This is a genomic window from Gilliamella sp. CG35 (genome assembly GCF_046635745.1).
Taxonomy (GTDB): Bacteria; Pseudomonadota; Gammaproteobacteria; order Enterobacterales; family Orbaceae; genus Gilliamella; species Gilliamella apicola_I.
Genome location: NZ_JBIDFH010000008.1, coordinates 1 through 57,671 on the forward strand (window position 1 = coordinate 1; position 57,671 = coordinate 57,671).

The 57,671-nt window shown below is 34.5% G+C and carries 52 protein-coding genes, 1 other RNA gene and 1 pseudogene (1 of these 54 running past the window's edge); 22 read left to right on the forward strand and 32 right to left on the reverse strand.

From position 1 onward, the window contains the following. Positions 1 to 351 (forward strand): hypothetical protein (locus ACGH4F_RS04980; RefSeq protein ID WP_411590253.1); only part of this gene is annotated, 351 nt, incomplete at its 5' end. Next, positions 348 to 1,040: a hypothetical protein gene (locus ACGH4F_RS04985; protein ID WP_411590255.1), complete on the forward strand. Its 693-nt coding sequence runs from the start codon at positions 348 to 350 to the stop codon at positions 1,038 to 1,040. The genes ACGH4F_RS04980 and ACGH4F_RS04985, both read left to right, overlap by 4 nt. A 228-nt stretch (positions 1,041 to 1,268) precedes the next feature. Here the strand turns inward: ACGH4F_RS04985 and ACGH4F_RS04990 are convergent, their stop codons facing one another. Next, positions 1,269 to 1,571 (reverse strand): hypothetical protein, encoded by a 303-nt coding sequence (locus ACGH4F_RS04990; protein ID WP_411590256.1) that lies wholly within the window; start codon positions 1,569 to 1,571, stop codon positions 1,269 to 1,271. Between the two features lie 838 nt (positions 1,572 to 2,409). Between ACGH4F_RS04990 and ACGH4F_RS04995 the strand changes: the two genes are divergently transcribed. Further along, positions 2,410 to 3,318 (forward strand): DUF5655 domain-containing protein, encoded by a 909-nt coding sequence (locus tag ACGH4F_RS04995; protein WP_411590258.1) that lies wholly within the window; start codon positions 2,410 to 2,412, stop codon positions 3,316 to 3,318. Positions 3,319 to 3,500: 182 nt separating this feature from the next. Here the strand turns inward: ACGH4F_RS04995 and ACGH4F_RS05000 are convergent, their stop codons facing one another. The 3 genes from ACGH4F_RS05000 to ACGH4F_RS05010 all read right to left on the reverse strand — a co-directional run bounded on the left by ACGH4F_RS05000 (position 3,501) and on the right by ACGH4F_RS05010 (position 7,760). Beyond that, positions 3,501 to 4,946 (reverse strand): restriction endonuclease subunit S, encoded by a 1,446-nt coding sequence (locus ACGH4F_RS05000; protein WP_411590260.1) that lies wholly within the window; start codon positions 4,944 to 4,946, stop codon positions 3,501 to 3,503. A gap of 32 nt (positions 4,947 to 4,978) precedes the next feature. After that, positions 4,979 to 7,087: an N-6 DNA methylase gene (locus ACGH4F_RS05005; protein ID WP_411590261.1), complete on the reverse strand. Its 2,109-nt coding sequence runs from the start codon at positions 7,085 to 7,087 to the stop codon at positions 4,979 to 4,981. Between the two features lie 427 nt (positions 7,088 to 7,514). Further along, complete coding sequence (locus ACGH4F_RS05010; RefSeq protein ID WP_411590263.1) at positions 7,515 to 7,760, reverse strand: helix-turn-helix domain-containing protein; 246 nt, start codon at positions 7,758 to 7,760, stop codon at positions 7,515 to 7,517. A gap of 114 nt (positions 7,761 to 7,874) precedes the next feature. On the opposite strand from ACGH4F_RS05010, the pseudogene ACGH4F_RS05015 reads away from it, so the two are divergent. Then, positions 7,875 to 8,093: pseudogene (locus tag ACGH4F_RS05015) on the forward strand (helix-turn-helix domain-containing protein); the annotation flags it as partial. A gap of 266 nt (positions 8,094 to 8,359) precedes the next feature. Here ACGH4F_RS05015 and ACGH4F_RS05020 read toward each other — a convergent pair. Then, positions 8,360 to 9,778 carry a HEPN domain-containing protein gene (locus ACGH4F_RS05020; protein ID WP_411590264.1) on the reverse strand — a complete coding sequence of 473 codons (1,419 nt, stop codon included), beginning with the start codon at positions 9,776 to 9,778 and terminating at the stop codon, positions 8,360 to 8,362. 986 nt (positions 9,779 to 10,764) lie between these two features. On the opposite strand from ACGH4F_RS05020, the gene dgt reads away from it, so the two are divergent. From dgt to ACGH4F_RS05035, 3 genes are all read left to right on the forward strand, one after another. After that, positions 10,765 to 11,505 (forward strand): dGTP triphosphohydrolase, encoded by a 741-nt coding sequence (gene dgt / locus ACGH4F_RS05025; protein ID WP_411590266.1) that lies wholly within the window; start codon positions 10,765 to 10,767, stop codon positions 11,503 to 11,505. Positions 11,506 to 11,520: 15 nt separating this feature from the next. After that, the gene (locus tag ACGH4F_RS05030; protein WP_411590267.1) at positions 11,521 to 12,120 is read left to right on the forward strand and encodes a hypothetical protein; all 600 of its coding nucleotides are present in this window, start codon (positions 11,521 to 11,523) and stop codon (positions 12,118 to 12,120) included. Positions 12,121 to 12,412: 292 nt separating this feature from the next. Continuing rightward, positions 12,413 to 12,613 (forward strand): hypothetical protein, encoded by a 201-nt coding sequence (locus ACGH4F_RS05035; RefSeq protein WP_411590269.1) that lies wholly within the window; start codon positions 12,413 to 12,415, stop codon positions 12,611 to 12,613. Positions 12,614 to 12,780: 167 nt separating this feature from the next. Here ACGH4F_RS05035 and ACGH4F_RS05040 read toward each other — a convergent pair whose 3' ends face one another. Both ACGH4F_RS05040 and ssrA read right to left on the reverse strand, forming a co-directional pair. Continuing rightward, positions 12,781 to 13,251, reverse strand: a complete 471-nt coding sequence (locus tag ACGH4F_RS05040) for a hypothetical protein (protein WP_411590271.1) — start codon at positions 13,249 to 13,251, stop codon at positions 12,781 to 12,783. 394 nt (positions 13,252 to 13,645) lie between these two features. Next, positions 13,646 to 14,010, reverse strand: a transfer-messenger RNA (tmRNA) gene (gene ssrA / locus ACGH4F_RS05045). Positions 14,011 to 14,663: 653 nt separating this feature from the next. On the opposite strand from ssrA, the gene ACGH4F_RS05050 reads away from it, so the two are divergent. From ACGH4F_RS05050 to ACGH4F_RS05060, 3 genes are all read left to right on the forward strand, one after another. Then, positions 14,664 to 15,557: a DMT family transporter gene (locus ACGH4F_RS05050; protein ID WP_411590273.1), complete on the forward strand. Its 894-nt coding sequence runs from the start codon at positions 14,664 to 14,666 to the stop codon at positions 15,555 to 15,557. Between the two features lie 176 nt (positions 15,558 to 15,733). Further along, on the forward strand, positions 15,734 to 16,423 hold the full coding sequence (locus tag ACGH4F_RS05055; protein ID WP_267359342.1) for an HD domain-containing protein: 690 nt from the start codon (positions 15,734 to 15,736) through the stop codon (positions 16,421 to 16,423). Positions 16,424 to 16,491: 68 nt separating this feature from the next. Beyond that, positions 16,492 to 17,334: an aldo/keto reductase gene (locus tag ACGH4F_RS05060; RefSeq protein WP_267359344.1), complete on the forward strand. Its 843-nt coding sequence runs from the start codon at positions 16,492 to 16,494 to the stop codon at positions 17,332 to 17,334. A 39-nt stretch (positions 17,335 to 17,373) separates the two neighbouring features. Here ACGH4F_RS05060 and ACGH4F_RS05065 read toward each other — a convergent pair whose 3' ends face one another. The 7 genes from ACGH4F_RS05065 to ACGH4F_RS05095 all read right to left on the reverse strand — a co-directional run bounded on the left by ACGH4F_RS05065 (position 17,374) and on the right by ACGH4F_RS05095 (position 27,764). After that, positions 17,374 to 18,297, reverse strand: coding sequence for an AEC family transporter (locus ACGH4F_RS05065; protein WP_267349837.1), 924 nt, complete (start codon positions 18,295 to 18,297; stop codon positions 17,374 to 17,376). Positions 18,298 to 18,321: 24 nt separating this feature from the next. Beyond that, on the reverse strand, positions 18,322 to 21,000 hold the full coding sequence (gene glnD / locus ACGH4F_RS05070) for a bifunctional uridylyltransferase/uridylyl-removing protein GlnD (protein WP_411590274.1): 2,679 nt from the start codon (positions 20,998 to 21,000) through the stop codon (positions 18,322 to 18,324). Positions 21,001 to 21,069: 69 nt separating this feature from the next. Further along, positions 21,070 to 21,510: a hypothetical protein gene (locus ACGH4F_RS05075; protein ID WP_411590275.1), complete on the reverse strand. Its 441-nt coding sequence runs from the start codon at positions 21,508 to 21,510 to the stop codon at positions 21,070 to 21,072. A gap of 290 nt (positions 21,511 to 21,800) precedes the next feature. Continuing rightward, entirely contained in the window at positions 21,801 to 22,445 is a 645-nt protein-coding gene (locus tag ACGH4F_RS05080) for a hypothetical protein (RefSeq protein ID WP_267359350.1), read from the reverse strand. A 217-nt stretch (positions 22,446 to 22,662) separates the two neighbouring features. Next, positions 22,663 to 23,793: a class Ia ribonucleoside-diphosphate reductase subunit beta gene (gene nrdB, locus ACGH4F_RS05085; RefSeq protein WP_065559020.1), complete on the reverse strand. Its 1,131-nt coding sequence runs from the start codon at positions 23,791 to 23,793 to the stop codon at positions 22,663 to 22,665. A 138-nt stretch (positions 23,794 to 23,931) separates the two neighbouring features. Next, positions 23,932 to 26,217 carry a class 1a ribonucleoside-diphosphate reductase subunit alpha gene (nrdA, locus tag ACGH4F_RS05090; protein WP_267359352.1) on the reverse strand — a complete coding sequence of 762 codons (2,286 nt, stop codon included), beginning with the start codon at positions 26,215 to 26,217 and terminating at the stop codon, positions 23,932 to 23,934. 209 nt (positions 26,218 to 26,426) lie between these two features. Beyond that, a complete protein-coding gene (locus ACGH4F_RS05095) occupies positions 26,427 to 27,764 on the reverse strand; it encodes a replication-associated recombination protein A (RefSeq protein ID WP_267359354.1) in 1,338 nt (445 codons plus the stop codon). 176 nt (positions 27,765 to 27,940) lie between these two features. Between ACGH4F_RS05095 and lolA the strand changes: the two genes are divergently transcribed. Continuing rightward, positions 27,941 to 28,534, forward strand: coding sequence for an outer membrane lipoprotein chaperone LolA (lolA, locus tag ACGH4F_RS05100; protein WP_065558834.1), 594 nt, complete (start codon positions 27,941 to 27,943; stop codon positions 28,532 to 28,534). A gap of 145 nt (positions 28,535 to 28,679) precedes the next feature. On the opposite strand, the gene ACGH4F_RS05105 is transcribed toward lolA, so the two are convergent. Continuing rightward, positions 28,680 to 29,459 (reverse strand): GntR family transcriptional regulator, encoded by a 780-nt coding sequence (locus tag ACGH4F_RS05105; protein WP_267349820.1) that lies wholly within the window; start codon positions 29,457 to 29,459, stop codon positions 28,680 to 28,682. Between the two features lie 687 nt (positions 29,460 to 30,146). Between ACGH4F_RS05105 and ACGH4F_RS05110 the strand changes: the two genes are divergently transcribed. The 3 genes from ACGH4F_RS05110 (at position 30,147) to ACGH4F_RS05120 (ending at position 33,581) form a co-directional block, all read left to right on the forward strand. After that, the gene (locus tag ACGH4F_RS05110) at positions 30,147 to 31,373 is read left to right on the forward strand and encodes an oligosaccharide MFS transporter (protein ID WP_267380834.1); all 1,227 of its coding nucleotides are present in this window, start codon (positions 30,147 to 30,149) and stop codon (positions 31,371 to 31,373) included. Between the two features lie 75 nt (positions 31,374 to 31,448). Then, positions 31,449 to 32,567, forward strand: a complete 1,119-nt coding sequence (locus tag ACGH4F_RS05115; protein WP_267359358.1) for a glycoside hydrolase family 172 protein — start codon at positions 31,449 to 31,451, stop codon at positions 32,565 to 32,567. Positions 32,568 to 32,582: 15 nt separating this feature from the next. Then, complete coding sequence (locus ACGH4F_RS05120) at positions 32,583 to 33,581, forward strand: substrate-binding domain-containing protein (protein WP_411590278.1); 999 nt, start codon at positions 32,583 to 32,585, stop codon at positions 33,579 to 33,581. 36 nt (positions 33,582 to 33,617) lie between these two features. Here the strand turns inward: ACGH4F_RS05120 and smpB are convergent, their stop codons facing one another. Further along, the gene (gene smpB / locus ACGH4F_RS05125; RefSeq protein WP_065558829.1) at positions 33,618 to 34,100 is read right to left on the reverse strand and encodes an SsrA-binding protein SmpB; all 483 of its coding nucleotides are present in this window, start codon (positions 34,098 to 34,100) and stop codon (positions 33,618 to 33,620) included. A gap of 67 nt (positions 34,101 to 34,167) precedes the next feature. On the opposite strand from smpB, the gene ACGH4F_RS05130 reads away from it, so the two are divergent. Genes ACGH4F_RS05130 through ACGH4F_RS05150 form a run of 5 tightly spaced genes read left to right on the forward strand, consistent with a single transcriptional unit; the run spans position 34,168 to position 36,058 of the window. Then, a complete protein-coding gene (locus ACGH4F_RS05130; protein WP_267349810.1) occupies positions 34,168 to 34,596 on the forward strand; it encodes a type II toxin-antitoxin system RatA family toxin in 429 nt (142 codons plus the stop codon). Between the two features lies 1 nt (position 34,597). Beyond that, positions 34,598 to 34,870: an RnfH family protein gene (locus tag ACGH4F_RS05135; RefSeq protein WP_267349808.1), complete on the forward strand. Its 273-nt coding sequence runs from the start codon at positions 34,598 to 34,600 to the stop codon at positions 34,868 to 34,870. 23 nt (positions 34,871 to 34,893) lie between these two features. Continuing rightward, positions 34,894 to 35,328: a zinc uptake transcriptional repressor Zur gene (zur, locus tag ACGH4F_RS05140; RefSeq protein ID WP_065558826.1), complete on the forward strand. Its 435-nt coding sequence runs from the start codon at positions 34,894 to 34,896 to the stop codon at positions 35,326 to 35,328. Then, on the forward strand, positions 35,316 to 35,675 hold the full coding sequence (locus ACGH4F_RS05145; RefSeq protein ID WP_267349804.1) for an EamA family transporter: 360 nt from the start codon (positions 35,316 to 35,318) through the stop codon (positions 35,673 to 35,675). The genes zur and ACGH4F_RS05145 overlap by 13 nt, the downstream gene beginning before the upstream one ends. After that, positions 35,672 to 36,058: an EamA family transporter gene (locus ACGH4F_RS05150; protein ID WP_267359364.1), complete on the forward strand. Its 387-nt coding sequence runs from the start codon at positions 35,672 to 35,674 to the stop codon at positions 36,056 to 36,058. The genes ACGH4F_RS05145 and ACGH4F_RS05150 overlap by 4 nt, the downstream gene beginning before the upstream one ends. Before the next feature lie 53 nt (positions 36,059 to 36,111). Here the strand turns inward: ACGH4F_RS05150 and mutT are convergent, their stop codons facing one another. From mutT to ACGH4F_RS05175, 5 genes are all read right to left on the reverse strand, one after another. After that, a complete protein-coding gene (mutT, locus tag ACGH4F_RS05155) occupies positions 36,112 to 36,516 on the reverse strand; it encodes an 8-oxo-dGTP diphosphatase MutT (RefSeq protein WP_267349800.1) in 405 nt (134 codons plus the stop codon). 117 nt (positions 36,517 to 36,633) lie between these two features. Further along, on the reverse strand, positions 36,634 to 39,360 hold the full coding sequence (secA, locus tag ACGH4F_RS05160) for a preprotein translocase subunit SecA (RefSeq protein WP_267359366.1): 2,727 nt from the start codon (positions 39,358 to 39,360) through the stop codon (positions 36,634 to 36,636). Positions 39,361 to 39,443: 83 nt separating this feature from the next. Next, positions 39,444 to 39,782, reverse strand: coding sequence for a hypothetical protein (locus tag ACGH4F_RS05165; RefSeq protein WP_411590281.1), 339 nt, complete (start codon positions 39,780 to 39,782; stop codon positions 39,444 to 39,446). A gap of 147 nt (positions 39,783 to 39,929) precedes the next feature. After that, a complete protein-coding gene (locus tag ACGH4F_RS05170) occupies positions 39,930 to 41,480 on the reverse strand; it encodes a multicopper oxidase family protein (protein WP_411590283.1) in 1,551 nt (516 codons plus the stop codon). Positions 41,481 to 41,610: 130 nt separating this feature from the next. Further along, positions 41,611 to 41,973: a hypothetical protein gene (locus tag ACGH4F_RS05175; protein WP_267359370.1), complete on the reverse strand. Its 363-nt coding sequence runs from the start codon at positions 41,971 to 41,973 to the stop codon at positions 41,611 to 41,613. Between the two features lie 319 nt (positions 41,974 to 42,292). Here ACGH4F_RS05175 and ACGH4F_RS05180 point away from each other — a divergent pair, with 319 nt between their 5' ends. Both ACGH4F_RS05180 and folA read left to right on the forward strand, forming a co-directional pair. After that, positions 42,293 to 43,357 (forward strand): MJ1255/VC2487 family glycosyltransferase, encoded by a 1,065-nt coding sequence (locus tag ACGH4F_RS05180; RefSeq protein ID WP_267359372.1) that lies wholly within the window; start codon positions 42,293 to 42,295, stop codon positions 43,355 to 43,357. Positions 43,358 to 43,367: 10 nt separating this feature from the next. Continuing rightward, positions 43,368 to 43,874, forward strand: coding sequence for a type 3 dihydrofolate reductase (gene folA / locus ACGH4F_RS05185; protein ID WP_411590333.1), 507 nt, complete (start codon positions 43,368 to 43,370; stop codon positions 43,872 to 43,874). 62 nt (positions 43,875 to 43,936) lie between these two features. On the opposite strand, the gene relA is transcribed toward folA, so the two are convergent. The 11 genes from relA to trmB all read right to left on the reverse strand — a co-directional run bounded on the left by relA (position 43,937) and on the right by trmB (position 57,011). Further along, entirely contained in the window at positions 43,937 to 46,195 is a 2,259-nt protein-coding gene (relA, locus tag ACGH4F_RS05190) for a GTP diphosphokinase (protein ID WP_411590285.1), read from the reverse strand. 2 nt (positions 46,196 to 46,197) lie between these two features. Further along, the gene (gene rlmD, locus ACGH4F_RS05195) at positions 46,198 to 47,535 is read right to left on the reverse strand and encodes a 23S rRNA (uracil(1939)-C(5))-methyltransferase RlmD (protein ID WP_411590287.1); all 1,338 of its coding nucleotides are present in this window, start codon (positions 47,533 to 47,535) and stop codon (positions 46,198 to 46,200) included. Between the two features lie 12 nt (positions 47,536 to 47,547). Further along, on the reverse strand, positions 47,548 to 48,036 hold the full coding sequence (coaD, locus tag ACGH4F_RS05200; protein WP_267359378.1) for a pantetheine-phosphate adenylyltransferase: 489 nt from the start codon (positions 48,034 to 48,036) through the stop codon (positions 47,548 to 47,550). 253 nt (positions 48,037 to 48,289) lie between these two features. Continuing rightward, entirely contained in the window at positions 48,290 to 49,288 is a 999-nt protein-coding gene (galM, locus tag ACGH4F_RS05205; RefSeq protein ID WP_411590289.1) for a galactose-1-epimerase, read from the reverse strand. Beyond that, positions 49,279 to 50,436, reverse strand: coding sequence for a galactokinase (gene galK, locus ACGH4F_RS05210; RefSeq protein ID WP_411590290.1), 1,158 nt, complete (start codon positions 50,434 to 50,436; stop codon positions 49,279 to 49,281). Before galK ends, galM begins: the two co-directional genes overlap by 10 nt. Beyond that, positions 50,437 to 51,486, reverse strand: a complete 1,050-nt coding sequence (gene galT, locus ACGH4F_RS05215; RefSeq protein WP_411590334.1) for a galactose-1-phosphate uridylyltransferase — start codon at positions 51,484 to 51,486, stop codon at positions 50,437 to 50,439. A gap of 41 nt (positions 51,487 to 51,527) precedes the next feature. Continuing rightward, positions 51,528 to 52,547, reverse strand: coding sequence for a UDP-glucose 4-epimerase GalE (gene galE / locus ACGH4F_RS05220; protein ID WP_411590292.1), 1,020 nt, complete (start codon positions 52,545 to 52,547; stop codon positions 51,528 to 51,530). Positions 52,548 to 52,586: 39 nt separating this feature from the next. Next, entirely contained in the window at positions 52,587 to 53,867 is a 1,281-nt protein-coding gene (locus tag ACGH4F_RS05225; protein WP_267349776.1) for an MFS transporter, read from the reverse strand. A 538-nt stretch (positions 53,868 to 54,405) separates the two neighbouring features. After that, positions 54,406 to 55,566, reverse strand: coding sequence for a histidine-type phosphatase (locus ACGH4F_RS05230; protein ID WP_411590294.1), 1,161 nt, complete (start codon positions 55,564 to 55,566; stop codon positions 54,406 to 54,408). Further along, positions 55,566 to 56,291, reverse strand: coding sequence for an oxygen-insensitive NADPH nitroreductase (gene nfsA / locus ACGH4F_RS05235; protein WP_220215615.1), 726 nt, complete (start codon positions 56,289 to 56,291; stop codon positions 55,566 to 55,568). Before nfsA ends, ACGH4F_RS05230 begins: the two co-directional genes overlap by 1 nt. An 18-nt stretch (positions 56,292 to 56,309) precedes the next feature. Next, positions 56,310 to 57,011: a tRNA (guanosine(46)-N7)-methyltransferase TrmB gene (gene trmB, locus ACGH4F_RS05240; protein ID WP_267359393.1), complete on the reverse strand. Its 702-nt coding sequence runs from the start codon at positions 57,009 to 57,011 to the stop codon at positions 56,310 to 56,312. Between the two features lie 271 nt (positions 57,012 to 57,282). Between trmB and ACGH4F_RS05245 the strand changes: the two genes are divergently transcribed. Then, positions 57,283 to 57,671: the beginning of a ribose-phosphate pyrophosphokinase gene (locus ACGH4F_RS05245; protein ID WP_065558808.1), read on the forward strand. 559 nt of this gene lie beyond the right edge of the window; the window shows 389 of its 948 coding nt (coding positions 1-389); the start codon lies at positions 57,283 to 57,285; its stop codon lies beyond the right edge, outside the window.

The following is a 57,671-nucleotide window of genomic DNA, read 5'->3' on the forward strand; positions in this document are numbered from 1 at the left end:
TTTATTGATAATAGAGGGAATAGCGGAAGGAAACCTTTTTACAATAGTTCATTTTGCTATGGCCCTAAAAAAATAGTGAAAGTAAAAGATATAACAGAAAAAACGTATGAAAGTGGGTTATATCGAAAAAATCAGACAAATGTGTATGTAAAAATTGATTATCAGGTATTAGATACGCCTGATTGGGCATTAAATGGTCAAGAAAAGATTGATAATGTATATGGTGAAGATTCCGTTTATCTACCCAATAAAACATACCCTGATACGATAACTTTTATCAAAGGCGATGATGGTGAATTATATCATGAACCCTTAGCTTATTATTTGATGAAACCAAGAAGCACGGAATGAAAACATTAACTAAATTCACCTTACTGACATTAATCACCTGTTCACTGTTAGGTTGCTACAACAAAGAAAAACTAAGGGAGCATATTCAAAAAGAATATGATGAATCACGAGCCACAAATAAAGCTAAAGGCGACTTTTGCTATTTTCTTGGTTCAGTAAAACTACCGTATACGGATGAACCAGTATTAGAAAGTGACAGTCAATGGGCGAGTTGGAATAAAGGTAAATTAGCGAAAACCTTACCACTGTTTGCAGAATTAGGCTTATTAAGCCAAACGCCAGTAGAAGGGCAATCAGGCATTTATCGCTATGATTTAACCGATTTGGGGCGTGAATATTGGCATCAATTTATTGATAATAGATGGAAGAAACCTTTTTACAATAGTTCATTTTGCTATGGCCCTAAAAAAATAGTAAAAGTAAAAGATATAACAGAAAAAACGTATGAAAAAGGTCGTTTTACAGGAAGAAAGGAAACACAAGTTAATGTAAAAATCGATTATCAGGTATTGGATACCCCTGATTGGGTGTTGAATAATCAAGATAAGCTTAATGCCTTATATACAGTAAAAGTCAAATTGCCAGGAAAAAATTATCCAGAAACTGTTACCTTTATAAAAGGCGATGACGGTGAGTTATATCATGAACCCTTAGCCTATTTATTGATGAAACCAAGAAGCACGGAATGAAAACATTAACTAAATTCACCTTTTAACCAGTATTAGAAAATGTAATTCAATGGACTATTTGTTTTGGTTATCGGGATATCAATACTGGTCAAAACACACCCCAGACAAAATGATCCGATTTAATAGTTGCAAATTTTGGTTAATAGAGTGTGATACAAATTGCTCTAACAATCTACTAATTAAAAATTAAACCTTATAAGTATGAGATGTAAGAAATAGTTAGTAAATTTATTCCTTTCTTTTAGCTCGAATTTTTGAACTAGAAATTAAAATGGAACAAAATTGAATAACATCACTAACTGAGCGTAGCGAATACACAGCCCTTCCATATCGACCATCACCATTTTCATCAACAGATTCCCATGGATGTGCCTGTAAGTATCCTGTGCTATTTTCTCTAATTTCAAATGCAACAGTATGCCAACCATCTAAGTATAATTGGGTTTTTGTATTAACCTCCTTAACGTTATAATTTTGCTCTTCAGCAACCATGTTTATAATTTTTTTTAAGTCTGAATTTTTAACCATCATTATCTCCTTAATTGTATAATCTTGACATTATAATTGGTTATCGTTTATAAATAAATACTAAATTTTACAAAAAGTTAGATTTGTTTATAATTTTGTTTTAGATAAGTTGATCGATGATATTTGCGTCTTATTTTATTAACTACAATATCAGCTAATGCTGCTTCAATAGCATTAGGATCAAATTCTTCTTCCATCTTTTAATGCAGATATGGCGACCTTCTCAAAAGTATTCTATTGTTCATTCTAATGAATGACGTTGTTCAAATTTTTATAGGTTTGAGGATTATTACCTTTAGATAATAACTTCTTTTGTAATGCGTTTTATACGATCTTGAGCTAAATTTAATTCGGGAAAACTAACAAAAGCTCGTTTTTTCTGAAACGAGCCATTAACAGTTAATCTTTCAGATCTTTGTACCAGTAGGTTTAATGAGCAGAAGATAATCTTATGCCAACTTGTTAGGCATGTGCTTTCTCTTGTGGTTTGACTGTTTTGATTTTAGTATCCGAGAGAAGAGGAGAGTACAATATTTAATTATACATTTGTGTAATATCAATTATATAACTAAAACGCTTGATTAATATAAAATCATAAAGATATTACCACTTTTCTTTTGTTGATTGAATATCAATAAATGATGCATTGATGAGCTGGTGAACGTTGAACTATTTCATAGTTATCTGGTTAATGAAATTAGATATAGTTTCATTTTATCGTAGTCCAATTTAGGGGGATCATTGGATTGATATTCATAATATCTTTATTTTTATAAATAATGCAAAAAAATACGGAATCGTTTATTCTATGAAAAGTGATGTAATTGATTAGGAAGTAATAATGCAAATTTTCGCAAATAAAAGCCATAAATTGACTATCTTAAAAGAAAAGCCGTTCAAACTAGAAAAAGAGATCCAGTCATTATTTGAACATAATTTAGATATTATTGGTAATTTAACCTTTGTAAAATCTGAATTCAAAATCAAAGATTACCGCATTGATACCTTGGCTTATGATACCGAAGCAAATGCATTTGTCATTATTGAATATAAACGTGAACGTAATTTTAGTGTTATCGATCAGGGTGTAACCTACTTAAATCTTATGCTGGATTATCAAGCTGATTTTATTGTCGAGTATAATGAATCTTGCCAAGCAAATTTAAAACGTCATCAAATTGATTGGTCGCAAAGTAAAATTATTTTTGTTTCTCCTGCGTTTACTGACTATCAAAAACAGTCGACTAACTTTAAAGATTTAGCCATAGAACTATGGGAAATTAAACGGTTTGATAATGACTTAATTTCGATTAACCCTATTAAACGTTCTAAATCAGCACCAAGTATTAAACAAGTGCAACATACGAAAGATTCGGCATTAGATAAAGTAACCAAAGAGTTAGTTGTATATGATGAAGACTACCATTTGAATGATAAATCAGATGACGTTCTAGAGCTTTATGAAAGCTTTAAGAATGCTATTTTAGCGTTATCGACAGATCTAGAAATCTCACCTAAAAAACTTTATATTGCATTTAAACAAGGTAAAAATAATATTGTCTCTATACATTTACAAAATAAATCATTAAAAATTTGGATTAATGCTAAAAAAGGCAATCTTGACGATCCTAAAAAATTAACAAAAGACGTTTCTAATGTTGGTCATTGGGCGACGGGTGATTATGAATTAACTGTGTCTGATACTAAAAATTTAGAATATATTATGAGTTTGGTGAAGCAGGTGTTGTAAGTATTTTGCTTGAAGTACAAAATACCTAATAATACGTTTAAACCAGCCAAAACTATCTTGAATAATTTTTTATTGATGACCAGAATTAATCACTGGCTGCACGCTTCAATTCTTATTAATGCTAATATTAAACTCAGCAGATAAATTCAAGTCTGCTGAGCTTTTTACATTGCAAAAATAGTTTAGCACCAATTTCCATCTTCTTGCATTAACTCACTGTATGAGTTGATATAATCAATCGCTGTTGCTTCATTTTGTTCAATCGCTATTTCTACCGCTTTTTTAGCAACCTCTAAAAGTTGTTCGGATTGTTTTTTGAGTTTAAACGATTGTAGAACTAGATCAGATATCTTTTTCTGACTATCTAATGGTAATTTAGGAATAATAACCTCTTCAATTTCGGATGGTTTCCAATGCTGAATAATAGATCCACCCGCATCTCGTTCAGCTTGCAATTGAACAATTGGTGAATTCAAAACTAAAGTTAAATAATCAGGTAAGAACTCATCATCTATTATATTTAAATGCAATAATGCCCCTGAAGTAATAATTTTCATATCTTCTTCAACTTTATAAGCAATGCCGACACTACCATCTTTTGAAAGTAGTATAGTATCTTTATTAGGATAAAGAGTTATATTGCCATATTTATTAGCATCCAAATGGATTTCAGGTTTTGTTAATCCAAATTTTGAGAGATTAGAAACTCTAACAAATGGAATACCTGTATCCTGATAAGCATCACTTCCGGGTTCAATTGATTTTTTTATGTTAACAATTTCCCCTAGTTTTTTGCTTTCCAATTTTGATAGATGAAAAAAGAGTTGATCATACTTAGGTTGATAATATTCTGCGTCAAGGCGACCTGTGATTTGAAAACTTTCCTTAAATGATTTCAAATTGATATTAATTAATAAACTGCTCTCTAAAGCATTTGATTTTTTTAATAATAAATTTTCAGCGCTCAAGTATAATTCTTGAGTTTTTTTAAAAAAATACAACGCTTTCTCTATAATATTTTTTATTTTAACTTGAAAATATTCTGATGGTATAAAAATTTTAACTTTACGTAATAGGGATAAATTTAGCCACGGTTGAACGTTTCCAGTAGATGCTCTTTTAAATTGCATAATTCCATATTTTGTATTTAAAAAAGTCACTAAGTAAAAAGAATCTACTTTTTTCTTATCTTTGATTTTTATATTTACAACATTTTGATTTGAATTACAATTTATCCAATCATCGGTAATAATGGATGCACCTCCGACTTTACCTGTTCTAGCTGTTAAAATATCACCATATTCTGTAATAGTTTTCTGTAAATTGTTATGTGCATAATCTGAAATATATTCAATTTTACCATTAATAAAAAAATTACCTACATTTTCTGAACGTATATATTTAATATTTTTATAACAATCCTTATGCAAATATCCATGAATATCTTTAAATGCTCCATTGGAATGTAATTCATAGGTATCTGATATAATTGATAACTCAGGCCATTTTTTTGAAAGGCTTAAAATATTTGTGAATTCCTTCAAGAAAAAATCAGCATCTATTCGGAAGTCCACCATACTCAAAATTGTATTTAAGCTTACTTCACTGATTTCCTGCCCTTCCAACAAAGCTTCATACTTCGCTTTATCAAAAGGGCTATTTAAAAAAAACTTAACTTCTCTTTTTTTGCAAATTCAATAAAGGCTTCCGCAATACCATCTTGAGTTAAACCTTCATGGTTAAATAAATCATGTTTAACAATCAGATGACCATGACTATCTAATAGGTACTGTTCCATATCGATACTATCATCATTATAACTATCGACTGGTTCGGCAGATTGTTGTTCATGCCGCATTTTTTGTGCTGATTCTGGATAATCCTGTTTTTTGACATATATTTTTTCACCGCTATTATCTTTGCTTGGCTCTTGCATAGTAGCAAAGAAGATAGGGTAGTCATCGACACGAGGGCAAAGTGGACCAAGATTTGGATCATCATTCCATTTTTGTAGTAATAATACGCTGGTTTTAGTGCCTGTATGTGGTTTAAAAACATTTCCATGCAAACCTACAACACCTAAGATTCGGCAACGGTCAGCAATATATTCTCGAATATATTTATCTGAACTGTTGTTAAAACGGCCTTGTGGTAAGACAACCGCCATACGCCCACCTGGTTTTAAGAAGTCTAAGTTACGCTCAATAAATAAAATATCGCGTCCAACCTTTGCCTGCTGTTTACCTTTAGAATTTTTACTAAGTTCATACTTAGCTAGTAAACGACTCTCTTTGATTTCACCAGCAAAAGGCGGGTTTGCCATAATAATGTCAAAGTTAAAATCTCGGCAATCAAATTTTGTTTCACCATTTACATTATAAGATTTGGGATTGACTAATAATTTACGAATATTTTTCCAACCTGTGCCGTAAATATCTGTCCATTCAATATTATTGTAATAATCATTCCAACGGTCATAATCTAAGGTATTTAGATGCATAACATTGGTTTGACCATCACCAGCAATAAGGTTTAAAGTTCTGGCTACACGTACAGCGCGCTCGTCAAAGTCAATGGCAAATACTTTAGAACTCACATAATCTTCCTGTTCAGTAAGTTTTTTCTCAGCTGTAAATAGATGACTAATTGGCAGTCCTCTCTCTTTTAACTGCTGTTTCCATACATGAAAGATAGTATGTACAGGGAAACCACAACTACCCGCAGCAGTATCAATCATGTATTCGTGTGCTTGTGGATTAAGCATTTTAACACACATATCAATCACATAACGAGGTGTAAAATATTGTCCTTTATCCCCTTTGCTGCTTTTATTGATTAAGTATTCAAAAGCCTCATCTACCACATCTAAATTAGAGTTAAATAATTTGATTCCTTGTAAGGAAGATACACATACTTCTAAATGTGATGATGTTAACGTGATTTTAGTTCTATTATCAAAAACTCCCTCCCAATGCTGTTTAGCTTCGTCAAATAAGCGTTGTATCTTTTCTTTAAGCTCAGCACCTGTTTCACCGTAATTACGAAATTCAAGGTTTCTTGATGGATTTCGGGTACTGGATAATTCATCAAATAGTTTGGTAAAAATCAGTTGAAAAAGCTCTTCAAAAACATCAACACCAGCATTAGCCAGCACTTCATCTTCCATCTCTAAAATAAGGTCTTTTAAAGATTTACGCTCTTTAATTAATTTATCATTATCAACTAAAGTTTGAATGGTCCAACGTTCGGTTAAAATATCGGTTAGTTTTTGCGTTGATTTTGGTATTGATGGAATATCAATAAAATAGTTAGGATCTCTTCTGTTGTAATATGAGATGGATTCGCCATTTGTCCATACTCCAATAGGCGCTCCTGTAGCATTACAGTAAGATTTTAGTTGTTCTTTACCATCTTTTAATTTAGGTTTTTTGAGCTCAATAATGATATAAGGAACCGTAAGTTGTTGTGCATCAAACACGACAATATCGGCACGTTTTTTCTCTCGCCCAAAAGAAACAGATTCCTCTACTGCTATACGGCTATTTGAATACTGGTAATCATCGATTAATACCATTAAATATAATTGGCGAACAACCTCTTCTGGTGTCAATTTAATTTGTTTTTTACGAATTAGACATTCAATATAGGCAATATCACTGCCTTTTTTATCTTGTTTGAAAACAATGCTTTGTTCTAATTTGGTAATTTTTTCATCTTTAAATTGGTTTAGTTTATAGTCTGAATCACGAAGAATGTTAGCTAATATCATATAATACTCTGTATGAATAATGGTACATTAATGCATAATAGTCCATATTTTACTATATTTTGTTATCCTGATGAATGTAATTAGTAGTTATATACTGTAAAAATAGTATTGCTATACATTAATTAATTTACAATTTAAATGCATCATTATTAGAGAATATTGCTCATAACTTATTAAATAAATTAGCTGAGTTATCTTAAATAAACCCTAACCCCGTAATCTACTCATGCCCAAGTTCTCTGCTAGCGTAGCCAATTGTTTTCTAATCTGCTACTCAGGCATTAGCTTTTTACTAGTTAATTCTTGGTTCTCGGTGATTCCCAACCAGTAAGCGTTTTTTATCGTGTAAAGTGAAAAGAGTGCCGTGAACCGTGCATTTTATTGAACCAGACTTTTTAGTATTGTCCATAATAGATATTAGATGGTTCTATTCACATTCTTTACTTCGCAATACCCGAATTTTCTTTCTATAACGAGAGGGCCAAATCCGTTTAGCCTCTACACCTAATGTATTGGTAATAATCAGCTCGCCTTTTGTCCATGGACGTACAAGTGCGTTGGCCAGTGTTGAAGGTGCATAGCCTGATTGTCTAGATAATGCAGATAGCGTTGTTCCTTTCTTTTTCAATACAGCAATAATATCGGCAGGATGCCAGTCTTTTTTGCTATTCATAACACCTCCTAAAGTCATCAATTACATGATTTATTAAAGTATTCCATTACGAAATTCAAATCGAAGAAGAGGATAATTATTAATCAAAACTATATAAGATGAGTAGCAATAATCATGATTGGTAAGCGATTAAAAATAGCTAGAATTAATGCAGATCTAACACAAACTGAACTTGGAGTGAAAGCAGGATTAGAGGAAGAATCAGCAAGTTCCCGCATTAGTTCTTATGAAAATGAAGTTCATTCACCTGATTTTACTCTTGTAAAACATCTCGCAAAAGTTCTTGATGTGCCTAGCGCTTATTTTTATGCTAAAGATGATGAATTAGCTGAAAATGATATTTGAAATATAAAAAAATAATAGGATACTTCCTATGAAAACGTTATAGTTTCTATTTGAAGGTTTAATTAACTGATAGGAACAATCACTTTAATAGAATAATTATTTTTTTAATTGTTTAATTTTCTTAATTAACTATCAGGCAACAGCGTTGCTGTTCTTCTTGAATATTTCTTTATGGCATACCAAACAATTCTTATACAAAAATATAATTTATATCAGATATGATGATTTGGTTTGAAAATAAAAAATCGAATATTTTATTCAGTCATATCCTTTTTTTTGATTTCTTCAATTTTATTTTTTAATTTAGTGCAATTTTTAACCATCTTTTTAATATCTTCAGTAGTGAAGCCAATAACATGTAAAAAGTGAAACTGGAATATAACTTCCATTTTTAAACATAGAATCCAAAGATCTCGTCCCGTAACTAATTTATCTTTTAAATTTTCATCATAATGAGTTAAATAATTTCTAGTATTTACAATTTGTCTCAAAAGTTTATTTCTTTCACTATTTGTTCCCAGAAAACATTTAAATGGTTCAATAAGCATTTTCAACCTTTTACTCAGGGTAATTTCATTTCCATGCATTAGTCTGCCTTTAAGCCATTCTAAATGTTCTTCGGGACATGCACCAAGAATTTTAGATACTAATGATTCATAAACTTCTTTCTTCATTAATTTCTCATCACTAGTTCTTTGGTGATATGTTTCTAAACCCTGTACTAAAGCTAGAAACCTTCCATCAAGATATTTTTGATCTCCTCTTTGAGTTGAAAAGTATAAACTAAATGCGGGAGATAAATACTCATAAGCATTTAACCAATTGTTGAATATTTGCTGAGCATTATTTCTTATAATTTTGAAATTGAATAACATTTCAAAAGAATGACGTTTAGGTACAGTTTCTACAAATGGTATGGCTTGATAGAATAATTTAATTTCAGTTGGGTATTCGTCTTCACCTAATTTATCTAGTTTTTTAGATGATGTTGCTGAAACATTTTTTATACTCACAACTGTGTCCATAGCAAAGCACATAAGGTTGGTTATCTTATTGGCAATAGCTATAAAATCATTTAATTTACGTAACTCTTCAGATTTTAATTTAAAATAAGCCTTTTGAGTAATCTTTGCCTCTTTTATATGAGGGAAACTAGGAGATGTGTAATGAAAATTAATTTCAATTTCCATCCCATTATCAAGTACAAAATTTATTTTTTCAGGTCTGTTATAAGAAATACTTACTGATCTATTTTTCCAATCACGCTCTACATGAATACCACTTATTTCAACCCATTCATCTAAGCAATCAACAGAAAAAGAAAATGTATTAAAAGTAACGATTTCATCGGCTCCCCATTCAGCCCCACTCAAAACTGTATTAGCCAAAATTTTTGATTTAGTTATGTTTCCAAATCCAAAATTTTTCTTAAGATAAATGCAATTTTCCAGTGTTACTAATCCATCGCCTTCGACAAATCCAATTATTCTTTTTAGACGATTATTTTCATGTTCACAAATAAATTCAATTTCTTTATCTTCATCAAAGTTACCCATGATTTCTAATTCTGCCCGTCCACCATCATAAATGGAGAGAACCCCAGCTATTGAATTCTGTTGATTTTCAGGTAACCAAAAATAACCAAATTTTATATATTTCTCTTCAAGTCTCATAAACTGTTCTTTTCAAATTTAATGGTTATAGAGTCTAAATATATCGTTACTTTTGATCACCAATACTGATCAATAGACGTCCATTGGACTTTGCAACCAATTAGATTTATTCTATTATTTATTTAATTATATCAGATAATTATTTATCTCTCATTTCCAAAAAATTTTTCATGACTTAAAAGAGCTTTTTTAAATTATCAATAATTTTAATTAAAACACAGAGGTATTTTATGAGATTTTTTGAACATCTATTTACGTCATTCGATGGGACAATTGATAAAATTGTGATTCCAACAGATTACTATATGTTGTTCCAACGAATCTTTTCTACTTGATTAACTATTAGCTGCGGATAACGTTAAATTGTTATATCTGTTTCCTTATTTATATAACATTGTTTATAACCTAATTGCCAAACTTTGTTATCACTTCGACTTACAAATAAAAAGATTTCCTTACCATTCATCTTATTATTTTATGGCGGTGGTATTTATATTAGTTAAGTTGAATGTACAAAAAACTTATCTTTCAAAGTTTATCATTAATTTTTAAAGTCATTTTTACTTCGATTGAAGTCTAGTAAGCTGGCGGGAGTTGAATTATTTTATAATTTATTGATTAATTAAAATAAAAATATTTTAATTTTTTTACGTGGTCCAATTTAGGAACCAATGGGGAAAGTAAACTGATTTTGTGAGGTTGACAAAATGTGATTTACACAAATTATGGTCTTGATCGTTCATAAAAAATCAAAAGAATCATTTCTTTTTTAAACCGTAAATTCTATATATTTTTCTCTTTTAGTCTGAATAAGACAATAACTTAATACGTGATACAGATGATAGATATTAATAAACCAGTCCAAATTTCTGATAAGTGGCGAAATTTTTTTAAAGCAACATCAAATAATTGCTGTATATTATTTACATTGTTTATAGTAAAACGTATAAATAGAATGTATTTTAATAATAAAGAGGAAAATTTACATGGATAATGAATGGTTATGTAGAAAAAGAAGTGATGATGAGCCATATCCCGCGAAATCATTTAATTCGGCAAAAATAAATGAGCCTGATGATCAATTCCACCGTGATAGAGCCAGAATAACACATTCTGCCTCTTTTCGCCGTCTGCAGTCCAAAACACAGATTATAAATCTTGGAGAAAGTGATTTTTATCGAACACGACTTACTCACTCTCTTGAAGTAGCCCAATTAGGTTCGAGTATATGCAATGCTTTAAGAGCTAAATATAAAAATGACTCCGAAATTTTAACATGGATCCCTGAAAATAGCTTAATTGAAGCAATTGGTTTAGGACACGATTTAGGTCACCCACCATTCGGACATGCTGGAGAAATTGCGTTAAATAGTTTTATGAAAGATCATGGCGGATTTGAAGGAAATGGTCAAACATTAAGAATAGCTGCCAAACTTGGTGAATATTCTCCTCATCATGGTTTAGATTTAACACGCAGAACACTTTTAGGTTTAGTAAAATATCCAGCTATCCATGATACTGTAGCTAATTATGATCTTGATGCAAAATGGTCAAAAAACAATATTGAAAGTTCAAAGCCACCTAAATGTATTCTTAACGATGAGAAGGAAGTTCTTGATTGGATTTTACAACCTTTCTCAGATGAAGATAAAAAATGCTTTATGAGTATAGTGGTGGAAAATAACAATATAAAAATTAAAAAACACCATAAAACCCAATATAAATAGCTAGATTGCTCAATCATGGAACTCGCTGATGACATTGCATATGGAGTACATGATCTAGAAGATGCCTTAGCATTAGGCTTAATTACCTCTACAGACTGGGAAAAAGATTTATTATCTTTTAAAGATAAATTTCCTACTTCTCCATTAATTGAAGAAAAAGATACCTATATTCAACGACTATTTTCAAGTTCAGGTAAAGATAGAAAACATGCTATAAGTAAGCTAATTGGCTATTTTGTGCGTTCTATTTCTATTGAAAAAAGAGCCTTTTTTCAACATCAATTACTTTCTTTTAATGCTGTGATGGAAACTGAAGCAGCTAAATGCCTTAAAGCATTAAAAGACTTAATTATAAAGTACGTTATAAAACGCAACCAAGTTCAACTCTTAGAATTTAAAGGACAAAATATTGTTTTAAATTTATTCGAAGTTTTTAGTGAAAATCCAAATAAGCTACTACCCAAAAATAAGCTTGAAGAATATACACTCGCTAATGATGAACATAAAAAAAGGGTGATTTGTGACTATATTGCAGGCATGACTGATATATATGCGACAAAACAGTACTGTCGTTTATTTATGCCTAATATGGGATCTATTTTTGATCATATTTAAAACTTATCTAAGTGAATGTTTAATTATAGTAAGTATATTTATCAAGTAAAATAATTCTATGACAAAGGAAAGTTAATCAAAAATAATAAAACATATTTACAGCTCAATGCTTTTTTAGTAAAAGCAGAGTATAAGAAATTATATTTTATTGACTTTTTAAAGACAGTGTCTCTTCCACCTTAGGAGTCTATATATGTCGAGATATGTTTGCTCTGTTGCCGTATAACAATAGAGCGATAGTAAATATTCACATATTATTCATTTTGCTACTGAGTATAATGAGATGTACGTTATGCCAGATGATTGGCTAGAAGAGTTAGAAAACTTATTATCTCAGTTATGCTGGAGTCATGTTAATGTGATTGAAACTTATTCAGGTGATCGTTTTGTATGGCTAGCTGATAAATTTTATTTAGAACAAATAGTTGCCACCACAAAATGGCATCGAATTGCCTATGATTTTTATCACGAATTAAAGGAAATTGAGTTGTAATCAACTACTATCTATAATCGGCAGTTTTGCCAAATAAGACAAAATGCTAATATGTTAATTAAAATAGAAAGTTTTTATGGTGATTCATTACTCTTTGGCAAAGTCTCATTTGTTCATAAGAAATCTATAGCAACGAAATATTGCTTTTGATTGTTCCAGCATCATTTTTATTTACAGGGATATTTTAACTTTAAAGCTTGAATATAAATAGCTGCTACATTCAAATCTTCATATATTTCTTTTTGTGTATTAGTTAATCTTGAATAAAAATTTTTGAGTAATTCTAATTCGTCATCGGCTTTAATTAACTCAGTTGGTGGTCGACAATAAAGCTCATTCTGAAATTCTATTCTATATGCAGTTTTTATCATTGCAATGGAACGAATCATACCAGATAAATAACCAAAACCAAAAAAATATGCTTCCGTATTGCTTTCTTTTTGGTTTATTAAACCAATTAATTCATTATAAGAAAGATAGCCATTTTCTTTTATGGGAGAAAACCAGTCATATTGGTTAGCTGAAATATTTAAAGATGGCAATACTAACAATAGAATGGATAAGTATCTTTTTATCATGCTGTAAATTCCCTTAATAAAATAATTATTTTGTATATATAAAATTATAACATTTACCATTATACGATACCTTAATTTTTGTAAACATTTCGCTCTTACAAATCATTAATTCCTTGCGCTGTTTAAGATAATTAGAATGATTATAGATACGTCATTTTTCGTTTTTATCGTAATTAGCAAGGCGGGATTTGTTGGGGTTCAATACTTGTATTAAGGTAAGAGTTTTCATCTCAAAATTGTTTAGGGACTTCATTAATTTTCCTATCAATACTCCTTATATAGATCACAAAGAAATTGTTACACGAAATTTTGTAATATAGAATTGTGTCCTAAAAATGTACCAATTTGGGTTGGATTCACTTGCGTTAATCTGGATGGGTTACAAACAGCAAACCTTTAATTATTAATTTTTCAATTAATTAATTGTTTTAATAGACTGCTATGGAACAATAAGTGGTGGAGCTGGCGGGAGTTGAACCCGCGTCCGAAATTTCTACATCCTTGGTACTACATGCGTAGTTTGTCTTTAAATTTCGCCTACCTGCTGCGGACAAACACGCTACCGATAGACTAGCTTGATTAAGTTTAATGCTTCCGCCCCAAGCAAGGCTTCCACACGATCTCGTTTGGGTTTGACTCCTCTTGATCCCCGTCCTACGAGCGGAGGCTAGGGAGAGAAGGCTCTATGCAGGTTATTAAGCTGCTAGTGCGTAGTTTTCGTCGTTTGCGACTATTTTTTTGCGGTTTATTTACGAGGCCTACCGCACCTCGGCATGCACCTTGGGTTTCGCAAATCCCGTCGAATCCAGAATCAGCCCCAATTGTGATAAGTAACGTAATACAATATCGGGGCATTATAGGTGAAATCAAGCATGAATACAAGTTAGCTTAGTTTGGGTTAGGCAATCAAATGTTTGTTTTATGATAGTTTTGCTCTTATTAAAAGCGTTAAATAGTTTCATTTGTAAATGTGACTTTATAACTAGCGTTAGAGGGGATGGGTTACAAAGCTGACATGATTAATTAGTGGATGTTGAAAAAGTAAAAAATTTTACTTTTTTTGAAAAAAATTTAATTAAACAAATAAAAATAAATCAAATAATTAAAAATTATTTTAATAAAATTTCAAAAATATCTGAAATTAAATTGAACTTTTTGGGTTTTTGCTTGTCTATATTAACAGATTACGTTTTTTCATTTTTTGCCCTCCACTCGAATTTCGGGTGGATTTTTTTTATCTGTCATCTTTCTACTTCATATTTACCTATCATTATAATGACTTGAAATTGTTTGCACACAAAAGAGCATAGCGTTAGTATAAGTGCATATTCTTAAATAGCATTATTTTTAACAAAATCAAGTAAGCACTAGACATAATTTTTGTATTATTCCTAATATATTTATCAATGCCTTTGAAAAGTGAGTAAAAATTTACTCAGAAAGGGCTACATTGCTGTAAGATTGAGGTCTTTATGTTATTAACAAAAAGAACACAGGGGCATTTAATTGCATTAATGACTGTGTTTTTTTGGGGAACGACGTTTATTTCCACCAAAACATTATTAATTGAGTTTAAACCGATAGAGATTTTATTTTTTCGTTTTTTACTGGGTTATGTAACGCTCTGGATTTTATGCCCTCGTTTGTTAGTTTGGCAAGGAGTAAAACAAGAGTTCATGTTTTTATGTGCTGGATTATGTGGGATTACCTGTTATTTTTTATGTGAAAATATTGCATTAACCTATACTACTGCTTCAAATGTAGGAATTATCACAACATTAGCCCCCATATTTACTGCGCTATTAGCTATGTTTTTTCTCAAGGCTGAAACACCACCTAAGCGTTTTTACGTTGGTTGTTTATTTGCCTCGATTGGCGTTGGATTAATCTGCTTTAATGGCAAATATGTGCTTGCCATGAATCCGCTTGGTGATCTGCTCGCCATGCTAGCTTGTTTATTTTGGGCATGTTATTCGATTTTAACTAAAAAAAGTAGTCATCGAGGGTATAACACGATTTTATTAACCCGACGATTCTTTTTTTATGGTTTGTTGCTCATGCTTCCAGCACTTTATTTATTCGATTTTAAACTAAATTTAGCCCGATTTAGCAATACAACCAATCTGTTTAATATTCTGTTTTTAGGATTAGGGGCATCTGCAATTTGTTTTGTATCTTGGAATTATGCGGTGAAATTAGTGGGGGCTGTAAAGATTAGCATTTATCTCTATCTGGTCCCTGTGTTAACGATTATTGGTGCGGTAATTATATTGAATGAGCCGTTTACTTGGCTTGCTGCGTTTGGCACATTATTTACGCTCTGTGGTGTGTTATTATCCGAGCGAAAAGTTAAATTAAAAAGATAGTTTGATTTATATCATTCTATCAAATCAAAAAAGTAGAAAAAAATCGCCTCTTTTTTGTTAACTAAAATTTTAGGTCATCTTAGTTTATTCGCTTATCAATGGCATCAAGCATAATTTGACCTAAATGTTAATCATATCTCAAAATAGTGTCCCACATTAAGGAAGTGATAAATCGAATGAGTCAGGAATCAAAGAAAATGGTCGATCAACAAAAAATTATCAATAATGTTCAAACTTTTGTTAAACAAAAACTTGCTGACGATTTTTCTGGTCATGATATGGCGCATATTGAAAGAGTAGTTAAATTGGCAAAACAAATTTTAAAACATGAGCCAACAGCCAATTACTTTATCGTGATTTTAAGTGCCTATCTTCATGATGTTATCGATGAAAAAGTGGTATCAGATGTGAATCACGCCATGAGTGAGTTACACGATTTTTTAATTCAACAAACGATCAGTCAAAGCGAAATTAAACATATTTTTGACATTATTGAAAATATGTCATATCGAAAAAATCTTACTCAAAAAAAAGAATTGTCGTTAGAAGGGCAAATTGTACAAGATGCAGATCGATTAGATGCCATTGGTGCTATTGGTATCGCTCGGACGTTTTACTATGGGGGTAACAAGCACAATATTATGTATGATCCCACTATATTACCCAGAACATCATTAAATGAAGAAAACTATAAACAACCTAATACAGTAATAAACCATTTTTATGAAAAACTCTTTTTACTCAAAGATAGGATGAATACACAAATTGCTAAAAAAATCGCATTAAAACGTCACGCTATATTGGTTGAGTTTGTGAATCAATTCGAAAAAGATTGGGATGGTGATGAAGAAGAGATAATACTCTAAATTAATTGATAATATCGATATGATCGATATAATTGATCAATAATCTGAATAAAATAGAAGGGGTTATCATGACGATTTCGATCAACAGTAAAGTAATGCTTAGTCATCATGTAGCAATGCAGCAACTCGGTTTTGGCACTTATCAATTAACTGATTTTGATGAATTATCATGTGCAGTAAATGCGGCTATTAATGCGGGATATCGAGCGTTTGATACCGCTCAGCTTTACCAGAACGAAAAGCAACTCGGGCAAATTCTTAAAGATTGCCATGTCGCACGTGATAAATTGTTTATTACCACTAAAATCAATAATAGCAATCAAGGTTATGATAAAACATTAGCGGGTTTTAATCAGTCGCTAAAAGATTTACAGCTTGATTACCTCGATCTTTTTTTAGTTCACTGGCCATTAAGTGACACTTTTTTTGATACATGGAAGGCGTTCGAAAAACTGTATGAAGAAAAGCGTGTGCGGGCAATCGGCGTTTGTAATTTTCAAATCTCGCATTTAGAATTACTCTCAACCAAAGCAAATATTAAACCCATGCTTAATCAAATCGAGATTCATCCTTATTTAACTCAAATCGAATTAGTGGAATATTTACGACAACAAAAGATTGCTATTGAAGCTTGGTCACCGTTGGCTCGTAACAAAGTCATTAATGATCCGCTTCTTATTAAAATTGGTAATAAATATCAGAAATCAGCATCACAAGTGACATTACGCTGGCATATTCAAAATGGTTACATTGTGATCCCTAAATCAGCACATCCGGATCGAATTATGCAGAATGCTAATATTTTTGATTTCGAACTCACTTCAGATGAAATACAAGCGATTAATGGACTTAACCAAAATCAACGCGTAGGGCCGAATCCAGATAACGTTTATCAAAAAAATGGTTTTTGATGGTAAAAGATAAGATCTCTCTTATCGAGAGATCATGAATCAGTAAGGAATGGGCGCCCCAACTAAGGATAGAACAATCGGTAGGGTAATTAAACTGATTAAAGTACTGAAAAAAGTGGCACTTGATACAAGTTCAGGGTGCGTGTCAAATTGTACCGACATTAATGTCGTGTTTGCCGCACTTGGCATTGCCGCTAGTACTATTAGCACTTGCTTATATACCGGTGCAATAGGCATGAAGTAGACCATGGCACAAGCAACAATTGGCGATAGAATCATCCGAGTAAGGAGTGCAAAAGATAATTTAGGATAATCCAGTTGGGTGATTTTTATTTTTGCTAATTGCATACCTAATATAATCATAATCACCACGATGGATGCGTCACCAATCATCCCAATGGACGTCATAATCGATTTAGATAAGGGAATGTTACAAAGTTGAAAAAGGATACCTAAAAACGCTCCATACGCCACAGGCATTCGAATAACTTTGTTAATGACATCTTTTTGCGTAACGATATCATCTCGTGCGCTACCTTTTGCCGCATAATAGATACCAACAGTACTCATGACAAATTGTTGTAGCACCATCATAATTACGCCCAGATCAAATCCTATTGTGCCAAAAAAGACAAGCAATACGGGTGTGCCATAATTACCATTGTTCATAAAGCAAGCGCTTAAAATCATTGCACAGCGTTCTTTGCTGGAGTATTTCATCAAAATAGACCAAATCGAAATAATGATGACTAAAGCAAAACAGAGACCAAAAATATAGCAAATATAGAATAAGTATTCTGTTGTTAAGGTATGTGTATAAAATGTTTTAAATGCCAAAAAGGGTGAAAGCACATACAGTGACATTTTGGACAGGTTTGCCACATCAAAATGTAATTTTTTCTGCGCAATAAATCCCACCACGAAAATACAAAAAATAGGAAACAAAATAGTAAAAAATTGCATAGTTATTATCTTTAATTTATGTGATTAATTCATTGCATCGAGCGCAACAATGATGGATTGTTTTAGTTTATGGCAAGTATCATCATCAAGGGCATGGTTATGTTTGTCGGTCAAAATAAACAGATCCTCGATATGTTCGCCGATAGTGGCAATTTTGGCACTCCTTAAAGATATCTCTAAGTTAGCAAAAACTTCTCCAACACAAGCTAAAAGTCCTGGTCTGTCTAAAGCAATCAATTCCATATAGGTTTGACTTTCGTTAAAGGATGATAAAAAGTTAATTTGTGTCGGCACTGAAAAATAGCGTAATCGTTGTTTAGGCGGTTTTACCGTAACACCTTTATAAGTCGGTTGTTGTAATGTTTTTTCAAGTGCATTTATTATACCTTCATGGCGATCAGATTGAACGGTATTGCCGTTAGGTTCCAGTACAATAAAGGTATCAAGCGCAAATCCTTGTTTATTGGTGATGATAAGCGCTTCAAGTATATTTAAATTGTGCATACTTAAGTTGTTGCAGACGGTAGCGAACAAATAAGGTCGGTCTGGTGAGTAAATAACGATTTCTGTACCACCATGATACGGCGTCGAATTGATCATAACTAGTGTTTGCGTTAAGTCGTGGTTTAACAAATTTTGAGCATGCCACACAATCTGTTCGGTAGTGTAGCGCAAAAAGTAATCCACCCGATAGTTTAGCCAAAAGTTTTTGATGTGTTGCTCATCATAACTTTGAGCAATTAAGATGGATAGTGCTTCTTGCTTGTGTTGACGAGCAATACTCCGCTGTTCCGGTATTTGGTGTATTCCAATATCAAATAAGTGTTCGGCATTAAAATACAGTTGACGTATTAAGCTTTGTTTCCAACTGTTCCAAAGTGTTTCGTTCGTCGCACACACATCAGCAACGGTTAAGCAGAGTAAATATTGAAGGCGACGCCGACTTTTAACTTGTTGAACAAATTCTTGAATCACAGCAGGATCTTGTAAGTCTCGATTTTGTGCCGTGACTGACATCAATAAATGATAGCGTACTAACCAAATAATCAGATCAGTATCTTTTGTTTCAAGCTCATGTAATTGACAAAATTTTTCAACTAATTTAGCACCAATTTCAGAATGATCACCATGTCGACCTTTACCGATATCATGAAATAAACCCGTAATAATTAACAGTTCAGGTTTGGATAATTTAGCAAAAACGTTTGAGCTATTAGGATGCTTTTGTTTCCCTTGTTCTGATTTTAAACTATCAAGCTCTATTAATAATCGTACCGTATGTTCATCAACTGTATAGGTATGAAATAGATCAAATTGCATCATACCAGCGATATGTTTCCAACCAGGTATATAGACCGCTAAAATACCATAACGATGCATGGGTAAAATTGCTTTTGCAATGGCATCCGGATGCTTAATGATTAACATAAATAGTGTTCTGGCTTTAGGGTGTTCACATAATAATGAGGTAAGTTTTCGCCTTGCAGAGCGTAACTGACGAATAGTATTAGAATAGAGACCGATGATTTGAGGATTGAGCAAAATGGTGTAAAACAGTTGCAGTATCATTGTCGGATCTTTTTTAAAGATACTATCATCTTTTACATCAATTAATTTTTCTCGGATTTGAAAGTGCTCATCGATAGCATAGGGTTTATTGCTTGGATTAACTTCAAGAATAGACTCATCAAATAATTGCAGTAACATTTGATTGAGTTCAGTAACGTTGTGTGCAATTCGGTAGTAATCATGCATCATTTGTTCAACAGGTGCATTTCCTTGACCTTGATAGCCTAAAAGCTTGGCGATACTTAATTGACGATCAAAAAGCAATCGGTTGTCATAGCGAGTAATGACACTGTGAAGGGCAAAACGAATACGCCATAAAAATTTACGACAAGTTCTAAATTCGTCTACCTCTTCGGGAGTGAGGTAATGAAAATCAGCAATTTTTTGCAAAAATTCATCGCCAAAGTGACGAATCGCAATCCATTGAATAATTTGCATATCCCGTAGACCACCCGGACTATTTTTTAAATCAGGTTCAAGATTATAAGTTGTACTGTGATATTGCTGATGCCGGGCTTGTTGTTCGGCAATTTTAGCACGATAAAAAGCAGGAGAAGGCCAAATTTTATCACTAAAAATGTGTTGTCGAAGGGTTTGTAATAATGGATTATTACCCGCAACCCATCTTGATTCAATTAGATTGGTCATGATAGTAATATCGTTTTTAGCTTCTTGCAAACACGTTTTTAGCGTTCTGACACTATGACCTATATCTAAATGAAGATCCCAAAGCAGCCGTACTAACTCGCCGATTTGTTTTTCGATGTCATAATTAAGCGGGTAATCACTTAATATCAAAATATCAATATCTGACAAAGGGTGTAGCTCTGCTCGCCCATACCCCCCGACAGCGATTAATGCAATACGATTATTTTTTAAAGCTGATGAAGTTTGATCGGGAATTTGAAAATAGCACCATAATCGTGCAAGTAATTTATCGATAAATTGACTGCGTAGATGCACTAATTCATCAATATCTGCATTTTGTTTAAATTGCTTCATCGACCATTGTTGAAATTGGTCAAGGTGTTGTTTGAGAAAGTTAATATTTATCTCAGCATCACTAAAATCAAGTGGTGAAATAGGATAAATTAAATGCACTTGCGTCATGGGAATAAAATTAAGACCATTCAATAATCATATCGTCACCTGATTTTCACAGACTGTCAAGCAACAGTTTAGTTTGTTGCTTGAACTTTTGTTTTAATTTTTTACACGGTCACAATTTATTTCTACATTCATTTTTCGATTTGCGTTTGGAGCATTATCGATAAGAATTTCAGTTAATTCCGTTGTTTTGAATTTGTCCGGTGATAAATAGTTCATGGTCTTTTGCGTTTTTGATGTAACACCATTATTGGATTTTATATCCATTGAATCATTATAATAAGCTTTTAAATTATATGGATAAGATGTATCTGTACCAAAATTGAAAAATAAGGTATTGTCCTTCATAAAATACTTAATCATCCCTTTATCTTGTTTGAGTGGTGCATAGTCAGAAAATTTACCATTTTCCCATTTTGCCTCTTGCCCTGAAAATGTGCAATCCCACTCACCAATAAGCATTTCTTCAGTTACTTTTTTTTCACCACAACCAACCAAAACTAAACCGACAAGACTACTCAATAAAAGTTTTTTCATATTAAAACCTATAATTAATGTAAGTAAAAATGAAGTAAGTTTTTTCAAGATCGATGAATAGTACTGTTTCAAACGTTAGTGCAACTACAATATAACACAGTTTTATTTAATTATGCTTCAAATATTGATAGTAATTAACACGAAAACATTTACTGTTATCTATTATGATTTATACCCCAAAAAAACAACATAATTTCGTCAAGCTAAATAGCAATTCGATAGTTTTTACCTTACATTTTAAATATCATAAACTAAATAAAAGCGTTGATAGGCTTTTATTTTAGTTATAGCTAATTTTTTGTATCGATTGAATCATTAGCATTTTCATAAACTAAAGCGGAACCCTTAGTTAATATTGCAGATACCGAAACATCAGATAATTTTATCGTATGCTGACCTGGTTTTAAATCATACTTAGATACAGGAATCGCATTGTTATCAAGATAGATAGCATAACCAATAATTTGTTGTGCTTGATTCAAATCATTATTGACGTTAATACTGATTGATGTATTGATTTTGCGAAATGTCGAATTTTGGTGATTACTGATCTTTTGTTCTAATTTTTTTGACATTTCAACAACCATACCACCTGACTCGTTATTGCGTATTTGGATATCACCATTACCCGTTTTTCCTCCTACCATAATCGGTATTTCAAATACTGCTTTAGAATCCATTTTTTCTCGATAACATTCAATATATTTTGCATCCGCAAAAATTTTTTGAATTTCATTTTTTGCTTTTATTAACGTGGATGATTCTTGTCGTGAATCTTTAAAGTCAGTACATGATGAAACTTCAATCAATATTTTTGACTGTACGGTTTTTGCTGTTTCACTTTGCACGTCGCTAAGGTTTACTGTCGGTGCTAATTCAACTTTACAACCTGATAGTAACGTAATAGCAATTAAACTTACCATGAATTTATTCATTTTACTTCTTACTTCCTTTTGATTTATTTAACTAATATCGGTTAAATAATACAATTAAAAAGATTATTAATCAAACATTAAGAAATGTAATATAAATTAAAAAAAGAAATTGGATTGTAATTACTTGGATTTGGTTAACCGCTAAAGACAAAACATGCACAGGCTTTAGTACTAAACCTGTGCAAGTCAGGATAGGAAGTTTTAATGACAGCGTAAATTATAAAGTAAAATCACTCAAATCATCTTCATTGATTTCAGAATCAATTTGACCGACTAGATAAGAGCTCATTTCGGCTTCTTGTGGCGCAACTTGTACATTGTCGGATACTAACCAGTTATTGATCCATGGAATCGGGTTAGATTTTACTTCGTAAGGCAATTTCAATCCGACCGCTTGCATACGAATATTGGTGATGTATTCAACATATTGACATAAAATATCTTTATTTAAGCCAATCATTGAACCACCTTCAAATAAGTATGCTGCCCACTCTTTTTCTTGATTCGCTGCCTGTAAAAACAGGTCATAGCAGTCTTGTTCACACTCTTTTGCGATTTCAGCCATTTCAGGATCATCTTCACCACTACGAAGCGTATTAATCATAAATTGAGTTCCCGTTAAGTGTAGGGCTTCATCACGGGCAATGAGTTTGATGATTTTTGCATTTCCTTCCATTAGTTCTCGTTCAGCGAAAGCAAATGAACAAGCAAAGCTGACATAAAAACGAATGGCTTCAAGGGCATTAACACTCATTAAGCAAAGGTACAGTTTCTTTTTCAATTCACGTAAGCTTATAGTAATGGTTTTATTGTTAACCGTGTGATTCCCTTCACCCAATAAATTGTAATAGCTTGCATAACTAATCAGATCATCATAATAACCCGCAATGTCACCCGCACGTTTTTGGATCTCTTTATTTGTCACAATGTCATCAAATACCACCGAGGGATCATTGACAATGTTACGTATGATGTGTGTGTAAGAACGAGAGTGAATTGTTTCTGAAAACGACCACGTTTCTACCCAAGTTTCAAGTTCAGGAATTGAAATTAAAGGGAGTAAAGCAACGTTTGGACTACGACCTTGAATCGAATCCAATAATGTTTGGTACTTTAAATTACTAATGAAAATATGTTTTTCATGCTCGGGTAGTGCCGCATAGTCAATGCGGTCTTGAGATATATCGACTTCTTCCGGACGCCAAAAAAACGAAAGTTGTTTTTCGATTAATTTTTCGAACATTTCATATTTTTGTTGGTCATAACGCGCCACATTAACCGGTTGACCAAGAAACATGGGTTCTTTAAGCTGATCGTTATGTACATGCGAAAAGGTACTGTAATTCATATTCATAATCGTACTCCTAACTGAATTTAGTTACTTTTACCACTACCTGTCGACAGCGGAAAAGGGGCAATATTGGGGGATCAAAATCCCCCATTGAATGTTTTTAAAGTGATGCTTTGTTTTTGTCTAAAAGGGCAATTAAATTTTACAAGCCCCGCCTTCACAACCGTCATCACTTTCAGTTAGTGCAATATCCCCTTGAATATCTTCCGCCCCATCACGTGTGTTATGGTAGTAGAGTGTTTTGACACCAAATTTATATGCGGTTAATAAATCAGCAAGTAGCTGTTTCATCGGTACTTTGTCATTCGGGAATTTTGTCGGATCATAATTGGTGTTAGCCGAAACTGATTGATCGATAAATTTCTGCATAATACCAACTAATTGTAAATAACCCGTGTTATTAGGAATTTGCCAAAGTAGTTCATAGAAGTTTTTTAAATCTTTATAGTCAGGTACTACCTGCTTTAAGATGCCATCTTTCGATGCTTTAACGCTGACATATCCTCGAGGTGGCTCGATACCATTAGTCGCATTAGATATTTGCGAAGACGTTTCAGAAGGCATTAACGCCGATAAGGTTGAATTACGTAGACCATGAGTTTTAATTGATTCACGCAGTGCTTCCCAATCATAATGTAATGGCTCTTTAGTAATGGTATCAAGATCCTTTTTATAGGTATCTATCGGTAATATCCCTTGTGAATAGGTCGTTTCGTTAAATAAGTTACATGCACCTTTTTCTTTCGCTAGGTTATTTGATGCTTTTAAAAGATAATATTGCATCGCTTCAAACGTGCGGTGGGTTAAATTATTAGCGCTACCGTCTGAATATTTTACCCCATGTTTTGCTAAATAATAGGCATAGTTAATGACACCAATGCCTAATGTACGGCGATTAATGGATGAATTGCGAGCAGCAGGAACAGGGTAATCCTGATAATCAAGCAGTGAATCAAGGGCACGAACCGTTAAATCGGCAAGCTCTTCAAAATCATCTAACGATTGAATTTCACCTAAATTAAAGGCGGACAGTGTACATAGTGCTATTTCACCCTTTTCATCGTTGACATTATTCAGCGGTTTAGTTGGTAACGCAATTTCCATACATAAATTAGATTGATGTACAGGCGCAAGCTGAGCATTGAATGGACTGTGAGTATTACAGTGGTCAACATTTTGAATATAAATACGTCCAGTTGATGCACGTTCTTGCATTAACAGGGCAAAGAGTTCTACCGCTTTTACTACACGTTTTCGAATGTTTACATCTTGTTCATATTGATGATACAACGCATCGAATTTTGCTTGATCGGCAAAAAACGCCTCGTATAGACCCGGAACATCTGACGGGCTAAAAAGGGTAATGTTTTCGTTTTGGATTAAGCGTTGATACATTAATTTATTAATCTGAACACCATAATCCAAATGTCGAACACGGTTTTCTTCAACACCTCGATTGTTACGTAAAACCAATAGACTTTCGACTTCTAAATGCCAAAGCGGGTAAAATACCGTTGCAGCACCACCACGAACACCGCCTTGTGAACAGGATTTTACCGCTGTTTGAAAATATTTATAAAAAGGAATACAACCGGTGTGGAAAGCTTCACCACCACGAATTGAACTACCAAGCGCTCGAATTTTGCCCGCATTAACACCAATGCCTGCACGTTGTGACACATATTTGACAATTGCGCTTGCCGTCGCATTAATAGAATCTAAGCTATCATCACATTCGATAAGTACACATGAACTAAATTGGCGTGTTGGGGTGCGAACACCGGCCATAATTGGCGTTGGTAATGAAATTTTAAAAGTTGAGACTGCATCATAAAAGCGTTTGATGTAGCTAAGACGCGTATCTTTAGGGTAATTAGCAAAAAGACAAGCTGCGACTAAAATGTATAAAAACTGTGCGCTTTCATAAATCTCGCCTGTTACCCGATTTTGAACTAAGTATTTTCCTTCAAGCTGTTTTACTGCCGCATATGAAAAAGACATATCACGCCAATGATCGATAATTTTATCCATTTGTTCAAACTCTTCTTGCGTATAATCTTCAAGTAAGTGTTTGTCATAACGGTCACTTGCCACTAGTTTTTTTACATGTTCATAAAGTGGTGGAGGAGTAAATTGGTTATACGCTTTTTTACGTAAATGAAAAATGGCTAAACGTGCAGCCAAATATTGATAATCTGGTGAATCTTGCGATATAAGATCGGCGGCAGCTCGAATGATTGTTTCATGAATATCAGATGTTCGGATCCCATCATAAAATTGAATATGTGAACGTAATTCAACTTGAGATACCGAAACATTTTCTAATCCTTCTGCTGCCCATGTAATTACCTTGTGAATTTTATCAAGATTGATAGGTTCTTTCTTACCATCTCGCTTGGTCACAAATATTGATTTATTCATTTTCCATCCAGTTTTATCCCGTTTTTTGTGGAGCTTATCATAATTGATATTTGTCAAAATATACAATATATAGTGCCTATTAATCATTTTATTACTATATATAGTGTATTTATTAGTCAGTTAACATTTTTTTATTTTGTTAACTATCGGTTAGTAAACGTTTTTTTCTGTAATAAAATAAAATGGTTTAGAAAGGTTTTACTTATGAATCATTTTTGGTTTTTATAACGTTGAATTGCGCTTGCTTTATTTTGGGCTTCTAACCATGCAAGTTTATCGGCATAATTTTTTTCTGCACCACGATCAGTTGGTTGATAATATTTACTATCGGCCATTTCAGGCGGAAAATAATTTTCACCTGCTGCAAAAGCATTAGGTTCATCATGTGCATAACGGTATTGTGCTCCATAGCCCAAATTTTTCATTAGACTGGTTGGTGCATTACGTAAATGTTCAGGTACATCATAGTCTGGCTTAGACTGCGCGTCACTCATAGCTTGTTTGAAAGCAAGATAGACGGCGTTACTTTTCGGTGCACAAGCCAAATAAACTATAGCTTGCGCAATGGCGCGTTCTCCCTCGGCGGGGCCAACACGCGTAAAACAATCCCACGCCGCCAATGCAACTTGCATTGCTCTTGGATCAGCATTGCCGACATCTTCAGAGGCAATTGCCAGTAATCGACGAGCAACATAGAGGGGATCACCACCAGCAGTAATGATTCTTGCATACCAGTATAATGCAGCGTCAGGCGCAGAACCACGAATTGATTTATGGACGGCAGAAATCAAATCATAATATCGGTCACCTTGATTATCGAATCTGGCACTACGCTCACCCATGACTTCTTTGAGTAACGCTGGTGTTAGTTCATTGCCACCGGACATATCCACTAATAATTCAAGTGTATTCAGTGCACGTCTGGCATCCCCCCCGACAAATTCAGCAATCTGTTTTTTTGTTTCTGGTGGTAACACGACATGTTTATTGCCATAACCTCGAACCGGATCATCAATGGCTTGTTGTAAAATATTTTCGATATCGGCATTGGTTAATGATTTGAGTAAATAAACCCTAGCTCGTGATAACAGCGCTGAATTGAGTTCGAATGACGGATTTTCAGTTGTCGCCCCAATAAAAGTAACTGTACCATTTTCAACATAAGGCAAAAATGCATCTTGTTGGCTTTTATTAAAACGATGAACTTCATCAACAAATAAGATCGTACGGATACCCGCTTGCTGATTGATTTTTGCACGCTCAATGGCTTCACGAATATCTTTGATTCCGGATGTGACTGCCGAAATTCTTTCGACTTTAGCATGAGCATGATGCGCTATAATTTCAGCTAATGTGGTTTTCCCAGTTCCCGGAGGCCCCCATAAGATCATTGAATGAAGGTTTCCGGCTTCAATGGCTTTCGGTAATGGTTTTCCTGCTCCTAGTAGCTGAGTTTGTCCAATGTATTCTGATAAATTACGTGGACGCATTTTTGCCGCTAAAGGCTGAAATTCATCGGTCGTAAAATCAAATGACATGCTAGGCATAACAGGTGGTATCCAAGTTTGAAAAATTCATTATATTATATACTTGTTAATTGATAAGTGAAAAAGAAAAGAAAATAACTTTTCGAACTTAACGAAAAACGGTAATATTTTGACCTAATCAGATTTACGAACACTATTTAACGCTTTGTTATAGATAAAAAAAGTAAGGATTCGTTATGAAACAATTTTTAGTATTAATGGGATTATTAGTTAGCGTATCCGCTTGGGCAGGTGATAAAGAGGTCTTACAACAGCGTTTAGACAAAGTTGACGGATTTTATGCACGCTTTTCACAAGATGTAAAAACAGCAGATAATCAGCAAGTTCAGGAAGGAAAGGGGGATCTTTGGGTAACAAGACCTTACTATTTCAATTGGAAAATGACAGAGCCAGAGGAAACAACTATTATTTCGGATGGAAGTAATATGTGGGTCTATACGCCAACAGTCGAACAAGTCACGGTGATGGATTTAAAAAAAGCCGTTGATAATCGTTTAATGCTTTTAATTACCGATAGTCATAATCCTATTTGGAACCACTATCAAGTTACACGTAAACAAGATTCATTCACTTTAAAGCCGACAGACAGTTCAAGTCAGAATTTTATCATTTCAGTGTTACCAAGCGGAATGATTTCCAATTTTACGATTATTGAGGAAGATGGACAACGCAGTTTTTATGATCTATCGCACCAAAAACTTGGAAAAGTAGAACTCAGTAAGTTTCATTTTGAACCGCCTTTAGGCATTCAAATTGACGATCAACGATAAGTGATCAATGCATTTAAAGTAATAAAAGTCATTATCGATTATCATTTTGAGCCTTAAACACAAGATAGCGTCAATTAATTTTGCTAAATTTATTTTTAATTAGTTGATAGCTACGAGTGAGTTAAAGCTTGATGATTTGTTTAGTTTAGTCTAATTCATTGTTATTGATACTAATGACGGGATTATCAGAAAATAAATAGTGATCACGTCTTGTTTCAAAATCTTTATTTGCAGCATCAAAAAGTGCTTTTTTAGTGTTTTCTAAATGCTGCCACATCGCTAATTTTGCTGCTTTAGGATCTCGATTAATTAAAGCTTCCAAAATTTGGTTATGTTCATCTGCCCAATTATTAATGGTTTGTTCTGGCATATTTTCATGAAGTTTTTTCCATAAAGGATTTAACGTGCGCTGTTGCCATGTCTCTTCAACAATGATAGTTAAAGCACTGTTACGAGTAATCATGGCAATCTGAGTATGGAATTTAATATCCCAATAGGGATCGCGATGATGATCTTCTTTTTGAGCATTATGTTGAATTTCTAATAATTTAACAATATCTCCCTTGGTGATTTGTGTGGCAGCAAATTCAGCAATATTACTTTCAATAAGTTGGCGTGCTTGCAACAGTTCAAAAGGCCCACTTTTTACAAAATTTAATCCTCCTGAAGTTGATGAAAGGTTTTTAAGCGAGCTATTGCCAATAACGTGGATACCCGATCCTTTACGTGCTTCAACAAAACCTTCAACTTCTAACATGATTATTGCTTCTCTTACGACAGAACGACTAACTTTTAACTCTTCGCACACCAATCTTTCTGAAGGTAATTTGCTTCCTATTGGGTAAATACCGCTAATAATCCGATTTTTTAATTCTGATGCGATGACTTGATAAAGCCTGTGATATTCATTTTGTTTTTCGGTCATAATTTATTTTTTTAAAATACCTAAGTCGTTTAAATATAACCTTAAAATAACATCTAATTGATTAGAGTTAAATAATGTAACTCTAATTTTTTTTATACTATTTTTATCAATTCTTACATAACTGACAAGTCGATAAACCATCTTAAATTGTTGTTATATTTTAGCTATATCATGTGTGTCAACTTTTTAGATTGTCATATATGTTTGAGTTAAATTTGATGTCTTTTTCACTAAATTTATATATCTAATATAGGTTAACTATCTTGCAGTTATAAGTTAGATTTTTTAGGGATACTTAAGCGTGTTACATTTTATCGTCTCACGCAAGTTGCTGAATCGACATTCCTCATTTTTTGATCATTTAAAACACAGTTAATGGCGTCTAATTAAAACATTTTTAATCATTCAATGGGTAAACCCATCTTGTTGCGATTTATGAATTAAAAAGTTGTCTGATATCTTGTTTTAAAGTTCAACGTTCAAATTTTTTTGAATTTATCAGCATAATGATTATCTTACTTTTAGATTTACCTATTGTTAACAAAACACCATGATGAATTTTGCTGTTTATTGCAAGTCTTAGAAATAATTTTTGATGTGGATCACATTTATCCAATAAACCCATTAAAGCTAAATTTTTAGCTCTTTATATTCCTTATCAGTGGTTAACTCTTCATAGGATAAATTATGACAAGTGAATTTTATAAAAAACCAACTTATTGGTTTGCTTCCTGTTATAGCTTTATGTATTACGCAGCAGGCAGTTTTGTTTTCTCTTTTTACTCAATTTGGCTTAGTAAAGAGATTGGTTTAACAGCGAAACAAACGGGTATCATTTATTCATTTAACTACTTTATTTCGTTAATTATCATGATTATATATGGTGTTTATCAAGATAAATTAGTCTTAAAAAAACACCTTATTTGGTTTCAAAGTATTATCATCACCTGCGCAGCACCTGCATTAATTTATATTTATGAACCACTTTTAAAGCATAACTTTTATGTTGGTGTGATTTTTGGCAGTTTCTTTTTAGGATTTGGTTGGGTGGCAGGTATGGGACTGATTGATTCATATTGTGAAAAGATTAGTCGGGCGTTTGGATTTGAATTTGGACAATGTCGAACTTGGGGCTGTATTGCTTATGCAGTAGGGACTTTTATCGCCGGAATTTTAATAAGTATTAATCCCCATCTTAATTTTTGGGCAGCGTCAATTGTCGGTCTCTGTTTTATGATTTTAAATCTCAATTTCAAACCTGACTTAACTCAATCCTCAAGTGTGGTATTTCAAAAGAAAGAAAAATTGACCTTTAATGAAATCCTTTCTGTGTTTGCGCTCAAAAAGTTTTGGATATTTGTTATTTATGTATTAGGCACTTATAGCCTTTATAATATTTATGATCAGCAACTGTTTCCTGTCTATTTCACACAACAATTTACCGATGTAAATGATGGTTATCATTTATATGGTTTATTAAATTCTTTTCAAGTGTTCTTAGAAGCTGCAGTCATGTTTTGTGTTCCTTTTGTTGTTAATCGAGTTGGCGCAAAAAATGCACTTATTTTTGCTGCATTTATATCGGCATCACGAATATTTTTAACTGCTCATGTTGATAGCATTGTCATTATATCCATTATTAAGCTGATGCATTGTTTAGAAATTTCAACCATTTTAGTCTCAGTATTTAAGTATATTGATAACAATTTTAATGCTCGTCTTTCTGCCACTGTTTTTCTGATTGGTTATCAAGTCGCAGGTTCAGTTGGGGTTATTTTGTTCTCAACTTATGTTGGCGACATTTATGATACCGCTGGCGCCGCAACGACGTTTAATAATTTAGGTTTGGTGGTTTTAGGTTTTATGATTTTTGCCATTTTCTTCTTAAGTCGAGACCAAAAAGGGAACACATAAAAAAAAGATTAATAAAAACACATATCTTTTAGACGGTAATAATAAGAATTTATTAAGACATATTAAGGATTAAAAATGAATATATTCAATTCAGTGACACAATTTAACTTTGAACAAACTCGAACTATTTCACCTGAAAATATGACAGGCGAAAAGGGTAAGTCTTGTATGAAAGCGAGTGCTTTAGGCCCTAGCCGTAAAGGACAAGGGTGTATCTCGATTCCGGCAGGGGAAAAAATAACTATTGCAGAAATTAGCGGGCCTGCTGAAATTAGACATATGTGGTTTACCTTAACCGATAGAACACATCGTGGTAGTTTTGTCTTGCGTGATGTGGTTATTCGTATCTACTGGGATGACGAAACAATACCGTCAGTTGAAAGCCCAATTGGTGATTTTTTCTGTAATGGATTTGGAGCAAGATGTGATATCAATTCATTACCGATTGTGGTTAATCCAACAGGGGGATTTAACTGTTATTTTAGAATGCCATTCAATAAAAAAGCCAGAATAGAAATTCACAACGAGCATGAAGCAGATTTACAACATTTCTTTTTCACTATTAATTATGCCATCATGCCAAAACCGTTCGAACAGCCTCTCTATTTTCATGCACAATGGCGTCGTCAGCGTGTAACTCAGTATGCACAAGATTATGTCATATTAGATAACGTACAAGGTCATGGCTATTATGTGGGGACGTATTTAGCCTTAACCGCTTTAGAACGGTATTGGTGGGGAGAAGGCGAGTTCAAATTTTATCTGGATGATGATAGTGCGTATCCAACACAACATTCAACTGGCTCAGAAGACTATTTTGGTGGGGCATGGGCATTTCATAATCGTGACAGTCAAGGTAAGCCTAAAGCAAAATGTTTTCAAACACTGTTTATGGGCTATCCTTATCAAACTAATCGAGATGCTACACGGGATTTTTTTCAAACAGGTGATTCAAATCCGGTACATGGCTTTGGCGATGATGCACTTCCGATGCATGGTTTATACCGTTGGCATTTACCTGATCCGGTTGCTTTCCATAAAAATATTAAGTTAGCTTTTCAACAGATCGGAAATGATGATATAAGATTGTATGAACGTTGTGATGATATTGCCAGCGTGGCGTATTGGTATCAAAATCCGTCGGAAAATCACAACCCGACTTTTCCCAATAAACAACAACGCACACCACGATAGTCTGGAAGGTGAAATATGGCGAGTAATAAATTAAGAATCAATGATATTGCTCGTTTGGCTGGCGTTTCGGCAACGACCGTCAGCCATATTTTTAATAAACGAGATAAAAAATATCGAATCTCATCTCTTACACGCCAAAAAGTGCTTGCAATAGCTGAGCAGTATAAAGAGCAATCGCATATTCGTCGATACTTAGTCAAGGCGAAGAGTACCAATACAATTGGTGTCATTGTTCCTGATATGTCGAACTCGTTTTTTTCGATGTTTTTACACCATTTAGAAGCATCATTTCGGGAAAAAAATATTCAGCTTTTAATTACTTGTAGCCACTATAATAAAGAGGTTGAAATTAACGTAGCGCAAAATTTGGTTGAACGAAAAGTGGATGCAATGATAGTGGTCACATCACTAGATAGCGATGAGTTTTACATGAGTATTAATCAACATACTCCGGTGTTATTTTTTGATCGTTATATTGAGCATACCACACTTCCATTTATTACAAGTGAGGCAATAGGATCGGTAGCTGAATTAATCGAACCTTATGCAAAAAAATTAAATGAGTTTTATTTTATTGGTTGTGATGCACAACTCACTTCAATTCGTGCTCGGTTACAAGGATTTAAACAAGGTTTAACGAATGCAGGCTTAACGCCAGCTTCTGACTGGATCATTTGTGATAGTTATTGCCCAAATAAAGGTTATGACTTACTCAAACGATTGCATCAAAAATTAGGGCGTTTACCGAAAGCTATTTTTACTCCGTCCGGTAATTTATTGCAGGAAGTGTTGAGCTATTTAGTCGAGGTTAAAGTTAATCCAGACCAAATTTGCTTATGTTCGTATGATTATAATATTTATCTGGATTACTCTTATTATCCGATTGATGCTATTGCACAAGATTTTCAAACTATGGCACTGACGTGTGTAAACACTATAGATGATCTGCTTAATTTTAAAGCGCTAAAGCATAACGCGATTTTCATCAAACCACAAATTAAACGCCATCCATAGCTTTTACGATGAGAGACAAAAGTAATAATAAGATGATTAGCGATTAGCGTTTTTCATGATACGCGCTTTATCAACCTGCCATTGCCGTTCTTTGATATCCGTTCGTTTATCGTACTCTTTCTTGCCTTTAGCCACACCAATTTTGACTTTTGCCCAAGCATTTTTCCAATATAATGAAAGCGCAACAACTGTGTAACCTTTTTGATTGATTTGACCAAATAGCGAATTTAATTCACGTTCATTCAAAAGCAATTTACGGTTACGCATGGGATCGCAGACAACATGTGTTGAAGCCACATTTAATGGTGTAATGGTTGCACCAAATAACCATGCTTCCCCGTCTTTAAGCAGTACATAGCTATCGCTAATATTTACTTTTCCTGCACGCAGGGATTTAACTTCCCAACCTTGTAGGGATAATCCCGCCTCAATTTCCTCTTCAATAAAGTACTCATGGCGTGCGCGTTTATTTAATGCAATGGTTGCCGAACCGGGTTTGTGTGATTTTTTCTTAGTCATAATGTGCGTTATTATAGAGTTACGTGTTAATATATGCCACAAATTTTATTTTTAATTAATTAATGTTATGGCACATATATTTCACGAAGTTATTGAACCGTATTCAATTGAACAAATGTTTTCATTAGTCAATGACATTGAGCGATATCCTGAATTTGTTCCCGATTGTATCGCAACGGGAATTATTAGAAAACAGGATAATATTATTGCTGCATTTATTGAAGTTGAAAAATTTGGTTTCAAAAAATCATTTACCACATTAAATCAAATTAATGAACCTAATTCAATCGATTTAACCCTTTTAGAAGGCCCATTCAAGCACCTTTCGGGCAAATGGCAGTTTACTACACTTTCTGACAACCAAAGTAAAATCAGTTTTAGTTTAGATTTTGAATTTCAAAATAAATTATTAGACATGACTTTTACCCCAATGTTTAAAGATGTGATGATAAATATGGTTAAAGCGTTTTCCAATCGAGCAAGGCAGATTTATTAATATGATAACGGTTCAAGTTGTGTATGCGTTACCGAATAATCCGACAATAATTGATTGTCAGGTTGAAGAATCGACGAATATCTTGCAAGCAATAGTAAAATCCAATATCTTATCTATTTGTCGCATTCAATTAGATGATCATCTAATTGGTATTTATGGAAAACGTTGTTCGCTTGATGAACTAGTGAAAGAGGGTGATCGTATTGAAATTTATCGCCCTTTAATCAACGATCCTAAAGAAATAAGACGAAGAAGAGCAGCATTAAATAAATAATGATTACTGGCAAGGGAAACACGATGCATAATCTGATAATTGAAAAGATTGAAACCTTATGCAAAAAACGCGGTATTAAATTGACAACCCAGCGTCGTACAGTTTTAGATATCATGTTAACGGCAAATAAGGCTATGAGTGCATACGATCTTTTAGATTTATTAAAAGTCAGTGAACCCCAAGCCAAACCACCGACTATTTATCGTGCCCTTGAATTTCTGCTTGAGCAAGGTTTTATACATAAAGTTGAATCAAGCAATAGTTATATTGTTTGCCCACATTTTCAAGACCCCGATCATCTTTCAATTCTCTTTATTTGTGATAAATGCCGACAAATTTTTGAAAAACACTCAGCAAATATTGAACAACAACTAAAACAACTGGCACAACAAAGTCAATTTTTGATTAAACACAGCGTGTTGGAAATTCATGGAGTGTGTCAGTCGTGTCAACCTTAATTATTTTTCTTTGGCTATTGAATATCGGCTGTGACACGGTCGGTCAAATCGCCTTTAAATATGCAGCAATTACCTCAAAGCATAATCAAGGTTTGGATTATTGGCATAAACTATTTGGTAATTTTTGGCTTTGGATTGGTTTTGGATCTTATTTTGTTGGTTTTATTTTCTGGTTAGCTTTTTTAAGCGAAGTGCCTTTGTCACAAGGTATTTTATTGGGTTCGTTTAATATGATAACGGTCATGTTAGCTGGACGAATCTTATTTAAAGAGCACCTAACGTGTTTTCGGTTGTTAGGGATATTTTTTATTACAGCAGGAGTAGTTTTAGTAGGACTCACGGAATGAAAAAATTCTATTTAATTGGCTTTATATTACTGCTTTTTTTTGATACTTTTGGTCAAACCAGTTTTAAGCTGACAGCAATATCGGCTTTGCCTTTCGAATTGAGTGTTGATTGGTTATTACGTATTTTTAGCCACTGTTGGGCTTATTTAGTCATGATAGGTTATACCGGTGCATTTGTGACCTGGATGGTACTGTTAAAAAAAGCACCAGTTGGCCCTGCTTTTGCAGCCTCGCATTTACAAGTTGTTACGGTAATGTTAGTGTCGGTAATGGTGTTTAATGAAAAGATTACATTAACACGCTTTATAGGCGCAATAAGTATAATCATCGGGATTATTTTTTTAGCGTTAGCTGAACAAAGAATTCACCAAAAGTCTAAATAGCGCATAGCTAATTTGAAAATGATGTGATTTTAACAATTTATGGCAATTACTTCTTAAATTTGTTTATCGAGATTCTTTAACATTTCGATTATAGGTCGATTTGCATCAGGAAATTCATCCGCATTCAATTCTTCTTGATCTACCCATCGGCTGGGTTGTCCTTCTTTAGCAAATGGAACGCCGTCCCATTCTTCCACTAAATAAGCGTGAATGGTAATATCACGATCATCGTAGCTGTGTTTCACTACTTTTAAAAATTGAGCATCATGGATTTGGATATCAACTTCTTCAGCAATCTCGCGTTGCAAAGTTTGATAAGGTGTTTCACCTACTTCTATTTTTCCTCCGGGAAACTCCCAAAAACCCGCTAAATGAGAGTCTTCTCCACGTTGGGTAATAAAAATTTGACAATTTTCCGAACGTATAATTCCTATTGCTATTTCAGTATGTTTTCTCATAATTCTGTTTATCTATCCGTAAAATTAGGGAAAGTGAACACTTTCCCTTGAATTTAAACGACGATGATAATCGCTGATTAAATCATCAATAATGTTTGATGATACTAAATTTTTTGCTTATTGAACAGCACCATGACAATGTTTATACTTCTTACCTGAACCACAAGGACATGGATCATTTCGTCCCACTTTGGCTTCAGTGCGAACTCTAGGTTGAGTTGAACTTGTATTGTTTTCGCTTTCACCTTCGATATTAGAAGCTGATTCATGACTTGCATGTTGCTTAGCTGATAGTTTTTCCATTTCAGCAATGCGTTGACGTTCTGCTTCTTCCACTTCTTCTTGTGAACGAATAACAACACGACTTAATATCCCAATAACTTCATATTTTAGTGATTCTAACATGTCTTCAAACATGTTAAAGGATTCACGTTTATATTCTTGTTTAGGATCTTTTTGCGCATAACCTCGTAGATGAATACCTTGACGTAGATAATCCATCGCAGCCAAGTGTTCTTTCCACAAGTTATCAAGCGTCTGTAACATAACTGTTTTTTCAAAATGTCTAAATGCTTCTGAACCTGCTGCTTGCTCTTTTTCTTCATAAGCTTGTTGAGCAATTTGAATAATACGTTCTCGAAGTGACTCTTCATAAAGATTTTGTTCTTCATCCAACCATTTAGCAATTGGAAGATCCAAATCAAAATCACGTTTTAGCGCTAATTCAAGTCCTGGTACATCCCACATATCTTCGATTGATTCCCGTGGAATATAACGATCGATGAGCGCATTAAATACATCAACACGGATTACGGTAATGGTATCTTTAATTTCAGTATTATCCAGTATCTCATTTCGTTGACGATAAATTGCTTTACGTTGCTCATTGGCAACATCATCATATTCAAGCAATTGTTTACGAATATCAAAGTTACGACTTTCAACTTTCTTTTGAGCATTCGCAATCGCTTTATTGACCCATGGGTGTTCGATCGCTTCGCCTTCTTTCATACCCAATTTACGCATCATATTACCAACACGTTCTGACGCAAAGATTCTCATCAGCGGATCTTCAAGCGATAAATAAAAACGTGAACCGCCCGGATCTCCTTGACGACCAGCACGACCGCGTAACTGATTATCAATCCGACGGGATTCATGTCGTTCTGTACCTAAAATGTAAAGCCCGCCCAGTGCAATAACTTCTTCATGTTTAACTTGCCATGCTTGTTTAGCTTTTTCGATATCTTCTTGAGTAGGATTTTCAAGTTTTGCTAAATCGCTTTGCCAGTTACCGCCAAGCATAATATCGGTACCTCGACCCGCCATATTGGTTGCAATAGTGACAGCGCCTTTACTCCCTGCATTAGCAATAATTTCTGCTTCTTGGGCATGGAACTTGGCATTTAATACGTTGTGCTTAATGCCAACTTTTTTAAATGCATTGGATACCAATTCTGATTTTTCAATCGATGCAGTCCCCACTAGTACTGGTTGTCCTCGTTTTACACAATCTTGTACGTCAGCGACAATGGCTGCAATCTTCTCTTTTTCAGTCATATAGACTAAATCGGATTGGTCTTTACGCTGCATTGGGCGGTTAGTTGGTATAACAATGGTATCCAAACCATAAATCTGATGGAATTCGAAGGCTTCAGTATCGGCAGTACCCGTCATACCGGCTAATTTTTCATATAGACGGAAATAGTTTTGGAAAGTGATTGAAGCTAACGTCTGGTTTTCATTCTGAATTTTAACATGTTCTTTTGCTTCAACCGCTTGATGTAAGCCGTCAGACCAACGACGTCCTTCCATTGTTCGTCCAGTATGCTCATCGACAATAATAATTTCGTTATTTTTAACGATGTAGTCGACATCACGATGAAATAAATGATGGGCTCGTAGTGCCGCATTGACATGATGCATTAACACAATATTACTTGGCGCATAAAGCGACTCATCATTTTTCATGATACCTTGTTTAATTAGTAGTTCTTCTACCTTAATTAATCCTCGTTCAGTTAGATTAACTTGACGTGATTTTTCATCAATTGAAAAGTCACCGTCTCCTTGAAACTGATCTGAGTCTTCTTTTTCTTGGCGAATAAGATGAGGGATAATTTTATCAACACTCACATATTTATCTGAGCTGTCTTCGGCTTGCCCAGAAATAATCAACGGTGTTCTTGCTTCATCAATTAAAATTGAGTCAACCTCATCGACTAAAGCATAATGTAATGGTCGTTGAACACGCGCATCTTTACTAAACACCATATTGTCACGTAAGTAATCAAATCCATATTCGTTGTTGGTACCATAAGTGATATCAGCGCTGTAAGCTTCTCGTTTTATTGCTGGCGGCATATTGGGCAGGTTAATACCAACGGTTAAACCTAAAAATTCAAATAAAGGACGATTATTTTCAGCATCACGTTGTGCTAAATAATCATTGACCGTGACGACATGCACACCTTTGCCTGTTAATGCGTTTAAATAAGCGGGTAATGTTGCGGTTAACGTTTTACCTTCACCTGTACGCATTTCGGCTATACAGCGCTCATTTAAAACCATACCACCAATTAACTGAACATCAAAATGACGCATACCAAAAACACGTTTACTGGCTTCACGGACAACGGCAAAAGCTTCTTCTAAAATATCATCTAAACGGGTACCTGATGCTAATTTTTGTTTAAATTCAACTGTTTTTGCTTTAAGTTCATCATCAGTTAATGCTTCCATTGCAGGTTCTAATGCATTAATTCTTTCAACACGCTTACGCAGGGTTTTTAGCACACGTTCATTACGGCTACCAAAAACTTTAGTTAATAATTTTAATAACATAAATTTCTCTTTCTTCTTTTAATAGGGAATGTAAGGTCGACACCTTATATAAAAACATAAAAATTAAGTAATAAACTCTTAAGTTAAATAGTGTTTTTAGGGCCTGCTCTTATCGCATTATGTGAAGTTATTTGAATGGGTTTATTGGTGGATAAAATATCGTAATTAATCGCCATAAAGACAGTACTGGTACTGAATTTTTGGGGGTTGGTTAACGATGGTGACACCTTTCGGGTTGACACTTGTTGATCTTGAACGATTTCATTGTTCGCCATAATCCCAACGTGAGAAACCGTTGATTCATTGGGGATTGCTTCTTGCTGGCATAAACTAAACCCAGTAGCAATTACACCTAATAATAAGTGCGATAGAGCTGTTTTGATTGTTAAGCGTTTACTGAGTATTTGCCAGAAATTAGTCATGATCATAGTGGCAATATGTTAGCATTATTTGCCAAAATGAAAAACATTTATTACTTGTATTGTTATCAAGAAAATGAAGATTCAGTTAAAAAGGAAATTTATCTATCTTGTCGAACGTTTAATGACAAGATAGATAAAGATAAAAAACTATTTTACCATCAATTGACCCATCATACCCAGTGTTTCATGTTCAATGATATGACAATGATACATGCGTAATCCGGGCATATTTTGTTGAATCTTTATCGTGATTGTTTCATGGGGTCGAAGATTTACTGTATCTTTTAATGCCACGTATTGGGGGGGTGTTTTGGTACCATTAAATTCATGTGAAACGACCATAAATTGTGCACCATGAATATGAAAGTTATGATCCATATGAGAGTTATTATGAATAGTCCATTCTTCAACCTCGTGAATTTTACTTTCAAGATCGATACGATTCATATCATGGCGTTTGCCATTGATTAAAAATAACATTCCGCCACGCGGCTCTTTCATGTCCATCACTTCGGTATATTCCAGTTTTTTGTGTGCGGTGGCTTGTCCAAGTTTTGGTAAGGTACGAAGTGTTGATGGCAAGGTGATTGAGTTTGACTGCGTTAAATCTAACTCTGCTAGTAACATATCTTGTTCAGGTGGTACATTGCCCATTTTGCCTCGATCGTAACCGATAGATTGCAAATAAACCGTCCCCGTTTTTTTAGGTAGAATAACAATTTCTGCCCGTTCGGCAGGGGATAACAGTAATGGTTTATTTAGTGATACAGGTTCAGACAATAATCCACCGTCAGTCCCCACTAAAAAGACATCACAATCAGGAATGGATAAGTTAAGGTATCTACCTGAACAAGCGTTCCAGATTCTTACACGTGTCGCTGAATCAACTTTAATTTTAGGTCGATAACTCCCGTTAATTAATACAAATTGACCTTCACGACCGTTCATCCAATCAACCATGGTATTATCGGCAATTTCACCTTTATCCGTTAATTTTAAATCTGAAAAGAACCAGTGTTGTTCAGGAAGAGAATTTAAAGGGTCATCTTTGCTTCGAACGATGAATGTTCCAGCTAAACCTCGATAAACTTGTTCAGCTACTGTTTCATGTCCATGAGGATGATACCAAAATGTGCCTGCATTTCCTTTAGGAACGTCAAATTCATAAACACGACTTTTTCCCGCTGGAATGGCATCTTGAGGGTTACCGTCTTGATTCGATGGAATAAGTAACCCATGCCAATGCACGGTTGTGGCTTGTGGCAGATCATTTTTCACCGTGATTTTAACGTGATCACCCTCGTTAACTTCAATTTTAGGGCCGGGAATCATACCGTTATATGCCCAAAATTCCGTCGTAATTTCAGGTGTTAAGGCAATTTTGACGGGTTTGAGGTGTAAGGTCGCTTCAAATACTCCCGGTTGATTACTTTCATTTTTTAAATTGATCAAGCTGGGTAAATTGTCGTTCTGTTTTAGTGAGGAAGTAGGCAAAAGCTTTTGTGGTTTTTGATCGTGATTCATATTCATGTTCATATTCATATGTTCGTGCATATTATCCCCCTTGTTACAATCATCAGAATTGAGTTCGCAGGTCATACCCGTCATCTTGGTATGTTCCATTTTAGCAATGGCTTTGGTTGCAACTAATCCACCTACAGCAGCCGTAAAATTCATTAAAAAATGTCGACGTTTCATAATATTCCCATAATAAATTAACTGATTTAACAATAACGCTGAAAATCGTGATGTGAGCAAACATAACGATAGATAACGTTTGTTTATAACTGATAGTGATTAACAACTACTATCTAATAGCGATAACTTATTAAGCAATTCGTGGTGGTCTTAATTCAGGAATAAATTCATTATCATTTGCAATGAATTTAAGTGATAAAAAATGTGTAAAGTTGATTTGCCTATCGAGGTTAATGGCATAGTTTGAAACGATTGCCCCACATACAGCACAATGATTGATTAATGAACAATTTATTTTTGATGATAAAGATTTAGCGTGATGAGGATCCGAGCTTTGATCGAATGTTAAAATGGAATGAGTCGTTGAAAAACAAGTCGAGTCAAAAGATTTTCCCATTTTTGATAATGGTAGTAAAAAATAACCAAACAGCAACAAAACCGCTGTTAACACAACGATGCCTTTAAATTGTATATTGAGGATCCTTATTGACATATTACAATCTCACAACGCATCAAATCGCTAATAAGCAATATTGTACTTCAAACGTCACGATATAGCACGTTTTTTAAACATTTCTTATTTTTAAACAGTATAATTGAAAGCTAACAGATTGAATAACTATATTAATTATAAAAATCAACTATAGACTTTTTTTAAGTTTGGCGAGTTCATGAAATTCGTATTGCGATTGCCCCTTAAACTCATTTTCAAATTTGTCTCAAAATTCCCCTTTATTGTTTAAAATAAGCAAGATAATTGTTTAGGCTTCTGGTATGATATGCAGTAATTTTAATTGACTAATCATTACAATATGAAAATTCTTTTTGGTGTTCAAGGAACAGGAAATGGTCATATTAGCCGATGTCGAACTTTAGCCAAAGCGCTAAAAAAGGCAGGCGCTGATGTTGAGTATATTTTTAGTGGGCGTGATCCAAAAGATTATTTTGATATGGACGTTTTTGGTCATTATAAGACTTTTCGGGGTGTTACCTTTGCAACAGTCAATGGAAAGATAAATTTTCGTAAAACGGTTCAACGCATCCGTGCTTTTCGGTTAATTAAAGATGTTCGCGAACTGGACTTATCAAAGTATGATTGTATTATTAGTGATTTTGAGCCGGTAAGCGCTTGGGCTGCTCATCATCAGCATCGAGAATGCTTAGGTATCAGTAATCAGGCGGTTTGTCAGTATTTAAAACCCAAAGAATATGGACTGATTGCAAATGTGATCATGAAGTATTATGCGCCAGTAACCAAGCCAATTGGTTTACACTGGTTTCATTTTGGACATAAATTATTGCCACCCATGATTGATTCATTTCAAGTGGCGCCTACCGAAAATGGTTCCATTGTTGTTTATTTGCCATTTGAAAATATGACTGAAATTGTTGAATTACTTAAACAATTTGCTAAACATCAATTTATCTGTTTTCATCCAAATATAAAGCAATTATCACAAAACGATAATGTTACTTTGCACCCTCTTTGTCGTGACGGTTTTATGGATGCGGTAATAAGCTGTTCGGGGATTATTTCTAACACGGGATTTGCACTGATATCTGAAGCATTAGTTTTGGGTAAAAAGATTTTGACTAAACCTGTCTCGGGTCAGTTTGAACAAATCTATAATGCTCAATGTTTACATACATTAGATATGGCAACGGTGATGGAAACCTTAAATAGCATTAAACTTAAGTATTGGTTAGATTTACCTTCGCCAAAACCAACGGTCTATCCTGATGTTGCAACTGAACTTGCTAATTGGATTGTTAATGGGCAAAAAGAGTCTTTGCTTTCTTTAAGTCAACGACTTTGGGCGCAAACTGTTTTTCCCGAAAATGTAAATCAACGAATTAAAGCTTTAGGTTATGTATAAACAAACTCACATGACACTTAGTATCATTGTTGCCATGGCACATAATCGTGTTATTGGTTTTAACAATCAGATGCCTTGGCATTTACCTGCTGATTTGGCATGGTTTAAAAAAAATACGCTTAATAAACCTGTTATTATGGGCAGGAAAACGTTTGAATCTATCGGCAAAGCGTTACCCAATCGACATAATATTGTTATCTCAAGGCAAGCAAAAACCGAAGCCGAATCAAATATAAACCCTAATATAAGTTGGGTCACATCTATTGATGAGGCACTGGTAGTGGCCAATAGTCAACAATGTGAGGAAGTCTTTATCATTGGTGGTGGCAATATTTATCAGCAAGTTTTACCATTTATCAATAGACTTTACTTAACGCATATTGATGCTGATTTACAAGGTGATACTTATTTCCCTAATTATGCCCCCGAAACTTGGCAATCAGTTTTTCAAGAACATCATCAAGCTGATGATAAAAATCCTTACGATTATTACTTTGAAGTGTTAGAACGTAACTAAATCACATTACGAAATGATGTCTGAGCAAAACTTAAGGTAGTGAGGGTGGCTTAAAAAATAGCTCACCCTTGCTGGCGTCTTGCTTCAATGACATCGGGTAGCTGTTTTATTTTATTGAGTATACGATTTAACGAGTCTTGATCAAAGATTTCCATGTCGACATCAATGTTAGCCAATTGTTGCTTCATATCACTTCGACTTATTAATCCAAGTACATTGACTTTTTCGTTAGCTAAAATGGTTGTGATATCACGTAATAAGCCACTCCGATCGTTAGCGATGATCTGTATCACCATGGTATAACTTGAATTGGTTTCATTACTCCAAACCGCACTGGTGATTCGTTCAGGAGCATGATTTTTTAAATCCTGTAACTGTTCACAATCCGCCCGATGAATGGAAATGCCTCGCCCTTGAGTTACAAAACCGACAATTGGATCACCGGGAATAGGACGACAGCAATTTGCAATAGTGCACATTAAATTACCGACACCTTCAATAATAATTTCACTTCCTTTTTTATTACCGGTTTTATTGGTATTTTTCGTTTGTGAATTGGATTTTTGAACAATTTGTTTTAATGCCGCTTCGTCTTCTTCTTCAGCGGTAGGTTTATTGACTTGGGCATTAACAAAATTGACCAATTGATTTATTCTGACATCACCACTACCAATACCGGCAAGAACTTCATTAAAGGAATGGGCGTTATATTTATCAATCAGCATTTTTTCAACGCTTTTCAAACTGATATTTAAAGGTTCCAGCTCATTTTCTAAAATTTGTTGACCAGCTGCTATATTTTTGTGTCGATCTTGTTTTTTAAACCATGCCTGTATTTTAGCTCGTGCCCGACTACTATTTACAAATCCGGTATTTGGATTCAACCAATCTCGGCTTGGATTAGGTTGTTTTTGAGTGATTACTTCAACTTGATCGCCCATTTTTAGGTTATAAGTAAATGGTACAATTCTTCCTCCAACTTTTGCACCAATACAACGATGACCTACATCACTGTGAATATGATAGGCAAAATCAAGCGGTGTTGAACCAGTAGGCAAATCAACCACATCACCTTTAGGCGTAAAGACATAGACTCTATCATCAAAAATCTGGCTACGTACGGCTTCTTGTATTTCACCGCTTTCAGACATCTCTTGTTGCCATGTTAATAATTTTCGTAGCCAAGTAATTCGCTGATCATAAGCAGTCATTTTATCAGTACTGCCTTCTTTATATTTCCAGTGCGCAGCAATGCCTAATTCAGCATCATTGTGCATTTGCTCAGTTCGAATTTGAATTTCAATCGTTTTATTTTCGGGGCCATACACTACGGTATGAATTGATTGATAACCATTTGGTTTGGGGTTGGCAACATAATCATCAAATTCTTTAGCAATATGTTTATAATGACTATGGACAATACCTAATGCGTTATAACAATCTTCAATACGATCACAAATAATCCGTACAGCACGAATATCATAAAGATCTTCAAATTCAAGGTGTTTGCGTTCCATTTTTCGCCAGATACTGTAAATATGTTTCGGGCGTCCATAAACTTCTGCACGAATATGATCTTTATTCATTAACGCTTGTAGATGCTTAACAAAATGATTGATATAGGATTCACGATCAAGGCGTTTTTCGTGTAATTTTTTAGCAATAAAGCGATATTCATTCGGATAGAGATAACGGAAACAAAAATCTTCCAGCTCCCATTTTAATTGACCAATTCCTAAACGGTTGGCAAGCGGTGCATAGATGTTAAAACACTCTTTAGCAGCTAGGACTTGTTCTTCTTGTGGAGCATTTAACAGATTACGTAAATAAGTGATGCGTTCGGCAATTTTTATCACTACACTGCGAAAATCATTAACCATTGCCAATAACATACGGCGGATGCTATCAATCTGTTCAGACGTTGCACTGCCATTACGGATGGCGCGAAGTTGACGAATTTCTTTCATTCGAACAATGCTAGAAATAATGTGCATCATTTCACGGTCAAAATCTTCAGGAATATCTTCTCGACGTATAATCTTAGTTTCAAGGAAAGGGAGCAACAAAGCCGCACATAAACTGTTGATATCCATATTAAGTGTGGATAATATTTCAACCATTTCAACGGCATTTTGAAAACAGTAGACTTGCTCAGCTGCACCGGCACTGCTTTCAAAGCAAAAATCCCAGACTTGTTTAAACGTCTGATAACTATCCGCGTTAGTCAGTTGTAATTCTTGTTTTGCCCATTGTTCGACATCAAACTGTGCAAGAGAGTAATGCTCTTCACTATGTTGGTGTGCTCCTCTAATTGATACCATAATTATGATCCTGATTTGGTTAACAACAACATTGATTCAATATGTTTAGTTTGTGGAAACATATCTAAAATTGCTACTTGAGCAATGTTATAACCCGCTTGAGTTAACACTTTGCTATCTCTCGCTAATGTTGCGGGATTACATGAGATATAAACAATTTTTGACGGAGCCATTTTAACAATTTCTGTCGTTGCATTAAATGCCCCAGCTCTGGCAGGATCTAATAAAACTTTATCAAATTGTGATTGATTCCATGTAAAAAATTGTTGATTATCCTCTAAATTACTCGTTAAAAAATGAGTTTCGGCACAAACCTTATTGCTATTTAATATAACGTTTAATTTCGCTTTTTCAACTAGTTCTTCTACGCCTTCAACGCCCGTTAATGATTGACAATAGGTAGCCATAGGTAATGAAAAATTACCCATACCACAAAAGAGATCTAACACTTTATCGGTTGATGTTAATGTTAGCCAATCAAGCGCTTGTTCAATCATTTTTTGATTAACGTTGCTGTTAACTTGAATAAAATCCAAAGGACTAAAAGTAAGCTTTAACTGATTGATTAGATAATAATGTTCCGTATGGCCGGTAATGTGTTGTAAATTTGTGCCATGAAAGTAGAGTGAAATACCATTTTCTTCAGCGTAGTTTGATAGTAACTGAGTGTCTTCATTGGTCATAGGCAAAGTATGCCTTAATACCATGATAATACCACTATCAACAGCAACCAATTCAATATGCCCAAGCGATTTTCTTGATTTAATTTGACGTAATATTTTTTGCAAAGGAGCGAGTAATTGATCCAAGCTTTCGACCAATACAGGACAGTATTCTATATTGATAATTTGATTTGATTCAGCCTGACGAAAACCAATAAATAATTCACCTTTTACAATATTTATTGAAAGTCGGGCTCGTCGGCGATAATGATAAGGTTGATCAGCAATAATAAGCGGTGCTGAGTCAGTGATATGAGTTAACGATTGCCCACTTTCTTTTTGTATGAGATTAATAAGCGCATTATACTTTGCACTTTGCTGCAAATCCGTTGAAATATGCTGCAATTCACAGCCACCACATTTTTGATAATAGCCGCATAATGGTTTTACCCGTTGGGCACTTTGATTGTGGTATTTGATGACCTTCGCTTTAGCATAATTTTTTTTATTTTCTGTCAACTGGATATCAACAGTTTCATCGGGTAAGGCTGATTTAACAAAAATAGTTTTGCCTTTGTGATTTGCAATTCCTTGTCCGAAGGCATCTATCGCTGAGATGGTGACCGTTAATTTTTGTGGAGCTTGTTTTTTTGAAGGTGGAGTATAAAAAATAACCATATAAATTCAACGTTATGTTAACCGTTTTAACAATTCTGTTTTGACATGTAAAGGAACTAAATTGGTAATATTGCCACCATGATAAGCAACATCTTTCACAATGGTTGAAGAAATAAAACCAATAGTCATTGATGGCATTAAAAATAAAGTATCTAAATCCGGTTTTAATGCGCGATTCATTTCGGCTAATTGTCTTTCGTATTCAAAATCTTGAGTGGTTCGAACACCTCGAACAATGACCGTTGCATTATGAGTTTGTGCAAAATCTGCCATTAAATTATCAAATCCAATCACTTGTACATTAAGTAAGTGTTCAACTGAACTGGATGCTAAATTGACCCGTTCTTTCAAACTAAATAACGTTTTTTTATTCGGATTTTCCGCAATTGCAACAATTAATCGAGGAAACAACAGCGAAGCTCGAGTAATCAAATCGATGTGCCCGTTAGTAATTGGATCGAACGTTCCCGGAAAAATTGCAGTTAAACTTTTACTTTTCATCAATCATAATGTCCATTTGCCATGATAGCTCTATCATACCGAATTCTTATCAAAATTGTTAGGGTAACTTGACAAAAAGCTTTGATGGTTTTATCGGAATATTCATCGTTGGTTATAAACGCGCATTGAATAAAATTGAGGTATTACCGTGGTAGTAAGTCCCATTAAATCCAGTTGGACTTAACTCCACTGGTGTTAGCTCATATAGCATTAAGTGTTCATTTTTCCGTTTACATACTCAATTGATATAATATTATTCAATTAAAAATTGATAGATCGTTTGATATTGATAGGTTTCATCAGGTGTTAACCAACAACTAGGTTGTGGCCATTTGGGGTGATGTGGGCTATCTGGTAGAAATTGTGCTTCTAGCGCGATACCTGCATAATTGTCATATTCCCCATTATGACGGTTAGGTGTATGTTGCAGAAAATTACCGGTATAAACTTGTAACGCTGGTTTGGTCGTTATGACATTCATGGTCACTTTATTATCGGATGAGGTTAATTGTGCGGCAATTGGCTGGGTTTTGTCCAGTAAATACGCATGATCATAGCCACCTGTTTTTTGTCGTTCAGAACTTTCAAGTAATCGGTCTGATAATCGTTTTGCTTGGCGTAAGTCCATATCAAATTCAGCGACACTAGCTAAATTGTCATCAGGTATGCCATGATTATCAACGGGCAAAAATTGGTTAGCATTGACTTGTAAAGTGTGATTGAGGATAGTGTTACTTGTTTCGCCATCTAAATTAAAATAAGCATGATTGGTTAAATTTACCACAGTGGTTTGCGTGGTAGAGGCGTTGAACATGATGATAACTTGATTATTATCGGTAAGTTGATAGGTCACTTCAACTTTCAGTTCACCGGGATAACCTTGATCACCATCGCAAGAAATTAAACTAAAAATGACTTGTTGATTAGATTGATCATCAATTTGCCATAATTGCTTATCAAAGCCTAACTTTCCGCCATGAAGCTGATTTTTACCTTCATTGGCAACAAGCGGATAGCGTTTATCGCCTAATTCAATAGATGCATGAGCAATACGGTTAGCATAACGCCCAATAGTTGCACCTAAATAAGCATGTTGTTGTTGATATTGCGCTAACGAACTACAACCAAGAAGTACTTCACGATTTTTATTATCAACCGGTATTAAGCAAGAAAGCCAAGTCGCTCCCCAGTTAGATAATTTAATCTGCATCCCTTGCTTATTAGATAGTGTAATGATCGTTGTTAAAGACATATGGCGTGCGCTCCTTCACTTGGTTGACAGATATATATATCTTCTTTAATACCAAATTTATTCTGATAATTATTGCTTACAACGGTTTTTACTGCATCAACTTTATTTTTATTTACCAGTGCAACAACACAGCCGCCAAAACCGCCACCTGTCATACGAACTCCACCTTGTTCACCGATAACCTTGTTGATAATGTTCACCAGATAATCGATAGCAGGTACTGTAATTTCAAAGTCATCACGCATTGAATTGTGACTTTGCGCCATTAATGTCGATAGTAATTTGTAATCACGACGTGCAAGTGCATGAGATGCCAGTAAAGTCCGTTCATTTTCGGTAATGACATGATGTGCACGTTTAAAAACGGTAGGATCAAGCGTTGGTTTAATTTTCAATAAATCTGATAATGTGGCGTCTCGTAATGCTTTTACGCCCAGCGCTGTTGCTGCTGCTTCACATTGCCTACGACGAGTATTATATTCGCTATCGACTAATCCACGTTTAATATTTGAGTTAATAATAACAACAGCTAAATCATCGGGTATTGAAACCGGATGAACAGAGAGCGTACGGCAGTCAATAAGTAAAGCATGATGATCTTGTCCAAGTGCCGATATTAATTGATCCATAATTCCACAATTGCAACCAACAAATTGATTTTCCGCTTCCTGACCGATTAATGCTAATTTAGTGTCATCTAAAGGTAAATTATTTAGAACTTGAAACATTTTGCCGATAGCCACCTCAAGCGAAGCCGATGAACTCAATCCTGCACCTTGGGGGACATTACCGCTAATTGCTAAATCAACACCATAAAGGGTATTTGCATAGTTTTTTAAATGTTTTACTACACCTCGAACATAATTAGCCCATTGATATTGTGAATGTTTCTCAATAGGGGAATCTAGCCAAAATTCATCTTGTTGATTATCATAGTCAACGGCAATTACACGTATTAATTTATCGGTACGTTTATGGCAGCTTATTACTGTGCCATAATTAATCGCACAAGGTAATACAAAACCATCGTTATAATCGGTATGCTCACCAATCAAGTTGACTCGTCCTGGTGCTTGCACAGTGATATCGGGTTGATAACCAAATAGGGTTGCAAAAGCTTGTTTAGTTTTATCGATTAATGCTTTCATCTATTTATCCTTTTTATCTTTATAATGAACATCACTGACATTGCGCAGTCTTTCAGCTGCCTGTTCAGGCGTTAAATCCCGTTGTACTTCAGCTAACATTTCGTAACCTACCATAAATTTTTTGACTGTCGCTGAACGAAGCAAAGGAGGATAAAAGTGAGCATGAACTTGCCAATAGTCAGTGGTACCTTGCATAAATGGTGCGCCATGCCAACCCATAGAGTAGGGGAAAGAGCAATTAAACAAATTATCATAACGACTTGTTAATTTTTTCAGCGCCACCGCTAAATCAATCTGTTGGCTGTCGGTTAATAAGGTTAATTGTGCTATATGTGTTTTGGGTAATAATAACGTTTCAAATGGCCATGTTGCCCAGAAAGGCACGACAGCAAGCCAATGGTCTGTTTCAACAACTATTCGCTCACGATAGATCAATTCTTTTTGGGCATAATCAACTAATAAATTGCGGTGATAGGTTTCAAAATAATGATGCATATTCTGGTCTTCACGAGCGATTTCATTTGGGATAAAGCTATTTGCCCAAATTTGTCCGTGTGGATGAGGATTAGAGCATCCCATTACAGCACCTTTGTTTTCAAATATTTGCACCCAAGGATAATTTTGGCTTAGTTCTTTTTGCTGTGATATCCAAGTTTTAATTACTCCCTCAATTGCCGTTAAGTCTAATTCTGGCAAGGTTTTACTATGATCGGGGGAAAAACAGATTACTCGACTGGTTCCTTTGGCGCTTTGCATTTGAAAAAGAGGATCATCAGCTGGCGGCGAATCAGGGGTATCATCCATTAATGCGGCAAAATCATTAGTAAATACAAAAGTACCTGTATAGTCCGGATTTTTATCACCCGTGACCCGTTTATTGCTGGGGCACAAAAAACAGTTAGGATCGTAACTGGATTTTTGTTCTTGATTTAGTGTTTCTTGTTGACCTTGCCAAGGTCGCTTGGCTCTATGCGGTGATACTAAGACCCACTGAGCCGTTAATGGGTTATAACGACGGTGGGGATGATCAACAGGATTAAATATTTGCATGTTTGCCTCTTTTAACATATTGCTGGTTTTCATCTTTTTCATTAATCTTGAGGATAACCTTGTGGGTTATTCGATTGCCAATTCCAAGAATCTCTGACCATATCATCAAGCGTTAATTGGGTTTTCCACCCGAGTATCTGTTCTGCTTTTTTTGCATCTGCCCAAAATGCGGGTAGGTCGCCCGCACGTCGGGGTGCGTAATGCCACTTTAACGGTTTTCCTGACGCTTTCTCAAATGCTTCGATGACTTGTAAAACACTATACCCAACACCTGATCCTAGATTGTAAATATGGACACCGGGTTGATTATGATCAGCTTTTAATGCGGCGATATGACCATCAGCTAAGTCAACAACATGAATAAAATCACGAACACACGTTCCATCTTGCGTCGGATAATCATTTCCAAACACCGCCAATGATTCTCTTTTTCCTACAGCAACTTGGGTAATAAATGGCATAAGATTATTAGGAATACCAAGAGGATCTTCGCCTATTAATCCACTAGGATGAGCCCCCACAGGATTAAAGTAGCGTAGTAGGGTCAATGACCAATCAGGTTCGGCAATAGCCAAATCCATAATACATTGTTCGACCATTAACTTACTTTTTCCATAAGGGCTGGTTGGTAAACCTTGTGGCAAGGTTTCAACATAAGGTACGGGGGCTGATTCACCGTAAACGGTTGCGGATGAACTAAAAACTAATTGTTTGACGCCTGCATCACGCATTGCCTTCATTAACACAATGCTGCCATAGACATTATTTTCATAATACTCAAGTGGTTTATATACCGACTCACCGACGGCTTTTAAACCCGCAAAATGGATCACTGCTTGAATATCATGTTCATTAAAAATTTGCGCTAATAAATTGGCATCTCGTACATCACCTTGATAAAAATTGATTGGCTGATGCGTAATTTGTTGGATTCTTTTTAATACCGATGCTTTACTATTGAATAAATTATCTATCACAATTGGCGTATAACCTGCTTTAATCAATTGAACACAGGTATGACTTCCTATATATCCACAACCACCAGTAACGAATACTTTCATATAGAAACCTCAATTTATCTTAAATTGTTAAAAATTTGGTTATTGTTGTATTTCAGACGGGTGTTTATTTTTAGGTATGAATAGATCCCAAGGTCCTCGTCCGGATAAAGTGAAAGATGAAATAAATGTAAAACTAAATGCAATCAAACCAAGCACCAGATAGGCTCCTGTAAATCCAATTTCGACATACATTAGACCTGCAAGTGTGGACATAAACATCGTTGAAAGTTGTTTAGCAAAACAAAATGCAATCAAATAAACGGTTGCCGATAATCGTAGAGGGAAGTGTTTTGTAATATATTTAAATGCCCCGACAAGTAATAGTGGCGCTTCAAACATGTGTAAGGTTTTTAGAATAATAACTTCAACTGCATTGCTGGCAAATGCTGAGCCAGTTATACGAATTGACATAATAGCACCGGCAACTAATAACGTATTTTTGCTACCAATTTTTTTCACAATCCATGGAGCAAAAAACATGACGGTTGCATTTAAAATTTCACCGAGAGTTGTGACATAACCAAAGGCTTCTTGACCGACTTGTTCACTGGAAAAAAACGACGTAAAAAAGTTTGCAAACTGCTGATCAAAAACATCATAAGTACAGGCGACGCCAATTATATAAAGCATAAAACACCAAAGTTTCGGCATTTTTAATAAATCGACTGCGAGTTTAAAATTAAAGGATTCAGGCTTATTTAATCCCATTTGTTCAACGATATCGGTGGTGGAAGTTTTAGCGGGATCGGCTAATTTCACTAAAATAAGTAGAAATAATGCAAAACCAGAACAGAGCCAAAAAACCGCATTAATGTTCTTCGAAATCATAATTCCAACAAATGATGCACAAATTGCCCAACCAAAACAGCCAAACATACGGCAACGCCCAAATTCAAATCCACTGCGTCTGCTTATTTTTTCAACCAAGGCTTCAATAGCAGGCGCACCACCACTAAAAACCATGCCAAGATAAAACCCTCCAGCTATCGCACCGACAGTAACATTAAATTGTAGAAGTGGCCCTAACACATAAATAAAAAATGGCCCAAACAAGACTAACAGTAGAGTAATAAGCCAAAGGAGATGTTTTTTCAGTCCTAATTTATCTGAAATTAAACCGAATAAAGGTTGGAAGAGTAGTGCAAAAAATGAAATAAACGAAAAAACATAGCCAGTTTTTGCTTCATCAAGCCCGTTCATTTTCAGCCAAACGGGAAAGAATGGGCAATAGGCCCCCATGATGAAAAAGTAGAGAAAGAAATAAAAACTGAAAATCCAATAATTCTTATTATGCCTTGCTGACTTAGTATTTTGATTCATAATTTACTTCCTTTAATCGAATTTGAATGAACATGCATTCATTAGGAAATCGTTTACATATTTTTTTATGGATGAACTTGCTTCTCTTTTATGGTGGATAGTATCACCATAAAATGATGAAAAAAGTGATCTAGATAACACTTTATGAAATCGATTACATTATTTTTGTTGTTTATGAGTAAGATGTTTTGTTGATGACGATGTTTTAATTCAACTCAAAGAATTCAAGAAGATAACTCTATTCTATTTAATATTATCAATTTATTGATGAGGCGATTCTGCTTACAATGAAATGAAATATAGCGTTAATATGCAGTTTATATGTTGAGCGAAAATAAGATAACTTTTATGGTATCGGTTACATTAATAAACAATAAGCCGTTTTTATCTATTCTATCCACTCCTTGAAGATAAGGTAGGGAATAGTGATTAGGTGAGATAATATAACAGAGGTATTTAACAATAACAGGGAGCTAAATGTTAAAATCATCTCACGCCATGTAGGATAAATGCTGACGTGAGAAGTGAATTGATTAAATCATCCTTTAAACATGTTTAAACGCTGCTCAAAATCATGCCAGTCATAAAATCCATCTTGATTTTGCATGGCATTTTTAAGCTGCAACGTAAAATGTTGTGGTGGGTTATTCATACTGATTTGAGCACCAGTAAATAGTTGTTCAAAGCTTTGATAAACATATTCGGCTTTAAAATAGTATGTTCCAGACTCTAAATGACGAAAACGTTGTAAAATTACCTTACCACCGATTGGTGTTGTTTCATATTGATTCGGTAACTGATAATGTTCAAAGTCTAATGCGCCGAATAATGAAGCAATGGTACTATCATGTCCCACAAGTAAATGAATTTTTCGATCATCATGATGCATAAGATTGTTTATCATATTAATCAATTCGGTAGCAGAATGTTTGGCAAGCGTTTTAGTTCGACAGACTAAGTTTAGATATTGATTACGTATCTGAATAAGTTGTTGCCATTGTGCTTGGCTGTTGATTGTTCCCCACGCAATCTGTTCTTTGGGAAAGCCCGAATAATATTGTAATAAAAATGCATCTACTGCACTAACACCAATCGCTAATGCACCTAACAGAGCAGGTTCTTCATGCTTTTTCAAATAAACTTCAACAGGAATATCGGCTAAATCACATTGATATTGTGCATAAAATTTGGAATGTTTATAGTCTAAAATATCGGCTAAAATTTCATAAGCAGGCGCTAAATTTTTATAAATTGATTCTGCTGTAACAGTTTCATCAATGTCCTTAATAACAGCTTGTTTAAATTCGTCAGAATCGTTACGTAAACTAGGATCAAACATGGAATCCATTTTTTCAATGGGGTATTTATGATTGATGGGGATGTCATATCCGGCAAAAGCACCAGCTGTCAAAAATTGAGCTGTAGCAACGGTTCTTTGTAAACTATTTGCATACACAAACACATCAGAAGAAGTTGCTTGGTATTGAATATGTTGATTTTCAAGCCATGTCGCTAAGTATCGTCCAAAATAAACTTCTAGCGCACCGCCTCGGGTAGTTAGATAGCCATAAGGATGATCCCATTTAGGCCATTTAAACGGCGTGGCTTGTTCTAAAAATTCAAGTGTATTTTGTAATGGTGTACGGATTCCATGTCGGCTTAATATGACGACTTTATCCAATTGATAGTGATTGTTCATTATTGTTTCACCCAGCCTTGTTGATGTAAATAGTTGAGAATAAATTCTCGTTGTCCTTTGTAGATCGTTTCAGCTATTTTGTTACTCCATCCGCCTTCTTTTTGATTAGAACTACGAGTTTGATAATAATCCTCTATTTGCTCATCATACTGTGCCAATAATGTCTGATTGATTGGTTGATATTGATTTTCGAAAAAGATTAATTCACTCGGTAATCTTGGTTTCATTTCGGGTTCTTGATCTGGATACCCAATACAGAGACCAAAAAGGGGGATAACATATTTTGGCAAGGCTAGTAATTGTGTCACTTCAGATATATTATTACGTAAACCACCAATATAGACTGTACCTAATCCTAACGATTGCGCTGCAATAACCGTATTTTGCGCCATCAAGGCGGTATCAATACAACCGACTAAAAGTTGTTCGGCTCGTTCAAGAGGAATCGTTGCATCAATTTGAAAATGTCGATTAAAATCGGCACAAAACACCCAAAATTCGGGAGCTTGATAAATATAATTTTGATCACCTGAATAGTGAGCTAATTTTTTTCGCTTATCACTGTCTGTGATACGAATAATGGTTGAACATTGAAGAAAGTTAGAACTCGGAGCCGATTGTGCTGCTTGAATCATCGATGCTATTTGCTTTTGCGTCAATGGGGTGGGTTTATAAGCACGAATTGAACGACGATGATAAATGAAATCAAGAGTTTGATTTTCCATAACGGCTCCTTAATAACGTTATTGTTTTTGAAACTGTAAATCCCAAACACCATGACCAAGATTTTGACCTCTTTTTTCAAACTTGGTAATAGGCCGGTCTGCTGGTCTTGGAATATAATCTCCTGTTGATGATAAATTTTTATAACCTGTCGCTTGATTCAACACCTCAAGCATATGTTCGGCATAATGTTGCCAATCTGTTGCTAGATGTAAAATACCATTAACTTTTAATTTACGTCTGATAAGTTCGACAAAAGCAGGCTGAATAATTCGACGCTTGTTGTGCCTTGCTTTATGCCAAGGGTCAGGGAAGAATATTTGCACCTTATCTAATGAATTATCTGCAATCATGTTTTCTAAAACTTCGACTGCATCATGGCACATTACATTTAAGTTTGATAATTGATTTTCTTCGATCGCCATTAAACAAGCTCCGACACCCGGTTTATGTACTTCAATACCTAAAAAAGATTTCTCGGGTGCATTTTTTGCCATTTCGATGAGTGATGCGCCCATACCAAATCCAATCTCTAAAACGACGTGTTGATTAGGTTCAAAGTGAATGGGCGATCCCGCATTATATTCGACACCAAAGACGGGCCATAAATTTTGTAATGCTTGTTCTTGACCTTTGGTCAAACGACCTTGTCGTAGCACAAAACTGCGTATTGTTCGTTTCGGTTTTTGTTCTTCAATATCTGTATGTAATTGTTCTGCCATTAGATTATCTACTTGTGTTGTAAAATTGATTTAAACTAATTGAAAGCTACCCTAAAATAGCGATGATTACTTAGTTTACTCGATTTTAAGTTGACGTCAAAAAACATATTGATTACCCATGGACTCTTACACTATTTTGCTAGGCAGGTTAAATTATTTTGATAATTTTTTATAATGTGGTTGAGCATGATCACCAAATGATTATATAATTGTCACTCCGATTTAACCGATTACGGATACGTAATCATGATTACATGCTTGAGGATTTCTCGTGCCTGATATGAAGCTTTTTGCTGGCAATGCTACACCTGAGCTAGCAAAGCGTATAGCTAATCGTCTTTATACTTCTCTTGGTGATATTGTTGTTGGTCGTTTTAGCGATGGAGAAGTGAACGTTCAAATTAATGAAAATGTCCGTGGTGAGGATGTTTTTATCATTCAATCAACTTGTGCACCAACCAATGATAATTTAATGGAATTGCTTGTTATGATTGATGCAATGCGTCGAGCATCTGCAGGTCGTATTACCGCTGTTATTCCTTATTTTGGTTATGCTAGACAAGATCGTCGAGTGCGTTCTGCACGGGTTCCGATCACAGCTAAAGTGGTTGCTGACTTTTTATCAACTGTCGGTGTTGATAGAGTATTAACGGTTGATCT

Excerpts from the sequence above, each read along its gene's own strand:
- ACGH4F_RS04985 (WP_411590255.1), top strand. The coding sequence starts at position 348 with ATGAAAACATTAACTAAATTCACCTTACTGACATTAATCACCTGTTCA.
- ACGH4F_RS04990 (WP_411590256.1), bottom strand. The coding sequence starts at position 1,571 with ATGATGGTTAAAAATTCAGACTTAAAAAAAATTATAAACATGGTTGCT.
- ACGH4F_RS04995 (WP_411590258.1), top strand. The coding sequence starts at position 2,410 with ATGCAAATTTTCGCAAATAAAAGCCATAAATTGACTATCTTAAAAGAA.
- ACGH4F_RS05005 (WP_411590261.1), bottom strand. The coding sequence starts at position 7,087 with ATGATATTAGCTAACATTCTTCGTGATTCAGACTATAAACTAAACCAA.
- ACGH4F_RS05010 (WP_411590263.1), bottom strand. The coding sequence starts at position 7,760 with ATGAATAGCAAAAAAGACTGGCATCCTGCCGATATTATTGCTGTATTG.
- ACGH4F_RS05020 (WP_411590264.1), bottom strand. The coding sequence starts at position 9,778 with ATGAGACTTGAAGAGAAATATATAAAATTTGGTTATTTTTGGTTACCT.
- dgt (WP_411590266.1), top strand. The coding sequence starts at position 10,765 with ATGGATAATGAATGGTTATGTAGAAAAAGAAGTGATGATGAGCCATAT.
- ACGH4F_RS05030 (WP_411590267.1), top strand. The coding sequence starts at position 11,521 with ATGGAACTCGCTGATGACATTGCATATGGAGTACATGATCTAGAAGAT.
- ACGH4F_RS05035 (WP_411590269.1), top strand. The coding sequence starts at position 12,413 with ATGCCAGATGATTGGCTAGAAGAGTTAGAAAACTTATTATCTCAGTTA.
- ACGH4F_RS05040 (WP_411590271.1), bottom strand. The coding sequence starts at position 13,251 with ATGGTAAATGTTATAATTTTATATATACAAAATAATTATTTTATTAAG.
- ACGH4F_RS05050 (WP_411590273.1), top strand. The coding sequence starts at position 14,664 with ATGTTATTAACAAAAAGAACACAGGGGCATTTAATTGCATTAATGACT.
- ACGH4F_RS05055 (WP_267359342.1), top strand. The coding sequence starts at position 15,734 with ATGAGTCAGGAATCAAAGAAAATGGTCGATCAACAAAAAATTATCAAT.
- ACGH4F_RS05060 (WP_267359344.1), top strand. The coding sequence starts at position 16,492 with ATGACGATTTCGATCAACAGTAAAGTAATGCTTAGTCATCATGTAGCA.
- ACGH4F_RS05065 (WP_267349837.1), bottom strand. The coding sequence starts at position 18,297 with ATGCAATTTTTTACTATTTTGTTTCCTATTTTTTGTATTTTCGTGGTG.
- ACGH4F_RS05075 (WP_411590275.1), bottom strand. The coding sequence starts at position 21,510 with ATGAAAAAACTTTTATTGAGTAGTCTTGTCGGTTTAGTTTTGGTTGGT.
- ACGH4F_RS05080 (WP_267359350.1), bottom strand. The coding sequence starts at position 22,445 with ATGAATAAATTCATGGTAAGTTTAATTGCTATTACGTTACTATCAGGT.
- nrdB (WP_065559020.1), bottom strand. The coding sequence starts at position 23,793 with ATGAATTACAGTACCTTTTCGCATGTACATAACGATCAGCTTAAAGAA.
- nrdA (WP_267359352.1), bottom strand. The coding sequence starts at position 26,217 with ATGAATAAATCAATATTTGTGACCAAGCGAGATGGTAAGAAAGAACCT.
- ACGH4F_RS05095 (WP_267359354.1), bottom strand. The coding sequence starts at position 27,764 with ATGCCTAGCATGTCATTTGATTTTACGACCGATGAATTTCAGCCTTTA.
- lolA (WP_065558834.1), top strand. The coding sequence starts at position 27,941 with ATGAAACAATTTTTAGTATTAATGGGATTATTAGTTAGCGTATCCGCT.
- ACGH4F_RS05105 (WP_267349820.1), bottom strand. The coding sequence starts at position 29,459 with ATGACCGAAAAACAAAATGAATATCACAGGCTTTATCAAGTCATCGCA.
- ACGH4F_RS05110 (WP_267380834.1), top strand. The coding sequence starts at position 30,147 with ATGACAAGTGAATTTTATAAAAAACCAACTTATTGGTTTGCTTCCTGT.
- ACGH4F_RS05115 (WP_267359358.1), top strand. The coding sequence starts at position 31,449 with ATGAATATATTCAATTCAGTGACACAATTTAACTTTGAACAAACTCGA.
- ACGH4F_RS05120 (WP_411590278.1), top strand. The coding sequence starts at position 32,583 with ATGGCGAGTAATAAATTAAGAATCAATGATATTGCTCGTTTGGCTGGC.
- smpB (WP_065558829.1), bottom strand. The coding sequence starts at position 34,100 with ATGACTAAGAAAAAATCACACAAACCCGGTTCGGCAACCATTGCATTA.
- ACGH4F_RS05130 (WP_267349810.1), top strand. The coding sequence starts at position 34,168 with ATGGCACATATATTTCACGAAGTTATTGAACCGTATTCAATTGAACAA.
- ACGH4F_RS05135 (WP_267349808.1), top strand. The coding sequence starts at position 34,598 with ATGATAACGGTTCAAGTTGTGTATGCGTTACCGAATAATCCGACAATA.
- zur (WP_065558826.1), top strand. The coding sequence starts at position 34,894 with ATGCATAATCTGATAATTGAAAAGATTGAAACCTTATGCAAAAAACGC.
- ACGH4F_RS05150 (WP_267359364.1), top strand. The coding sequence starts at position 35,672 with ATGAAAAAATTCTATTTAATTGGCTTTATATTACTGCTTTTTTTTGAT.
- mutT (WP_267349800.1), bottom strand. The coding sequence starts at position 36,516 with ATGAGAAAACATACTGAAATAGCAATAGGAATTATACGTTCGGAAAAT.
- secA (WP_267359366.1), bottom strand. The coding sequence starts at position 39,360 with ATGTTATTAAAATTATTAACTAAAGTTTTTGGTAGCCGTAATGAACGT.
- ACGH4F_RS05165 (WP_411590281.1), bottom strand. The coding sequence starts at position 39,782 with ATGACTAATTTCTGGCAAATACTCAGTAAACGCTTAACAATCAAAACA.
- ACGH4F_RS05170 (WP_411590283.1), bottom strand. The coding sequence starts at position 41,480 with ATGAAACGTCGACATTTTTTAATGAATTTTACGGCTGCTGTAGGTGGA.
- ACGH4F_RS05175 (WP_267359370.1), bottom strand. The coding sequence starts at position 41,973 with ATGTCAATAAGGATCCTCAATATACAATTTAAAGGCATCGTTGTGTTA.
- ACGH4F_RS05180 (WP_267359372.1), top strand. The coding sequence starts at position 42,293 with ATGAAAATTCTTTTTGGTGTTCAAGGAACAGGAAATGGTCATATTAGC.
- folA (WP_411590333.1), top strand. The coding sequence starts at position 43,368 with ATGACACTTAGTATCATTGTTGCCATGGCACATAATCGTGTTATTGGT.
- relA (WP_411590285.1), bottom strand. The coding sequence starts at position 46,195 with ATGGTATCAATTAGAGGAGCACACCAACATAGTGAAGAGCATTACTCT.
- rlmD (WP_411590287.1), bottom strand. The coding sequence starts at position 47,535 with ATGGTTATTTTTTATACTCCACCTTCAAAAAAACAAGCTCCACAAAAA.
- coaD (WP_267359378.1), bottom strand. The coding sequence starts at position 48,036 with ATGAAAAGTAAAAGTTTAACTGCAATTTTTCCGGGAACGTTCGATCCA.
- galM (WP_411590289.1), bottom strand. The coding sequence starts at position 49,288 with ATGTCTTTAACAACGATCATTACACTATCTAATAAGCAAGGGATGCAG.
- galK (WP_411590290.1), bottom strand. The coding sequence starts at position 50,436 with ATGAAAGCATTAATCGATAAAACTAAACAAGCTTTTGCAACCCTATTT.
- galT (WP_411590334.1), bottom strand. The coding sequence starts at position 51,486 with ATGCAAATATTTAATCCTGTTGATCATCCCCACCGTCGTTATAACCCA.
- galE (WP_411590292.1), bottom strand. The coding sequence starts at position 52,547 with ATGAAAGTATTCGTTACTGGTGGTTGTGGATATATAGGAAGTCATACC.
- ACGH4F_RS05225 (WP_267349776.1), bottom strand. The coding sequence starts at position 53,867 with ATGAATCAAAATACTAAGTCAGCAAGGCATAATAAGAATTATTGGATT.
- ACGH4F_RS05230 (WP_411590294.1), bottom strand. The coding sequence starts at position 55,566 with ATGAACAATCACTATCAATTGGATAAAGTCGTCATATTAAGCCGACAT.
- nfsA (WP_220215615.1), bottom strand. The coding sequence starts at position 56,291 with ATGGAAAATCAAACTCTTGATTTCATTTATCATCGTCGTTCAATTCGT.
- trmB (WP_267359393.1), bottom strand. The coding sequence starts at position 57,011 with ATGGCAGAACAATTACATACAGATATTGAAGAACAAAAACCGAAACGA.